This window comes from Thiomicrorhabdus sp. Kp2 (genome assembly GCF_000478585.1).
GTDB lineage: Bacteria > Pseudomonadota > Gammaproteobacteria > Thiomicrospirales > Thiomicrospiraceae > Thiomicrorhabdus.
This window is the reverse complement of sequence record NZ_ARWI01000001.1, coordinates 173,014-230,684: the sequence shown is the minus strand read 5'-3', so window position 1 is coordinate 230,684 and position 57,671 is coordinate 173,014. Positions and strand designations below refer to the sequence as shown.

The following is a 57,671-nucleotide window of genomic DNA, read 5'->3' as shown; positions in this document are numbered from 1 at the left end:
ATGAGCGTAATTGTTGGGCGAGCACTTCCAGATGTAAGAGATGGTTTGAAACCTGTTCATCGTCGTGTTTTATATGCGATGAATGAGCTTAGTAATGACTTTAATAAGCCTTACAAGAAATCGGCACGTATTGTCGGTGACGTAATCGGTAAATATCACCCTCATGGTGATACGGCTGTATATGACACGATTGTACGTATGGCACAGCCTTTCTCATTACGTTATATGCTGGTTGATGGTCAAGGTAACTTCGGTTCGGTAGATGGTGATTCGCCTGCGGCGATGCGTTATACAGAAATACGTATGTCAAAGATTGCGCATCAGCTGTTAGCGGATCTTGAGAAAGAGACGGTTAATTTCTCTGAAAACTATGATGGTTCTGAATCTGAACCGAACGTATTACCTACTCGTATTCCAAACCTATTAGTGAATGGTTCTTCTGGTATCGCGGTGGGTATGGCGACCAATATTCCGCCACACAACATTACTGAAACCGTGAATGCGTGTTTGGCTTACATTGAAAACCCTGAAATTGATGTTGCAGGTCTAATGGAGCATATCCCAGGCCCAGACTTCCCAACCCACGGATTAATCAATGGTACCTCTGGGATTCGCGAAGCCTATGAAACAGGGCGTGGTCGAGTAAAAATTCGTTCTAAAACAGCCGTTGAAACGGATAAGTCAGGTAAATCACAAATTATTGTGAATGAACTTCCTTACCAAGTGAATAAAGCTAAATTGATTGAGCGTATTGCTGAATTGGTTAAAGAGAAAAAGATTGAAGGCATTACTGGCTTAAGAGATGAGTCCGATAAAGATGGTATGCGAATCGTTATCGAACTTCGTCGTGGTGAAGTACCTGAAGTCGTGATTAACAACCTATTTAAACAAACATCAATGCAAACGGTGTTTGGCGTGAATATGGTGGCACTGATTGATGGTCAGCCAAAACTACTTAACTTAAAACAAGTGGTAGAAGCGTTTGTTAAACATCGTCGTGAAGTGGTTACTCGTCGTACCATTTTTGATTTGCGTAAAGCACGTGAAAAAGCGCATATCTTAGAAGGCTTGGCGGTTGCGCTGAATAATATTGATGAGATGATCGAGCTTATCAAGGCGTCTCCAAGCCCTGCTGTGGCTAAAGAACGCATGCTTGAAAAAGCGTGGGCTATTGGTGCAGTGGTTGATCTGCTTGAAAATGTTGAGATGAAAGACGTTCGCCCTGAAGACCTACCAGAAGGGTTTGGTGCAGACGGCGCAACCTATAAATTATCACCGACTCAAGCTCAAGCAATTTTAGAGATGCGTCTACACCGTTTAACGGGTTTAGAACAAGATAAAATCATTGAAGAGTACAAAGGCTTAATTCTTAAAATAGCCGAGTTCTTAGAGATTTTAAGAAATCCAGACCGCTTAACTGAGGTGGTAAAAGAAGAGTTACTAGAAGTTATTGAAAATTTTGGTGATGCACGTAGAACAGAAATTGACTACAGCTACCAAGACCTTGATGCAGAAGATTTAATTGCGGTTGAAGATCGTATTGTGACGCTGTCTCAAGATGGCTATATTAAAACTCAACCATTGAGTGATTACCGTGCACAAAAACGTGGTGGGCGTGGTAAGTCGGCAACGGCTATGAAAGAAGAAGATGAAGTTGGTCAATTGTTTGTGGCGAGTACCCATGACATGCTGCTTTGCTTCTCAAACAAAGGTAAACTTTACTGGCAAAAAACATGGCAGTTACCTTTAGCGAGCCGTGGTAGCCGTGGTAAACCAATTGTGAATGTTTTGCCGCTTGAAGAAAATGAAGTTATTACTTCTGTTCTACCAGTAAACGAATTTGATGAACGTGTGGTCTTTATGGCCACTCGTAACTCAATTGTTAAGCGTGTTGCTCTTAAAGACTTCTCTCGCCCACGTGCCAACGGTATTATTGCGGTTGACTTATTAGATGATGATGAATTAGTTGGAACAGCTCTTACGGATGGTGAACAAGAGATTATGTTGTTCAGTGATATCGGTAAAGCGATTCGCTTTAAAGAGAGTGATGTGCGTGTTATGGGACGTACGGCACGCGGTGTAAGAGGTATGAAACTGGTGGATGCTAAGGTGATTAGCATGCAAGTCGCTAAACCTGATGCATTAATCTTAACGGCAACGGAGCATGGTTTTGGTAAATGTACACCAGTTGAAGACTACTCAACTATTAATCGTGGTGGTCAAGGTGTTATCTCTATTAAAACAACTGATCGTAATGGTCCTGTGGTTTCAGCGGTGTCGGTTTCGCCAGAGCAAGAAATTGTGCTTATCACCAATAAAGCCACTTTAGTTAGAACACGTGTATCTGAAATCTCGGTGGTAGGTCGTAATACTCAAGGTGTTAAACTTATCAATGTTGGTAAGGGAGAGCAGGTTGTTGGCCTAGCCGTAGTTGATATCGAAGATGATATTGATGAAGAGATGGAAGTTGAAATGGATGGCGTCATTGAGGGTGAAGTAGTAGCAACCACTCAAACTGAAGAAGGCAACGTAGCTGATCCAGAAAATGAACAATCTGCTGATAAAAATTCAGCTGAATAAATAATCAATGAAACCATAAAGAGCTTAATATCCTTGGGTATTGAGTTCTTTTTGCGTTATAGGTCTGGTAAGTAACAGTATGATATTTATAAAGATATTTATAAACTTACCAGGCCTGGTATATTTGAGGAAATAAAATGTCAAGAGCATTTAATTTTAGTGCGGGCCCCGCAATGTTACCTGAAGCGGTAATGCGCAAAGCGGCCGCTGAGTTTTTAGATTGGCAATCTACGGGTATGTCAGTCATGGAAATGAGTCATCGCAGTAAAGAGTACATGGAAGTTGCGCACAAGATGGAAGCGAATTTACGCGATGTCATGCAAATTCCAGATAACTATAAAGTGATTTTTACGCACGGTGGCGCTTCGTTACAGTTTGCGGCGATTCCAATGAATTTAGCTGAACAAAACGACACGGTTGATTACTTAAATACGGGTGTTTGGTCAACCAAAGCGATTAAAGAAGCCAGTCGTTACGCGAATGTAAATGTAGTGGCGGGTGGGCAAGAAGATAACCCTACGGAAGTACCAGCACAGAGTGAGTGGAAGTTTTCTGCAGATGCTAAGTATATTCATATTTGTGTTAATGAAACGATCACTGGTTTAGAACTAAAAGATGAGCATTTAGAAACGATTTTTGCTCAAGGCAAACCTGTTATTGCGGACATGTCATCGAATATCATGTGTCGTGAAATTGATGTAAGTAAATACGCCATGATTTACGCGGGTGCTCAAAAGAATATTGGGCCAGCTGGTTTAGCCATTGTGATTGTGCGTGAAGATTTATTAGGTAATGCACGTAGTGATACCCCAACCCTAATGAACTGGGATGTGTATGCTAATAATGAGTCTATGTTTAATACACCCGCAACCTATGCTTGGTACTTAGCAGGCCTGGTATTTGAGTGGCTTAAAGACATTGGCGGTGTACACGCAATCTCTCAAATCAATGAACGTAAAGCGCAAAAACTGTATGACTACATTGATGCCTCAAGCTTTTATTCAAATAACATCAAAGTTTCTGAGCGCTCTTGGATGAATGTAACCTTCAACTTAAGTAATGCTGAATTTGATTCTGCTTTTTTAGAGCAGTCAAAAGCAGCAGGCCTGTTAAGTTTAAAAGGGCATAAAGCATTTGGCGGTATGCGAGCAAGTATCTATAATGCTATGCCAGAAGAGGGTATTGATGCCTTGATTGATTTTATGAAACGATTTGCAGCTGAAAACGCATAGCTTAAGATAGACACCTTAAAATCCAGAGAAATTTAAATTTACAGCAGGCTTTTTAATGACAACGGAACAGGCACAATTAACCGAAATTCGTAACCAGATTGATGCGATTGATGCACAAATTCAAGAGCTCATTGGCCAACGAGCTGCGTGTGCTCAAAAAGTGGCGGACATTAAAACCCAGGGTGGAAATGTTAATGCAGTGTTTTACCGACCAGAGCGTGAAGCACAGGTATTACGTGCGGTAAAAGAGCGTAATACTAGCTTATTGCCTGATGTTGAGATGGCTAAACTGTTTAGAGAAATTATGTCGGCCTGTTTGGCATTAGAACAGCCTGTTTCTGTGGCTTATCTTGGGCCAGAAGGCAGTTATTCTCATGCAAGTGTGGTTAAACAATTTGGTTCTTCTGCTCATGCGGTTGCGGTTTCTACCATTGAAGATGTTTTTACAGCCGTTGAAAAAGGTGAAGCTAATTACGGTATTGTGCCAGTAGAAAATTCATCAGAAGGTGTGGTTAAGTCAACCCAAAATGAGTTAATGAAAACCAAACTTCAAATTTCTGGTGAGGTCGATTTACCGATTCATCACTGTTTAATGTCCAAAGCGCAATCGCATGAGTCGATTAAAAAAGTGGTGGCACATCAACAAGCCTTGGGGCAGTGTGAGCAGTGGTTAAAAAACAACCTACCTTGGGCAGAGATTGAAGCGGTAGACTCAAACGCCTTAGCGGCAAAAATGGCACAGAGTGATTCGTCTTTAGCCGCGATTGCTTCTGACCAAGCTGCTCAGCTTTATCAGTTAAATATTTTAGAATCGAATATTGAAGACTTTAAAGATAACACCACCAAGTTTTGGGTGATTGGCAAAGAATCAACTCAGCCAAGCGGTGAAGATAAAACGGCGTTAATTTTGTCGATTCATAATAAAGCTGGGGCTTTATTGGATGTTTTAAGTTGTTTTAGTAAACGCAATATTAATATGACCCGCATTATCTCTCGTCCATCAACCGATAAAAAATGGGACTATATTTTCTTTATTGATGTATTAGGACACAAAGAGGATGACAATGTAAAAAGTGCTTTAGCGGAAGTTGAGCAAAATGCCGCTTTTTACAAGTTACTTGGGTCATTTCCCGTTTCTCCTCTTTAGTTTCTCTATCTGAATATCTTTTACCTCTTTAATTAGGTTTATATATGACAACACATTCCACGTCTTTTTGTGATCAGGTTCAACCACAGGTTTTAGGAATTCACCCTTATATTCCTGGTAAACCAGTGAGTGAACTACAAAGAGAGCTAGGCTTAGACTCTATAACTAAGCTAGCGTCAAATGAAAACCCTTTAGGGTGCAGTGAACACGCTCTTAAGGCGATTGAAAATGAGCTACAAAACATTGCTCGTTATCCAGATGGTAGTGCTTATGATTTAAAAGCCCGTTTAGCTGAATTTTTAAAGGTGCAAAAAGAACAAATTGCTGTGGGTAACGGTTCAAATGAATTGCTGGAATTGGTTGCACGCGTTTTTGCTGGGCCTGGTGATGAGATTATCTATTCACAATACGCATTTGCGGTTTACCCAATCTCTGCTCAGGTGGTGGGTGCAACTGGGGTTGAAGTGCCCGCAAAAAATTGGGGGCATGATTTAACAGCCATGTTAGCGGCGATTACTGATAAAACTAAAATTATCTATATTGCTAACCCAAACAATCCAACAGGCACATTTTTTACTCGTACAGAGTGGCAGGACTTTATTAGCCAAGTTCCCCAAAAAGTGATTGTGGTGTTAGATGAAGCTTATGTTGAGTATGCACAATCTTTTATGGATGAAAATGAATATTTTGATGGTATTGATTATTTAAAAATGTACCCAAACCTATTGATTTCACGTACTTTTTCAAAAGCCTATGGTTTAGCTTCATTACGTTTAGGTTATATGGTGGGGAATGTAGAAACCATTCAATATATCAACCAGGTACGCGAACCTTTTAATGTGAATCAGTTTGCGCAAGTGGCTGCCATTGCTGCTTTACAAGACCAAGAATTTGTTGCAGAAGCAGTTAAGGTCAATCAGCAGGGAATGCGTCAAATTATTGATGCGCTTGATGAATTAGAAATAAAACACATACCGTCAGTTGGAAATTTTGTGTGTATCGACTTAGGTGAAGACGCTTTGCACTATAACCAAAGCTTACTTGAACAAGGTGTAATTGTAAGACCAGTCGCCAATTACGGAATTATGCAGTATTTAAGAGTATCAATTGGCACACAGATTGAAAATGCTCATTTCATAGACGCTTTAAAAACTGTTCTAGCTGACCAATCATAAGTAGATATAAATTGAAAACATTAAAGAAAATAACCATTGTTGGCGTAGGTTTAATAGGCGGTTCCTTTGCAAAGGGATTGAAAAAGGCAGGCCTGGTAGACGAGGTTATGGGCTTTGGTCAGAATCCGCAAAACTTACAAACAGCGATTGAACTAGGTGTTATTGACTCTTTTTCTTTGGATATGGCTGAAGCCGTAGAAAACAGTGATTTAGTGTTTCTGGCTGTCCCGTTGGGTGCAATGAAAAGTTCACTTGAATTAATGAAGCCGTACTTGTCTGAACACACCATTATTACTGATGGTGGCAGCGCCAAAAGCAGTGTGATCTTATCCGCTTTAGAAGTGTTTGGTGAATTACCTGTTAACTTTGTGCCTGGTCACCCTATTGCGGGTAAAGAAAAAAGTGGTGTAACCGCGGCTGATGAAGATTTATACATAGATCATCGTGTGATTTTAACGCCAAACCAAAACACCGCTAAAGCGTCTGTGGAAACCGTGCAGGCTTTATGGCAAGCTTTAGGGGCTAAAGTTGAAGTTATGAGTGCTCAACAGCACGATGAAATATTTGCAGCAACCAGCCACCTGCCGCATCTTCTGGCTTTTTCTCTCGTAGATATGTTGAACGAGCATGAAGAGTTGGGTGATGTGTTTCAATACACCGCGGGTGGTTTTAGAGACTTTACCCGTATTGCATCGAGTGATGCAGTGATGTGGCGAGATATTGCAATATACAACTCAGAAGCCATTGTAAAATGGCTTAAAAATTATGGTGTTGCCATTGAGCAATTAACCAAGCTTGTAGAAGCTAAAGATGCTAATGCCCTTTATCAATTGTTTGATGAAGCAAAAAGAGCGCGTGATAAACACATCGTAAATAAAAGCTAATGATACAGTCATTACGCTTAAAATAAATCCAATTCAAATTAAACGCTAAAAGATACTAAATACTATGGCAAACGTAAAATTCAAAGTTCAACCTGGTGGCACTATTAAAGGTCGTGTACGTGTTCCTGGCGATAAATCCATCTCTCACAGAAGTATAATGCTAGGTGCATTAGCGGAAGGAACAACCACTGTTACAGGGTTTCTAGAAGGTGATGATGCATTGGCTACATTACAAGCATTCCGCGAAATGGGTGTAAAAATTGAAGGGCCGAATGACGGAAATGTGACCATTCACGGGGTTGGCTTGCGAGGTCTTAAAAAACCAAATAAACCACTTGATATGGGAAACTCAGGAACGTCTACACGTTTGTTGGCTGGGATTTTAGCTGGGCAAGATTTTGATTGCGAACTGATTGGTGACGCCTCCTTATCTAAACGTCCAATGAAACGAGTGACAGACCCTTTAAGAGAGATGGGTGCTGAACTAGAAACAGCAGAAGGTGGAACCTTACCAATGATTATTCGAGGTAAAGGCCAAGCTTTAAAAGCAATTGACTACACTTTACCAATGGCGAGTGCTCAGGTTAAGTCGTGTGTTTTATTAGCGGGATTATTTGCAGATGGTCAAACCTGTGCATTAGAACCAGCACCCACTCGTGACCACACAGAACGCATGTTAAATGGTTTTGGTTATAAAGTAGAATCCACTAAAATTGATGCACAGCAAATGAAAGCCTGCTTGCAAGGTGGCGGTAAATTAACTGCTCGTCATATTGATGTGCCATCGGATATCTCTTCGGCTGCATTTTTTATGGCCGCAGCAGCAGTTTCTAAAGATTCTGATTTGGTGATTGAGCACGTTGGTATGAATCCAACTCGTGTTGGTGTTGTTGATATTCTTAAGTTGATGGGTGCCAATATTACGCTAGAAAACCACCATGAAGTAGGTGGTGAGCCTGTAGCGGATATACATATTCAATACGCACCATTAAAAGGTATTGAGATTCCAGAAGAGTTAGTTGCTTTGGCTATTGATGAGTTTCCAGTATTGTTTGTGGTTGCCTCAACGGCTCAAGGGCAAACGGTATTAACTGGTGCAGAAGAACTTCGTGTTAAAGAATCTGACCGTATTCAAGTTATGGCTGATGCACTTGTAGCGGTGGGTATTGATGCTTTACCAACGCCTGATGGAATGATTATTAACGGTGGTGTGCAGTCTGTTCAAAGTGCTGAAATTCAAAGCCATCACGATCACCGTATTTCTATGGCGATGACTATCGCTGGCATTAATGCTGTCTCAGAAATTGTGATTGATGATTGTGCAAACGTAAATACTTCTTTTCCAACATTTCTTTCATTAATTAATGAAGTGGGAATGTCTGTTACAGCAGCTGAGGAAGCTTAAATGCAAAATACTCCCGTAATTACAATTGATGGCCCAAGTGGCGTAGGAAAGGGTACGTTAGCTCAATATCTCACTTGCAAAACAGGGTTTCACTTATTAGATAGTGGCGCTATTTATCGCGCTTTAGCTTACGGTGCTGTAAAAAATGGCTTAGCTTTAGATGATTTACCAGGCCTGGTAACACTGGCAGAAAAACTGCCCGTTGAATTTAAAGCCACTAGTATTCTCTATGAAGGCGTAGATGTTACCTCAAAAGTAAGAACAGAAGAGGTTGCGGGTGTGGCCTCTACAGTTGCGGTAATTCCTGAAGTTAGGGCTGCTTTATTACAGCGCCAAAAAGATTTTGCACAAGCACCAGGTTTAATTGCCGATGGTCGAGATATGGGAACAGTCGTCTTTCCAGAGTCACCTGTAAAGCTGTATTTAACCGCATCTGCAGAAGTACGGGCAGAAAGGCGTGTTAAACAGTTGAAAAATCAAGGAGTTGATGCTAATATTACTCAGATAACTCAAGACATCAAAGAAAGGGATGAGCGAGATACTGGTCGAAAGACGGCTCCACTCAAACCAGCGGATGACGCTATTGTGATTGATACTTCGGATTTAGATATCCAAGAAGTATGTAAAAAAGCAGAGTCTTTGTTGTGGGATAAAGGAATTATGAAGTAGTTCTCTAATCTTAAAAAGTTATAAAATTAATTTTAACTAATTGATTTTAAAAATTATTTTAGATCCCTGGTCTTTTTTAAAGGCTGGGGATTTGTATTTTTAGCTGGCAACTGGGGCGCTGGCAATTATTAACTGACCCGTTTTTTTATTTATATCCCATTTGCGATAAATAAACGGTATGAAAATATTGGTAATACTATCCATGAGTGAATTATCTTTCGCTGAATTATTTGAAGAATCATTTCAAGAAAAATTTAACACAGGCTCTTTAATCATCGGTACCGTTGTAGGTATTGATAAAGAAACTGTACTTGTAGACGCAGGCATGAAGTCTGAATCTGCTGTTCCAAAGTCACAATTTTTAGACGCAAACGGTCAATTAGAAGTTGCTGTTGGTGATGAAGTAGAAGTTTACCTAGAAACCTTAGAAGATGGTTTGGGTGAAACTCGTTTATCACGTGAGAAAGCGAAGCGTGCTAAGACTTGGGACCGCCTAGAAACCGCTATGGAAGAAGGTGAAGTTGTTATCGGTCTTGTTACTGGTAAAGTTAAAGGTGGTTTAACTGTTGACGTTGAAGGCGTTCGTGGTTTCCTACCTGGTTCACTTGTGGATATCCGTCCAATTCGCGACTTTGGTTTCCTAGAAGGGAAAGAAGTAGAAATGAAACTTGTTAAGCTTGATCGTAAGCGTAACAACGTGGTTGTTTCTCGTCGTGCCGTTATTGAACAAGAAAGCTCAGCTGAGCGTGAAGCGATTCTTGCTAACATGGAAGAAGGTGCATCACTTAAAGGTATCGTTAAAAACCTTACTGACTACGGTGCATTTATTGACCTTGGTGGTGTTGACGGTCTTCTACACATCACTGACATGGCTTGGCGTCGTGTTAATCACCCATCTGAAATCGTACAAGTTGGTGATGAGATTGATGTTAAAGTTCTTAAGTTTGACAAAGAACGTAACCGTGTATCTCTTGGTCTTAAGCAGCTTGAAGAAGATCCTTGGGCAGATATGGTTTCTCGTTACCCAATGGGTGCAGAAGTGGCTGGTAAAGTTGCAAACATCACTGATTACGGTGCATTCATCGAAATCGAAGATGGTATTGAAGGTCTAGTTCACACGTCTGAACTTGATTGGACTAACCGTAACATCCACCCATCTAAAGTGGTTCACTTAGGTCAAGAAGTTCGCGTTAAGATTCTTGATGTTGATCAAGAGCGTCGTCGTATCTCTCTATCGATCAAACAGTGTACTGTTAACCCTTGGGAAGGATTCTCAGCAACTCATGCTAAGAATGACAAAATCTCTGGTAGCATCAAGTCAATTACAGACTTTGGTATCTTCATCGGTTTAGATGGTGGTATTGATGGTCTTGTACACCTAACTGATATCTCTTGGAATCAGCCTGGTGAAGAAGCGATTCGTGACTTCAAAAAAGGTGATGAGCTAGAAACAGTTATTCTTTCAATCGATCCAGATCGTGAGCGTATCTCTTTAGGTCTTAAGCAGTTAGAGCAAGACCCATTCGGTCAATTTGTTGCTGACAATGGTAAAGGTTCTATTGTTGAAGGTGTTGTTAAATCTGTTGATGAAAAAGGTGCGGTTATTGATGTTGCTCCTGAAGTTGAAGGTTATTTACGTGCATCTGAATTATTAGAAGATACTCGTGATGCTTCAAGTGTTCTTAAAGAAGGTGATAAAGTGTCTGCGAAGATTACGAACATCGACCGTAAGAATCGCTCTTTATCTCTTTCTGTTAAAGCTAAAGAAGCAGCAGAAGAAGCTGAAGCAATCAAAGGGTATTCAGAACAACAAGTTGTTGCTGGTACGACTTTAGGTGACCTTTTTAAAGATAAAATGTAATCTTTGATTACAGGCAATCTTTATAAGAGGGTGGCTTGCTTGTTACCCAACTAGCAGGCTACACCTTGGTCTCTAATACAAAATGGATATTTTGTATTAGTTTATTGAAACTCTCTGATGAGAGATAAATAAGAGCAATATCAAATGACCAAGTCTGAACTTATCGAACTCATTGCAAGAAAACAAACTCAATTTGCCCAAAAGGACGTTGAGATTGCAGTGAATCAAATTGTTGATTCTATGATTGATACATTATCACAAGGCGAACGTATTGAAATACGCGGCTTTGGTAGCTTTAGCTTACATCACAGAAAGGCAAGAGTCGGTCGTAACCCTAAAACTGGGGAAACGGTCAAGCTGGATGATAAACGTGTTCCACACTTTAAGCCTGGAAAAGCTTTAAGAGAACGTGTTGATGAATCCAAAGAGCATACCGATATTTTGCAATAATATTAAAAAGGGGTGATTTTTCACCCCTTTTTTTATTTTAGAAATCCTTACTTAGGTTCTAGAGTATTAGAAATATATAAAAAATTGCTAGTTGTGGCTGTAAATGCTGTTTATAGCTAACTATTGATAAGCTATCGAACAATAACCAGTGATTTTTCACTATTTTTATTTGCTTATAACCTCGTGTAAAGGCTTCTCATCTACTATAATCTCTATATCTTCTGATAGAGAGTTCTCACATGTTCAAATTGGTTTCTATCCTTATTACCTTAATATTTATCATTACAGGGGTAACTTTAGGTGTTCTTAATCCCACGTCGGTTGTACTGGATCTTTTTATCATAAAGCTTTCACTTCCTTTAAGCGTTATTATGGCGGTTCTTCTTATTTTTGGAATGGTTATTGGAGCCGTAATTATTTTTATGCAAGTCATCCGTTTGCGTTGGATTATTCGTAAAAAGAATAAAGAAAATCAAAAGCTTTCTAATCAAATTATTCAACTTAGAAAAACTAATGCACAAGTTAATGAGACTTTAAAAAAAGAGTCTAATGTATTGGTTTCAATAGAAAAATAGAGTTTAAAATGAATTCACAATTAACCACGATTCCTAAAGACCCTAAAGTACTGGTTGCTTTAGATTTTGCTAATGCAGAAGACGCATTAAATTTTGTTAAGAATTTTGACAGTAAGGCTTGTCGTTTAAAAGTGGGTAAAGAGCTTTTTGCGGTTGCTGGCCCTGAATTAGTTAAAAGCTTAGTTAAACAAGGGTTTGATGTTTTTTTAGACCTTAAATATCATGATATTCCTAATACCGTTGCAAAGGCAGTTCAAGCCGCTGCTCGAATGGGGGTTTGGATGGTCAATGTGCATGCATTAGGTGGTCGTAAAATGATGCAAGCAGCTAAACAAGCGATTGAAGAGTCTGAAAACAAGCCTTTACTGATTGCGGTTACGGTTTTAACGAGTATGGAGCAATCTGATCTTGAAGAGCTTGGTTTGCCAGGGACACCACGTGATAATGTTTTACGTTTTGCCAAATTGGCAAAAGATTCTGGTTTAGATGGTGTCGTTTGTTCTGCACAAGAAGCGGCTGATATTCGCTCAGAAATTGGTAATGACTTTTGTTTAGTCACACCAGGAATAAGACCTGCAGGCTCTGATGTTAACGACCAAAAACGTATTATGACGCCTGCTGAAGCGATGCAAGCTGGCTCTAGTTATTTGGTGGTAGGGCGCCCAATTACTCAATCAGATAATCCATTGCAAGTATTGGAACAAATCAATCAGAGTTTAGAGTCGCTTTAAACTAATTTACCAGGCCTGGTAAAGAGTAAATCATAATACCAGGCCTGGTAACTTCAAAAAAATCACTGTCTCAATCAATTTCTTTATAAAACAGTTATTTATCTATAATAATTTGTTTTGTTACTTAATATCGTTTATAATCCGCGTCTTTCAGGCCTGTTGCCTGAGAAATCCTTGTCTCACTGCAATATAAACCAATTATGATTTATGTGTCAGGAGACTGTTTTATCATCCATAAGGAGAAAAATGAATGCGTCATTATGAAGTCGTATTTCTAGTGCACCCTGATCAATCTGAACAGGTTCCTGCAATGCTAGAACGTTACCGTGCCCTTATCGAACAGTCTGGTGGTCAAATTCACCGTTTAGAAGACTGGGGTCGCCGTCAACTTGCTTACCTTATTAATAAGGTACACAAAGCTCACTACATCATGCTAAACATTGAATGTAATCAAGAAGCATTAGATGAACTTGAAAACGCTTTCTATTATAACGATGCTGTTTTACGTAGCATGGTTACTAAGCAAAAAGCTGCGATTACTGAACCTTCAGTAATGACAGCTAAGAAAGATGAAAGACACGACAAACGTCGTGATAACAAGGAGTAAGTGATGTCTAGAGGATTTGGTAGAAAAAAATTCTGTCGTTTTACTGCAGACGGCGTTACACAAATTGATTACAAAGACTTAGATACTTTAAAAGCATACATTACTGAAACAGGTAAAATTGTTCCTAGTCGTATTACTGGAACAAGCGCTAAGTATCAGCGTCAATTAGCAACTGCAATTAAACGTGCTCGTTATATTGCGTTACTGCCATATACTGATCAACACAAATAATTTTTGTTTGACGGTAAATAAGAAGTAACAGGGACACGATGCTAGCAATAGCCAATTATGCAATGAAAGGCCCTATGCAGGCCACAATTGCCGCTGTTCTGTTTTCAGCGTTGAGTGTCTTTTTAGCACCATTCGGTATTTTAGTTGGTGCGATTATCGCCTTGGTTACATTAAGAATTGATGTGACCGAAGGCTTTAAAACTCTTGCTTGGAGTGTGGTAAGTCATAGCGCTCTAACTTTAATGATTTCAGGAAGTTATTTTCCTGCCATCATTTCGGTTATCGAGTATATGCTTCCCGTTTGGTTAATGGCGGTTATCTTAAGACAAACCAATTCATTAGCTATAGCACTTCAGTTTGCAATGATTTTAGTTGGTTTAGGTGTGGTCTTGTTTTATTTGACAGTACCTAGTCCAGCAGAGTGGTGGTTAGCACTGTTTAATCAGTATGTTGCCCCAATGCTAGAAACGTCACAAATTAGTTATGACAAGGAATTAATTCCAAATCTTGCTGAAATGGTTACGATGTTGATGGCCGTGTTTATGATTATTTTATGGTTCTCCATTTTAGTCATTGCACGTTGGTGGCAGAGTGAGCTATACAACCCTGGTCAGTTTAAGAGCGATTTTTATCAGCTTTCTTTACCAAGAACAACGGCTTATATGGCGATTGTTCTTGCAGTAATAGGGTTGGTAAGTGGCGCACAACCAGGCCTGGTCTATGACCTCTCAGGCATTATCATTGCGGGTTTGATGTTTCAAGGCATCGCCATTGCACATCAAACCGTGGCAATTAAGCAGTTAAGTTCTGCTTGGTTAGTGGGGTTATATGTTTTGTTATTCTTGTTTCCGCAAGCGATGTTGATTTTAGCAACCATTGGTTTAGTTGACACTTGGGTCGATTTTAGAAACCGATGGGAAAATAAAGAACTATAGAGGTTTAAGCTATGAATGTTATTCTGCTTGAAAAAGTACAAAATCTAGGATCTTTAGGTGATCAAGTTTCAGTTAAGTCTGGTTATGCACGTAACTTCTTGATTCCTCAGGGTAAAGCAAAAGCGGCAACAAAAGAAAACGTTGCAGAATTTGAAAAAATTCGCGCTGAATTAGAAAAAGCTGCGGCAGCTGAATTAGCTGTTGCTCAAGGTGTCTTCGAAAACCTAAACGGTCAAGTTGTTACTATTGAGTCAGTAGCGGGTGACGAAGGTAAATTATTCGGTTCTATCGGAACTCAGGATATTGCAGACGCAGTTAAAGCATCAGGTTTTGATGTTGAGCGTCGTGACATTCGTATGCCTGAAGGTGCTCTACGTCACGTAGGTACTTATGAAATTGATGTTCAATTACACTCTGATGTAGTTGCTTCAATTACAGTTGAAGTTAAGGCTTCTGCTGAGTAATCTTTAATTTAAAGATTCACTTTAGAAAGCGGGGTGCATTCACAAGAATGCCCTCGCTTTTTTTATAGCAAAAAATCTATTCCCGTTAATCAATAATTAATCCGACGTTGCTCTTTTGTTTTATAAAACACGTTATAATACGTTTCTTGTTAATTTTACTCGATACCGTTAATTTCTATTATGGCTCAAAGAACTCCCTCAAAAAATACGGCTGAAGAACTCTTTAAGGTCCCACCACACTCCATTGAAGCCGAACAATCGGTTCTTGGTGGTTTGATGTTGTCGGATGATGTGCTTGACGATGTCAGCGTCATTGTGAATTCTGGTGATTTTTATACCAAACAGCACCAGGTGATTTTTGAAGCCATTTTTGAACTTAATCGTAACAATAAACCTTTTGATTTAGTTTCAGTAGTCGCTTACCTAGGTAACACAGGCCAGTTAGAAACCGCTGGTGAAAAGCCTTACCTTGCGGAATTGGTCAAAAACACGCCAGGTTCGGCCAATATTCTTTATTACTCTCAGTTAGTGAGAGATAAATCGATTTTAAGAAAATTGATTCAAGCCAGTAATGAAGTGGCAGAAGCCGCTTATTTTCCGCAGGGTAAAGATATTCGAGATATTTTAGATATTGCAGAAGCCAAAATCATGGGCATTGCCGAACATGGTGAAGGTAAAGAGCGTCTCTATAAATCGATGGATATGTTACTTGAGTCGGCCATTAATAAAATTGACGAACTCTTTAATTCTGAAGGTACGATTACGGGTCAAGAAACGCATCTCACTAAATTTGATGATATTACCGCAGGTCTACAAAATGGCGACTTAATCATCGTTGCAGGGCGTCCATCGATGGGTAAAACCACTTTCTCGATGAATATGGCTGAAAACATCGCCACTAAAAATGGTACGCCAGTAGCGGTTTTTAGTATGGAGATGCCTGGTGAATCTTTGGCTATGCGTATGATTAGCTCTATTGGTCGAATTGACGCTGGGCGCATGCGTACTGGTAAATTGGCTCAGGATGATTGGCCTAAACTCAATAAGGCAATCAATATCCTCTCGCAAGCCAAAGTGTACATTGATGATACCCCCGCCTTAATGATTACCGAGTTACGTGCTAGAGCACGCCGTATTGATAAAGATGTCCGCGATATCCAGCGTAAAGAAGCGATTGAAGCGGGTAAAGAAGAGCCTGATAAATTTGTAACAGGCCTAGGGCTGGTTGTGGTGGATTACCTGCAACTAATGCGTGGATCCGCCAATGCAGAAAACCGTGTAAATGAGATCTCAGAAATTTCTCGTGGTTTAAAAGCTTTGGCTAAAGAGCTTAATATTCCCGTTATTGCTCTGTCTCAGTTAAACCGTAGCCTTGAGCAACGTCCCAATAAACGCCCCGTTATGTCTGACTTACGTGAATCTGGAGCGATAGAGCAGGATGCCGATTTAATTATCTTTATCTATCGTGATGAGGTCTATAACCCTGAAACCGAAGACAAGGGGATTGCTGAAATTATTTTAGGAAAACATCGTAATGGTTCACTTGGAACGGTGCCGTTAACCTTTATTGGTGAATATACCCGCTTTGAAAACCATGCAAGTTTTGATATCCCAAACGAGCAGTATTAGGAATTGTAACCCGTAATGATGTATCGACCTGCCAAAGCCTATATTTACCTTCAAGCGTTAAAGCACAATCTACAAAACGCGCAGTTACTTGCTCCTAACAGTAAAGTTCTTGCCGTTATTAAAGCAAATGGTTATGGTCATGGCATTGAACGTGTAGCACACCAATTAAGTGGTGCTGATGGCTTTGGCGTTGCTTCAATTGATGAGGCTTTATTGTTGAGACAAAAAGGCTTTTTGCACCGTATTTTACTGCTTGAAGGATTGTTTTCTGAAGCAGAAATCCCTGTTATTATTCAAAATAGACTTGATGTTGTTATTCACTCTGAATACCAATTAAACTGGCTACTTAACTACAAAATTCCAGTTCAACTGAGTGTTTGGATAAAAATCGACACTGGCATGCATCGCTTAGGGTTTGATACCCAACAACTTGCGTCTGTCATTGCTAAATTAGAACGTTCTAGCAATGAGTTTTGTATTCATCTCATGTCGCATTTTTCATCCGCCGATGAAGATAACCCTCAAGCCGAAGTCTTTACCGCTAAGCAGATACAGAAGTTTTCAGAGACGACAGACGTTTACCCTTATGCAAAAAGTCTTGCCAATTCTGCGGGGTTAATTCGATTTCCGCAAAGTCATCATGACTGGGTTCGTCCAGGAATCTCACTCTATGGTGCAGGTAACATTCCAGGAGACAAATCAACCAAACAAGCGGTAATGCAGCTTGAATCAGAAATAATTGCGATTAAGACCATTCAAATTGGTGAATCGGTGGGGTACGGAAACACCTGGACAGCAACACGTAAAAGTAAAGTAGCCGTTATTGCTATTGGTTATGGTGACGGTTATCCAAGACATGCACCAACGGGTACCCCTGTGCTCATTAAAGGTCAACAAGTGCCTTTAATTGGTCGAGTCTCTATGGATATGATTACAGTTGATTTAACAGAGTGTCGCTCAGAAGTGGCCATTGGTGAAAAAGCTATTTTATGGGGGCAAGATTTATCGGTAGATCTTATTGCGGAACACGCAGGCACCATTGGCTATGAATTATTATGTGGTGTTACCAAGCGCATACCGATGATTGAGGTGCAGTAACGGTGAGTTCAAAACAGCTTACAGTTCAAGCTACTAATACGGTCTTTCAAGGTTATTTTCAACTTAAAAACATTAAATTTACACACTCTTTATATCAAGGTGGTCAAAGTGGTGTAGTTGAGAGAGAGGTCTTTTGTCGTGGCGAGGCCGTTGTTGTTTTGCTTTATGATTTAGCCAATCAGAAAGTTGTGTTGGTTGAACAATGCCGAGCTGGCGCCATTGAAAATGCCATTAAAAAAAATGATATTAACCAGGCCTGGTTAATTGAACCTGTAGCTGGAATGATTGATTTTGGCGAAGAACCTACCCAAGCTTGCATTAGAGAAGCTAAGGAGGAGACAGGGGCTGACGTTTATGAGCTTGAATATATCAATCAGTTTTATCCAAGCCCAGGCGCTTGCGATGAAATTTTACATCTTTATGCGAGCAATATAGATAGCAACAAAGTAGATCGTCATGCAGGACTAGATGCAGAAAATGAAGATATTCGTGTTTTAATTCTCTCATTTGAAGAGGCCAAAAACAGATTATTAGCAGGGCGCTTTAATGTTGCCACTACCTATATGGCGTTACAGTGGTTATTTTTTCAAAAGTTAGCAGACCGTAATAATCAACGCTAGTCTCTTTTACTCAACTCGTGTAGCGATTACCCTTTAATTCAACCCATATTACCCTATGAGATTTTATGCTTTGTTTATTTAGAAACACCAAACTTCACCCAGCTCTTAATTTAATGGCGATTATTGTTAGCCTTGCTTCTGTTATTGGTTGGCTATATTTCACGTTTATACACAAAAACCTCATGCAAATGCTCTTTGAAGGACAGGCACTTATTGTCGATTTAGTCTTTGGATTACCTCTGGTTTTAGCTTTGGCCATTGTGGTTTACGCCACCGTATTTTGGACATTCAAACTTATTATTATCCTGTTGTTGCCACAGTTTGTTGTTCATATTGACCCTGAAGAAAATCAACAAGCAAGTAATCAAGATGATCTATCAGAGCTTGAAGAGCAGCATGGAAAAGACTATTGGAATGTAGAACAGAACAGCGATAATTCTGAAAAAAAGCAAGCAACCACTGAAGACAAGTCGTCTTCAAGTAAAGAATTCTAATTGAGCATGTTTCTACTCTCGTCGGCTTTTTTGGGTGAGTCAAAGCAGTTAATGAAGTTGGCATTGCCCATTTTATTTGCACAGCTTGCGCTTACAGGCTTGGGGGTCGTTGATACCATTATGTCTGGTAGAGTTGGTACCAATGATTTAGCGGCTATTGGTCTTGGAACCAATATTATGTTACCAGTCTTTATGTTTACAACTGGAATTTTACTGGCTATTACCCCTATTATTTCCAAAGCCAATGGTCGTAATAACAAGGCCGATATTCGACTGTTTTTAATTCAAAGTTTATGGCTTTCAGTTCCGTTAGGGCTGCTATCGCTCATTATTCTAATGAACTTAACGTGGCTCCTTGAGTTGCTTGGCTTAAACCCCGCTGTTTTTCAGTTAACCGAAGACTATCTATACTTTATTGCTTTTGGAATGCCTGGGGTTGCGCTTTATCAAGCTTTACGATTTTTTTGGGAAGGGCTGGGTAAAACACTGCCCACCATGTGGATTAGTTTTTTAGCCCTGTTATTTAACATACCGCTCAATGCACTTTTTATCTATGGCTATGGACCAATTGAAGCAAGAGGTGCGGCTGGGTGTGGTATTGCCAGTAGTCTAGTGATGTGGTCAATGTTTTTTATTGGTTTACTTTATGTGATTAAAAACCAATCCTTAGCGCAATATATTAAACCGCTCACTCTAAAGCCATTCAAAGAGTATAGCCTTAATTGGCAGCAAGGTATTAAACCGATACTTGCACTTGGCATACCCAATTCATTAGCATTACTTTTTGAAATAAGTTTATTTAGTTTTATTGCACTGTTTATAGCCTCTTTAGGTACTGAAATTATTGCTGCCCATCAAATCGCCATTAGCTTTACCTCCGTTGCTTTTATGATTCCACTCAGTTTAGGCATGGCATTAAGCGTTCGTGTAGGTTACGGTTTTGGAGAGTCAGACCAAGCTAAAGTGCTCAATACTTTAGCAACTGGGTTTGCCTGGGCATTGGTTATTGGTATGTCATTAGCTATCTTGAGTTTTTACTGGCGCATAGACATAGCACAACTCTACTCTAATGATGAAGTCGTCATAACCATAGCAACGGGCTTAATTTTATATGCATCAATGTATCAAGTATTTGATGCCATTCAGGTGAATGCTGCAGGTGCGTTACGTGGGTTTCATGACACTAAAGTCACTATGTGGGTAACTTTAATCAGTTATTGGGGTATAGGACTGGGGTTAGGTTATCTATTTACCTTTACTGACGTTATTGTTCCGCAAATGGGGGTAAGTGGTTTTTGGCTTGGAATTGTGTTGGGGCTGGTACTTGCCTCGATACTGCTTTCTAGTAGACTACGCATTGTGTACTGTAAACAGATGCTTAGCAATTAAGATATATGAAGAATAGTAATACACTCGCTAACCAGAAATGTCTATGTGGTTCAGAGAAGGCTTATCACGAATGCTGTCAACCTTACCATCTTAAACAAACCTTTCCTGAAACCGCAGAAAAACTTATGCGTTCACGGTTCTCGGCCTTTGAATTACATTTGAAAAATTACCTTTTAGAGTCCTGGCACCAATCTACCAGGCCTGGTAACTTAGAATTTACGCCAGGATTACACTGGATAAAACTGGTTATAAATGGACGCAAGAAGGGGCGTATAAAAGATCAAGAAGGCTGGGTAACCTTCATCGCTTATTTTGAGCATGGAAATGAGCAAGCTTATTTACATGAAAAAAGTTACTTTAAGCGCGATGAATTAAATCATTGGAAGTATGTTGATGGAGATGTAAAGTAGCTAAAGGTACAACTTTAGTAAAGAATAGCAAAAATGATTTATTCATCTTTGTTTTTGAAAAATTTATAAAGTAACCACATCGCAATTCCAACAACCGTAATACTGACGGCAAGCATTGCAAATGTAATCATTAACGCAGAACCTACGCTTTCCATATCAGGCATATTTATCACTCCAAAGGTATGTTTAAGTATCTTTTTCTAGCAAAGCATTTTACAATAAATTCAACTTTTATTAACCCTTTCATTTTAGGTAGATTACGTAAAATACTATGTCACTTACTATTTCAGAGCTTGAAGAACAAAGAGCTAAGATTCTTGAAGAGATTGAATCTAAGGCTGGTAAAATTTCATCATCAAACACTTCTAATGAAGGAACACCTTCCCTTAATGATTGGTTAAATGCCGCTGAGAAAGTTATGCCTGAGAATCCCAAGAATACCGTCCAACAATCAACTCAAAAATCGAGTTATAGCAATAAGTTACTCAGTAACTCTAAATCTAATAACAAAACATCTTTCTTTGGTGTTGTCATTATGCTGTCTCTATTTTTAACCATTTTGGGTGTTCTGTATATCGCTTACAGCAGTATTCATAAAGAACTGCAAAATGTTCTTGTAATTAAAGATGAAAATATTGAACAAATGAAGCTGTTACAGGCGGATATGAAAAGCCTTCAACAAGCGGTTACAACGGGCGGCAAAACAGAGCTTTTCAATGAACTTGAATTAAAAGTCATTGCATTACAAGCTGAAGTTAATGAATTAAAAAGCATTATCGCGAGTAAACCGCTGAGTGATTTGAATCAAAGTCTTAATTCAAGTTCTGAAGAAAGTACTGTAAGTGAAGAAATGAGTCAAACTTCTCTAATTAAGAACGTTTCAAATAAAGTGGTTACTGAAGCGGTTCTAGATCAAAAGCTTAAATCCTATACTGAGCAGCTTGAAAATAAAATTGACCGTAAATTAGAAAAAATTCTTCAACACTTAACCAATAAAGCTGGCGTTGAAACTTTACCAGGCCTGGAAGATTCTAATGATAAGCAAGATACAAAAGAGATTGATACGCCTGTCGTTGAGACGGTTAACACGCCAGAAGTAAAAGAACCTTTAGTGAAATTAGTTGATGAAGTTGTTAAACCTAAGGCTCCAGCTGCTCCAGATGCACCTATAGTAAATATCAGTTCAGATGTTCGTTGGTTAATGGCTCAACCTAAAGCACACTATATTTTGCAGCTTGCAAGCATGCCAACCGAGTCAGCAGTAAAGAAAATTATTGAATCCAATCAGTTAAAGGAGACAAAAATTTTACCTCAAACTCGCAATAAGTTAACCAACTATATTTTAGTGACAGGTTCATTTGCTGCTCGAAGTGATGCGGATGCCAGAGCAAAAGAAATCAAATCTCAATATGGGATTTCAGTTTGGATTCGTAAAGTGAAGGATCTAACAGGTAGAATTCAATAAATGTTATTTTTATGACTAAATACCTTGTAAAGGCCACCGAAGTTAGTGGCCTTTTTTTGGGCTTTTAGGCTATGGATTAAATTAGGCAAAATAATTTATTTAGCGGTTCGCTTACCGATGAAATGGAAGCTCAATAATAAACTTAACACCATGAATCGGCTTTTCTTCAAAGCTGTCAATATTTTCAGCATAAGCTTTGCCCTTATGAAAATCAGCAATTAACTTAACAATATAAAGACCTAAACCTAGGTGTGTTTGGTTGTCTTGATTAAGCGTTCTTACTGAAGTCATGCCATCAAAAACTTGGAGCTCTAACCCAGGTGGTAGTTTAGGCCCTGAGTTGACAACAATAATTTGAATGATTTCACCCAGGATTTTACAACGAACCGTAATGGGGTATTTATGGTCAGAAAAATCAGAGGCATTACTCAGTAATTTATCCATAAGTTGTTCTATCATAAAGCCATCACCACAAACTTGAATGCTTGGTGGTATCTTGCAAACGTAATCCAAATCCCAGTCTGTATGAAGGGCAGCCGTATTTTCTAAATAGTGCTTCAACATTAAACCGATTGGAAAATCTTCAGGTTTTTGACTTTGTAGGCTGTCTTCAATGCTGGTAGCTTCTGAAAGAGAGCTAATAATCTGCTTGAGTTGTGCAAGTGCATGCTGAGCATAGCCTAATTGAGGGTTGCTATTATTTTCTTGCTCTAGAAGTGACAATGCCATAGATAAACGATTTAGTGGATTGTGAATTTCATGTCTTAAGGTTTTAGGCAGCTGTTTTAAATAACGTTCATAGGCACTTAATTGTTTAAGCATTTCATGGATATGGTGGCGTAAATCAGAGAGCTCATCTTGATAAAAACGGTTTATTGAATCTTGAAAGATTAAATCGGTTATACGTCCTTGCGCATTAAACGTCCGTTTAACATCATTATCTAACCTTATGATTCTATTAGATAAAGAAGCAGTGTGAATCACAGCGCCAATTAACACAATTAAAAATATTAAAGCCCCAATTCCTATTAATCGATAAAAATAATTCAAGTTATGACTAAACAACGTTTCCATGCGTTGCTCTAATACAATGGCGCCAATAATTTTGCCTTTAACAATCAATGGTGTTGAGGACATTAATGAGATAGGCTGTTGGTTTTCATCCATGCGATATTGTTGGTGGGTCTTACCTTTAAGAGAGTTACTGATTAAATTATGTTCAGGTGTCGCACTTTGTGGGTAAGGGTAAGGCAAAGAATAGGGCAGAAATGTGGCAAGCGTTTTGATTAAAACCTTACCCGTAGTCGTAAAAAAATCAACCGGCTCTTGTTTTTCTTGCGAAGGAAGTTGTCCAACGACATAAGTTGTTTGCCTACTCTCATTTACCACCCATAGAACAGAATTAGTTAGGTTTAAATGGGATAGTCGAGTTGGCATGCCTGACTGAATTTGTAGCGCCCATAAATCGGTTCTGTTTTCTAAAATCAGCGCTAAGTTTTCAACGGTTTGTTCTTGAACAATAGCCTGATTGTTTAACATTATTCGATGTAAATCGATAGCAAATCGATAAGCAAGAAAAGGCAGTATGGTTAACAACAGCAGTAAGATAAAGAATCTTGTTCTTATTGAAAGTCTCAAGGTTTCCTGTGTTTTAAGCATCATTTAAATGATTAATTTTTATCTTGCCAGCTGTAACCTCGGCCGTACTCATTGTGAATCAGGTTAAATTCTGGAGTGATTTTCTTAAAGGCATTGCGAATTCGACATATATGCGTGTTGATAGTATTGCGTTCGACCACGCCTTGAGTGGAAGATTGCAAAGCATCATAAGAGATAACACTGCTTTCACCAGCCGTAGCAAATTGCTTTAGCATTTCAAACTCTGTAGCGGTTAAGTCTAAAGGTTTTTCATGCCAGTAAGCTTTAAATTGCTCTGGAGCTAATTCAAGGTGAGGTATTTTGGACTGTTCATCATTTGAGCCTGTAACTTTAGGCGCACCTGTAATTCTTAAAAGGTTTTTAACCTTTACGATTAATACATTTAAGCTAATTGGTTTTGGAAGGTAATCAATAGCACCAAGTGCATGCCCAGTATAAATATCAAATTCAGACTGTCTTTCAGAAAGAAAAATAATTGGAATAGGTTGGTTGTAACTTAATAAGTGTTTGGCCAAATCAAAACCACCATCAACTTCTGAACCAAGAATAATGTCAGATATCACTAAATTGGGTAGTGCTTTTGCAAAAGATTTTTCAGCCTCTTCTCTATTTGTGTAAGGGTCAACAGTAAACCCTTGCTGCTGAAGAGCCTCAACTAAACTATTAAGTTGAATTTCATCGTCTTCAATAACCGTGATTTTGTAATCCATATTTTGCATAGCGTATTTCCTGGTCGGTAAATAAGTGCCCATCTTAGTGAAACTTAAATAGATGATGGGCTATGTTGACTATCAAACAACATTAACGAATGTATTGGAAGTCAAGAACCTGCATATTCATAATGATTCCAGCATCCTGAATCGGTAATACAATAGCATCTTCACCCGAATCATTATGATGTGAGTGCCACCATCCTGGAGGGGTTATAAATGCAGAACCTGGTGTCCACATAGCTTTAATAGGGTTGATGATTTCGCCATTTTCATCGACTTCTTTACCAATTAAAGTATAGGTATCTGGCCCTGCACTAACACAAAAATCTAAAGCGATAGAGTTATGTCTATGGGGCTTTTGAACGACACCAGCTGGTAAAACATTGTATAAAGCCCATAATGTGTGCGTTAAGGTCATTGTTTGTGGGAAGTTTGGGTTTGAAAGTAAAAAACCTGTACGATTGCGACCCTCAGCCTCCTTGCGGATTTCTTCCAATTTGCTGCACAATCTTTCTTTTGTGTAGAGCACAGGATGAAAACGTTCTTTTGCAGGTTCAACACCAAGGTAATTTAGAAGAGGGGCATCATTTACCCAATAAAGCGCGGTATCTGTATCTGCAGTGTGTAAAGCATCTGGTACAGATGGCAAAGTAAATAAGTCACCTTGTTTCCATCCAATTGTTCCATGCTTCATCTGTGTACGACCTGAACCACGTATGACATAAAACATCTGTGATGTAACGGCGGCGTCCGTCCTAAGCATGTCACCAGCAGAAATTTTAATGAAGTTCGCCATTAAGTTTGGCGAAGTTGCCGCATATTCTGTTTGTAGTTGTTTTGATAAATCAAAAGGAATCACTCTTGTATCACCATCCTTGTGCAAAGCACTCGGATAGTCGATAACATCGATTTTTGGCATTGGAGGATTTACGGCAGACATATATTCCTTAACGTCTGCTTGATGCTCCCATTGCTGCTGAGCAGCTTCTTGGATTTTCTCTACATGTGCTCTATTCATAATATATTACCCAACGTCTTTATTTTAATTATTGGGCTTATTATAAAAGCGAAATATTTAAATTACTATGGTTCTAACCATTCGGTTCTCAAAAGTGATGAATATATTGAAATAATTGAGGAAAAGGGTGGTTATTTTAGATTAAACAACCACGATAAGCGTATGGATTTAAGTACGTTATAATTTAAATTGATTGTATTTTTTTCGCTCACTAGAAGACGGGATTTTCAGTGCTTCACGATATTTAGCAATTGTTCTTCTTGCAACAACAATCTCTTTGTCTTCAAGAAGTGCCATAAGCTTACTGTCACTAAGCGGTTTTTTAGGATCTTCGCCATCTATTAATTCTTTAATATGTGCTTTGATCGCTATCGCTGATTGATCAGCACTACCGTACTGGCTTACGCCCGTAGAAAAGAAGTATTTAAGTTCAAATGTTCCGCGTGGTGTTTGAATATATTTCTGATTTGTAGCACGAGATATGGTCGATTCATGTAAATCTAAATGTTCTGCAACTTCTCTTAAAACAAGAGGCTGCATAGCATGTTCACCTTCATCGAAAAAGCGCTCCTGTTTTTCGACAATAAATTTACCCACTCTTAATAGAGTTTCGCCACGGCTGTGAATACTTTTAATTAAACCTTTTGCTTCAATTAATTGTTCTTTAATCTGCTTAGATTGTTCATCATTTTTAAGATTGGAGGCTAAATCAATGTAGGCAGAGTTAATCGATAGACGAGGGAAAGCATTTGCATTTAGCTCAACCAACCAGCCATTTTTTACGCGTTTTAATCGTAAGTCTGGCACAACGATATTGGATTGGGTACTAGAAAAGTCACGTCCTGGTCTTGGGTTTAATGATTGAATTAATCTTAATAGTTGATTTAATTGCTCATCATCTAGACCATACATTTTTTTAATACGTTTAGAGTCATGGAAAGATAACCAATCGAAATGCTCGGTAATTAACTGAATAGCCGTCATTACATAAGGTGTTTTTTTCATATTAGCAAGTTGTAACAATAAACTTTCCTGAACCGAGCGTGCGCCGACTCCTGTTGGTTCAAATTGTTGAATAACAGCTAAAACACTCTCCAAATCAGAATCAGATATTATTAAACCAGGCTCATTAGATTGAATATTCTCGAGAAGCTCGCCAAGTGAGTTTGATAGATAACCTTCATCATTGATATCATCAATAATGTAAGAGGCGATTACCGCTTCTTCATCACTCCAAGGGTAAATATCAGACTGCCAGTAAAGATGATCATGCAAACTCTCTTCTGATGCCGTATACGTCTCTGCGCTCGCATATTCTTCTTGGCCTTGGCTGGAGGAAGTAGGGGTATGGTCTGTATAAACATCCTCCCAATCATAATCGACTTCTAAATCATCTTTAATAACATCAGAGTCATTAATATCTAAAGGTGTTTCGTCACGAGCCTCACTCTGTTTATCAGAATCCGTTTCTGATGAGTCACTAGAAGTAAGTTCTTGATCCAAATCGTCGTCTAAATCTTGGTCCTCTCCAACCTCAAGCATAAAATTCGTTTCTAAAGTCGCTTCTATAGTTTGCTGAACTTCAAGAGCAGAGTACTGCAGTATCTTAATAGACTGCTGTAACTGAGGAGTCAATTTTAGTTGTTGACCAATATTGATTTGCAAGCCGGGCATTAGTGCCATGTTTAAGGAAACTCCTGACAAAATTTAGAATAGTATTCAAATGTATTATAGATATAATAATCTAAAATAAATACAAAACGTAGGGTAAATACTGCACATTTAGGCATAATTCATGCCAATAAGTTGTTTAAAATGTGTTTTGAAAACCAAATTTATTATAAAGCAAAAAAATCATAGTAATTTTATACCATGATTTGAAATGGTTCAGAGGAAGGTTTATGTCAATCAAAGAAGATGCACACACTATTGTTGATCAATTATCGGATGATGCTAATTGGGATGACTTAGTCAAAGCATTATATAAGAATAAAAAAATCACACTAGGTATGACAGACTTGGAAGTTGTTCAAAGTGAATTAACTGAGTCAGATATCAACGGTATTATAGGTCGATTACAATCTGCAAGTACGCAACCAGACGATATGCGCAATACCAAAACATATCAGCCTGGTGATTCAGCTACTTTAGGAATGGTGGCTGGTGTTGTGGCCATCTTATTTAGTTTTGTCTTCCCACCAATCGCATGGGTTGCAGCACCTATTGCTGTTATTGCAGGTATTATAGGGCTTAAAAAACATGAAGATAAAGCGTGGGTGCCAATACTTCTAGCTTTAGTGTCAATCGTACCGATGGTTATGATTTTATTAGGTTTGCATGAAGGATAGGGGGTTGTTAGTTTTCTCCCTATATGGCTAAGTAAATTGATTTACATAGCTTAAAACAAGAATACCCGCTTAATTGCGGGTTTTTTGTAACTAAAATTATTGCAAAGCTCGAGACAAGAGAATTTTATCTAGTTAAGATTATCTATCGTAGAAAAACTTCCTTCTAAATACATGTCTTTAATTTCGTCAGGAATCTCAGACCTCCAAATTAACCCGTCTTCATCAACCATAACAACCCACTCATCAAAAGAGATTTCATGGCTTTCTTCAGAGCCTGGGTTAAAAATAGTCATATAAACAAACTCACTTTCTTCTGGTTCGGACACTTCGATTAAGAATATTGCCGCGCCCTGATAATCACCATGAGTTACCTCATAAACACCTGGCTTAAAGTTAAGATGAGAATCCATATATAAAGCTCCTTAGAAATAGAAATTAAATTACCTGTAGATTAATGTAAAACAAGGATTAAAGCACAAAGTAAAATAACATAGTGATTTATAGCGTGTTTGTATTTTTATATTAAGTAATAATCAAAACGATGCCGTATTTTATGTGTTTATTTCTACCTTAATAATCGACATATACAAGCTTTAAGATTTAAAGGGGTTAAATCCATTTCGAATAAAAACACTGCAATATCAGTTTGTTAGCTAATTGTTCTTCGTTTATTAGAATATGGATTTGCAAAACAGTTATTCGTATAATATATATTATGTTAAATTGAATATTGCATAAAACTTACTTGGTTCTATCCTTTGCCCTGCTTTATAAATTAACCAGTATTAATAAAATTATTGAATTTTGAATTACTTGATTATGAAGTTTACTGAATGGTGAATAACCAGGCCTTTATTAATTAAATTACCAGGCCTGGTTAGTTTAAGTCCGATTTTCTACAAATGATGAATTTGTAATATTTAGAGTTTTAGCTGTTTGGAGTTTTCTTAATTTAAAATAGACAAAATATTTTCAGGCGGTCTTCCCATAACAACTTTATTACCAATTTGCACAATTGGTCTTTCAATTAACTTAGGGTTTGCAACCAAAATCTCTAACCACTCATTATCTGACTTTTGATCTTGTTTGCTTAACCCAAGCTCTTTAAACAACTCTTCGCCAGTTCGTACTATTTCAAATGGTGTCACGGACATTTTTTGGCATAATTCCGCCAATACTTGTTTGGTTGGTGGCTTTTCTAAATATCGAATTTCAACAACGGAAATATCATGTTCCTTTAAAATCATGAGACTATTGCGGCTTTTTGAACACCGTGGGTTGTGATAAATAACAGCCTTTTTTTGCATCTTAAACTCCTTCTGACTGATCTTGTTCAGCCTCTATGTCAAGCCTTGTATTAAGTGCTGTTTCTACCGCATCAATTCGAGATTTACATAGCTGGTAAGCTCTCGTGGCATCATCAACCATGGGTACAAGCTCATCTATATCAACTTCACCGCTGTTCGCTAATTTTTGTGCAATCTCTTGTAGTTTTTGATAATTCTCTTTAAAACTTTCTGCTGACTGTGTCATTTAAAAGGCCTCTTTAATTTTATTCATAATATGAAATAGACGGGTCTATTTCACCTCTTTAATGGTTTGATTTTTTGGTATTTCAGCTTGTATGGCACCATCGGAAAATTCAAGTTCAATACACTGGTTTTTTAATGCTTCTTTAGCCGTGGTAATTGGAACGCCATCTGGGCGTTTAGCAATACTAAACCCCCTGTTTAATTGCGCCTTTGGTCCTGAACTCAAAATAAAGGAAATAGACTGAATAATCTGCTGTTTTTGGCTTGCTACAGAGCGTTTAGCTCCTTGAAAAACCAGCTCTTTTAACTGCTCAACATCGTGATGGATCAATTTCATTTGCTGATTAATTTGTGAGTGTATTTGCTGGTTTAATACATCTAAACTGTAATCCACTTGCCGAATTTTGGTTTCACTTAATCTGCGTATATTAAAACTAAGAGGCTCTAATTTTTGTTGCCATCCATGCACTATTTTTAAGCTATTTCGAGTCATTGTATTATGCATTTCGTTTATTTGATGCTTAAAACCTTGAACCTTAAGACGGCTAGATTGCTCAATGTTAATCCAATTTAAATTAGCATTCTTTGCTTGATGAACAATTTGAGTTTTAATAAAACCGATTACCTTACTCGGTGTATCAAAACGACTGTGCGCAACTTCATCTAGGATGGTGTTATCTCTTTCATGTCCAATTCCAGAAAAAACGGGTAGCTGCGCATAACAAAATGCCTCTGCCAAGCTCTCAATATTTAGCATATTTAAGTCGAGTTTTGCGCCACCACCTCTAATAATCACTAAGGCGTCAAATGGCTTGGTCTGATGAAGTGAATGAACTGCTGTCAACGCCTCAAGCATCTCGGTTTCAACGGCCTCACCTTGAAAACTACTGTAAAAATAGTTGAACTGGCATATATGGTTCTTTTGCAAAACATCAGCATCTGCTCTAAAATCCCCCAAACCAGCTGCTTCGGGAGGCGCAATAACGGCAATACGAAAATAATCGGTAGGCAATTGATAGTTTTTATTTTGCTGGTAAATACCCTTTTTAATTAGATTTTTTCTTATTTGATTTAAACGCTGCTCTTGTTCACCGAGCGTATAACTCGGATCTAAATCCTGAATAACAAAAGAAAATCCATACTGTTCATGAAAATTAACCTCTGCCAGAATTAATACTTTTTGACCTATCGCTAATTCACTACCTGTTGTGACTTGAAAACGCTCAAGCAAACGACTGGCCTGGCTTTGCCAAATCATTCCACGACAGTTTGCAATAGCTTGACCAAAATCATTGGTTTCAGTAAGTTCTAAATAGACATGACCACGGCGCGTATTAATGTTTGCAATTTCCGTAATGACCCAAACTCCACCAGGAAAGCCCTGCCTTAAAACGGCTTGTACGTTATTTAAGACCACTGATAGCTTAGTGCCCTTTTGCTCTTCTACTGTCTTTAAAGCACCAAAATCAAGAGTTTGAGAATAAGGGTCTAAATCACCTGCTAAATCACCTGCTAAATCACCATTGACGGTGTTTTGTTTAATAGGTAACCATTTTTGAAATGCATCGATCTCATCAGACAAAGCCTCTGGCACATACCAGCGTTTACTGACCGCATCCCAGCGCGCACCAAGGGCTTTGGCCTGCTCTTTTTCTCTAAAAGGCACATCCAAGAAGGTCATTGTCTATCTTCCATCCTTTGAATTTCTGCCGCAACCATCTGATAGGCTTGCTGAACAACCTCAATACCTGATGTTTGTTTAAATGCATTTTCAGACAGGTGTCTACGCCAGATTCTACCACCAGGCAATCCATGAAACAGCCCAAGCATATGGCGAGTTACTTGAATTAACTTACCACCATGAGTTAAGTGATTATCAATATAGGGATACATTTTTTCTAAAATATCCAATCTACTAACATTCGTTATATCAGCACCATAATAGAGGGAGTCTACCTCTGACAGTATAAAAGGTTGCTCATAAGCGACTCGACCTAACATCACCCCATCAAGAGCAGGCATACCTTCATAAGATTCAAAATGTTGTAAAGCTTGATTATGAGAGGTGATTCCACCATTAACCGCAATATCTAATTCTGGAAATTCTGCTTTAATACGATGAACCCAATCGTATTTTAAAGGAGGAATTTCACGGTTCTCTTTAGGAGACAACCCTTGCAACCAAGCTTTTCTTGCATGAATAATCACACCATCCACACCCGCTTTCACTAAACCTTCTACAAAATTCTGCAAGGTTTCAAAATCTTCTTGATCATCAATGCCTATTCGAGTTTTCACGGTAACAGGAATATTTACCTCGGCCTTCATAGCCGCAATATTTTCGGCAACCAACTCAGGGTGCCCCAATAGACAAGCGCCAATCATATTATTTTGTACTCGGTCACTTGGGCAGCCTACATTTAAGTTTATTTCAGAATAACCCCACTCTTCACCAAGCTTTGCACAACGAGCTAAGTCTTGTGAGTGACTGCCACCCAGCTGTAATACTACAGGCACCTCTGAAGGGTTATGACCAAGGAAACGCGGTAAATTATCACCATAAATAATCGCCCCAGTGGTGACCATCTCGCTATATAACCAGGCCTGGTTAGTTAACTGACGATGAAAATATCGACAATGCTTATCAGTCCAATCCAACATCGGGGCAACACTAAAGCCACATGCGCTATTCGCCTGCTTTAGATTTTTATTAATCACGTTTTCTGAGAGGATTTTTGAGGCGTTTTTAGTCAAAATATACTAATCTCTAAAGATATTAGGTTAAAAAAATAATCGGATATTATCGCATTCAATGCCTTTTTAAACCAGACGATTTAAGATTGCTTATTCAGCAATAAAATCTTTTACAACAAATACTGAATTTTACGGTGTAAAACTCGCTAAAATATGTCGATTAACAACAAAGCAAGTGTCTATGTAGATGTATACAGTCGATTCTTTATATCAAAAAATTTTTGCAGACTTCACTTTTTCGGAAGAACAAGAAAAACGTTGCAAACATGCGTGTGCAATGGCGCTAGAGTCTGAAAACCTTCCTGAAAAAAGCATTGTTAGAAGCGTGATTGTCGCAGAAATTCTAGCAGACCTAAAGCTTGATGATGAAACCCTATTAGCCACTTTACTCAGTGACGGTAACTTAGAGCCGATCTATCCGCATGAAAACATCATAGAACTTTTTGGCAAATCCACCGCTAAACTGGTACAAGGTATTCGTAATCTCAATAAGTTTAAAGATTTTGATGTCGAGAAGAAATCAAATGAGGTTCAAAACGAGCGCCTCAGGCAGATGCTGTTAGCGATGACCTCTGATATCCGCATTATGATAATGAAACTTGCCTACCGAGTAGCACGACTTCGCCAGTTAAAAAATGAGACGGAAGAGATACGCCACAAAATTGCCGCAGAAACAGAACTCATCTTCTCACCTTTAGCAAATCGATTAGGTATTGCACAATTAAAATGGGAGTTAGAAGATTTATCATTTCGTTATCTTCATCCTGAACAATACAAAGATATTGCCAAACAACTTCAGTCAAAACGCTCTGAACGTGAAGAGTACATTAAAACCGTCCTGCATACACTAGAAGGTATGCTAGAACAGAGTAATATCAAAGCCAAAATTACTGGACGCCCAAAACACATCTACAGCATTTGGAAAAAAATGCAGCGTAAACACCTACCAATTGATGAATTATATGATTTACGTGCGGTTCGCATCTATGTCGATAGTGTTCAGCTTTGCTATGAAGTGCTTGGGTTAATTCATAGTCGCTGGAATTATGTTCGTGATGAATTTGACGATTACGTTGCGACACCCAAAGAGAACGGATACCAATCAATCCATACAGTTATTATTGGTCCTGAAGGCAAAACCGTAGAGATTCAAATCAGAACCAATCAAATGCACCACAGTGCAGAATATGGTATTGCCGCACACTGGCGTTATAAAGAAGGCGATAAAACGGGGTTTGATGAAAATCTTGAGCGCAGCATTTCTAACGTAAGACAGATTTTAGAAAACTCAGAAGATCCCGATATATTTAAAGAGATCAGTACTGAGCTTCAGAGTAAACATATTTATGTAATGACACCTAATAATGAGATCATTACGCTACGCCAAGGTGCAACGCCTCTAGATTTTGCCTATCAAATTCATACAGAACTTGGCCATAGATGTCGCGGAGCAAAGGTAAACGGGCGTATTCAGCCACTCAGTTTTACTTTAAAAACGGGAGACAAGGTTGAAGTACTTACCATTAAAAATGGCGAACCTAGCCGTAACTGGTTAAACCCCAATCTAGGGTATTTAACGAGTACCAGCGCACGAAACAAAGTTAGAAACTGGTTCAATAAACAAAATAAAAGCGAAAACACATCAACAGGTGAATTGCTTTTTAATAGAGAAATCAAACGCTTGCATGCAGAATCTATTGATACCTCAAATATCGCCAAGCGTTTTAGACACGAAAATAAAGAGACATTTTTCGAAGACATTGGTAAAGGTCGTATTAATGAGCGCCAATTAACTAGTGCTATTCAGGCTGAATTAAAGCCAGAGCAATCACAGTCTAAACAGCAAAGAACATTTAGCTTTTCCGCAGAATCTAATGCAATTGAAGACGCAAAAGCCTATGTTATTGGTGCAATACACCTTACAACCAACATCGCGCCCTGCTGCTCACCTAAACCATATGACGACATTGTGGGCTATGTAACTCGTGGCCGTGGCATAACCGTACACAAGCACGATTGTGCCAATATACTCAACCTTTCTCATGACGAGCAAAGGCGCTTAATTGAAGTAACTTGGGATAAAAAACAAGCCGAACAGCCGTGTTTTACCGCTGAGCTTCAAGTGGTTGCTTTTGACCGAAAAGGTTTATTACGTGATGTTATGGCTATGCTAACCGATCTGGATATTAACCTCATAGCATCAAACACTCAAACAAATACTCAAGAAAATAGCGTTGAAATGAGATTAACGCTTGAACTGGACTACACAACCAACTTAGGTGATCTACTCGACCACATTGAAATTATTCCCAATGTTGAATCGGTCTCCATAAAAACGGAATAGTTCACCCTATCCTTGTCTATAAACAACCAAGCAAAACCACCTATTCAGGTGGTTTTATGTATGAGCTACCATTTATTAGTGGTACAAAAATCAGAGTTTACAAAACGGTTGTATTTGAAAATCAAAAACCCAAAAAAACCTTAAGCCCATCTCTTTTTTTAACCACAACTTTAACAATTTCAGATATTAGTGTTTTTAACTCATCGGGCTTGTAGTTTAGTAAATTAGAGATTTATTTTAGACAATAAAAAACCCGCGAATGACAAGTCATTGCGGGTTTAGTATGTGGCGTCCCGTAGGGGAGTCGAACCCCTGTTACAGCCGTGAAAGGGCCGTGTCCTAGGCCTCTAGACGAACGGGACAGATTGTTGTTAATCCTGACGAATTAACGGTTGTTCTAATAGCTTTTTAAATAAACTTAAAAAGCTATTAAAGTCTGCTGATGATTATTATGGCCTAGGTCATCAACACACTTAAAACTGGAGCGGGAAACGAGGATCGAACTCGCGACCCCAACCTTGGCAAGGTTGTGCTCTACCGCTGAGCTATTCCCGCAAATTGGCGTCCCGTAGGGGAGTCGAACCCCTGTTACAGCCGTGAAAGGGCCGTGTCCTAGGCCTCTAGACGAACGGGACACACATGGTGATAAAAATCAAAATCTTTATCGGTATTGCCATCAGTTAACAAACCCGGCCTAGTGGGTTTCCAATGGACTAAAGTTATCAACTTGGTGGAGCTAAGCGGGATCGAACCGCTGACCTCAACACTGCCAGTGTTGCGCTCTCCCAGCTGAGCTATAGCCCCTCGAGCTGATGGGTGCGTATTATATAGAGTTGCTGGTTTGCGTCAAGCTTAAATTGCAAAAAAGATGACACTTTTTTTAATTTTGTTCCAGAGCAGAGCTAAGTGTTTGTTAATTGGTTACTAAGGTGCTGAATAAGGCGGTGACGTTAATGAGTTAGATAGCCAAAAATGGAATTGTTTTTTTCACCATCAATAAAAAAACCGCTTAAAAAATTAAAATTCTTAAGCGGTTTGATTCTTTTAAAGTTACCAGGCCTGGTAACTCTATAAATGGCAATACACTATGGTTAGGGTGATTATTGCGCTTCTTTACGACTCTGAATAAACGCCAGTGCCATTTTAATGCGTTGTAAACAACGTTCTTTACCTATTAACTCTGCTGTTGCATCAATGGCTGGTGATTGCCCTCCACCTGTAATAGCAACGCGCAGTGGCATCCCTACTTTACCCATACCGACTTCTAGCTCATCTGCTGTTGCATTGATGGCATTGTGAATGGGTTCAGCAGTCCAGTTGTCAAGCGCTTCAAATTTTGCATAGGCTAACAGTAGAGCTTCTTCGGCCACAGGTCGTAAATGCTTTTTAGCCGCTCCCGCTTCAAACGTTTCAAAGTCGCTATAAAAATAGACTGCACCTTCCGCCATTTCAACTAATGTTTTTGCGCGCTCTCTTAATAAGTCTGCAACGTCACTTAGTGCTGGGCCTTGAGACAGGTCACACCCTAATTGGGCAACAAACGATGATAAATGTGTTGCCAAATGTTCTGCTGGTGCGCTTTTAATGTGCTGTTCATTAATCCAGGTTAATTTGGCTGTGTCAAACGTGGAAGGTGAACCGTTAACCGCTTCAAGGTTAAAGTATTGAACCATCTCATCCATTGAAAAGACTTCTTGGTCGCCGTGTGACCACCCTAATCGAACCAGGTAATTGAGTAGCGCCTCAGGCAAGAACCCTTGCTCTTTGTATTGTAAAACACTCACCGCACCATGACGCTTAGATAATCGACTGCCATCCTCGCCTAATACCATTGGAATATGCGCAAACTTGGGCACTTCCGCACCAATCGCTTTATATAAGTTAATTTGGCGTGGTGTATTGTTTAAATGGTCATCCCCTCGAATAACATGAGTCATGCCCATATCCCAATCATCTACCACAACGGTAAGATTGTAAGTTGGCGTACCATCAGAACGTGCAATAACAAGATCATCTAACTCTTTGTTATTAATAACAACCGTGCCTTTTACCAAGTCTTCAATCACTACGTCGCCGTCAATTGGGTTTTTAAAACGAATAACGGGATCAATCCCTGCTGGTGGTTCACCAGTAAAATCACGATAGCGACCATCATAGCGTGGTTTTTCACCTGCTGCTTTCTGCGCTTCACGCATAGCATCTAGCTCTTCAGGCGTTGCATAGCAGTAGTAGGCTAAATCTTTATCAAATAGTTGCTGAATGACTTCTTTATAGCGCTCAAAACGATGTGTTTGATAGATTGGTCCATGGTCATAATCTAACCCTAACCAACTCATTCCTTCTAAAATGGCGTTAACAGACTCTTCTGTTGAACGTTCCAGGTCGGTATCTTCAATACGAAGTGTAAATTCACCACCCTGCTTTTTAGCGTATAGCCAAGAATAAAGGGCTGTTCTAACGCCACCAATGTGTAAATAACCAGTTGGACTAGGGGCAAAGCGAGTACGAATCACAAGAAGACTCCAAAATTTAGATAATCAAAAAAAGAAGTATTATAAACCGTGCAGAGGGTGCACAAAATTGAAAATTAGCGATTCGTTAAAAATAGTGATGATTAACCCTTACTCTGCTCGCTGAACCTTAGGTGCGACAGAATAAAGACTTAACTTGATTAACCAAAAAGTAAGCAGAAGAATCAATAAGATTATGGCTAAAAAAACCATCACACTTATTGCCATCAATATAGAGCTATGCAATGCTTGGGCTAAATATTGTAAAGCAAGTCCGTAGGCAGCAAGCGGGTAAACGAACGACCACCCTGCCATGCTCAAACCACTGCTCATAAAAAAACGATAACTGATTAACCAAGCCATTAGCATCATGGTTGCAAATGAAAAGCTTATCCAGGTAATAATACCGACAGAGCTCTGAGTTACCACCCCTTCAGTGAGAAAATCCTCTGACAACAATAGCGAGGCTAAACAGGCTAGAGAAGATGGGGCTAAAAAGATGAATAAGCTTGGGCGTAAACTGATTTGTAAATGTGTATTAAAAATTAATCGATAAAACAAGCTAGTTGAAAATACAATCCAAAGAAACAAGCTTATTGAGTAGAAAAACATTGAAATTTCATAAAGTAAACTCGCTTGCATAACAATAAATTCGGTATTGAGCGCAATGACAATAATAAAATTACCTGAAAGCAAGATATACCAAGTGGGTTTATGCTGGTTTAACGTGAGTTTTTCATCAAACAACCAACCATTAATCAAAAAAATATTCAGCAAGAAGTGCAAACTGGCGACAAACAGTAAAGGTAACAGCAACCAGTATTGATTGGGATAATGATTAAATTCAAAAACTTGCGCAATACTCACAATAAACAGAATTGTTGTTAATGAAATAGCAGGTAAAAATGAACGCCTAAATGGATCATACCATTCGTCAATTAAAGCGCCTCGTTGCTGGCGTTTTGAAAGATTCCAGAGGTAATGAAACATAAGAATAACAAAACTCAGCCAGCCATAAATCAGCAACTCAATAGCTATATCAATTTGAAGATTAAAAACCTCCATTAAGTGTCGAGCATTTAAACCAGTACCAATCAACCCCATTGGCATAACAAAATAGGTAATACTTGGAGGAAATTGGATTCGCACTAGCTGTTATCACTCATATTTACATCAGGGTTGTTTACTATATTAAATGATTGTGACGGCTATATTGACGATATAAATAAAAATAATATTGTTGAGCCGCAATTAAATTCAACTACTTTATAATAAAGACAATTACGCTTCATGAACCAGGCCAAATATCTAATATTATTGAATATCGCGATAACCTCTTTTAAGGAATAACCATGTCAAAAGAACAAGCTATACCTCAAAACAATACGATGCCTAATGAGCGCAGTATTGCGTTTTTTCCAGTCAATATTTTTGGGGCAATCATGGGGTATGCAGGCTTCACTTTAGGTTTACAGCAGGCTAACCGATTATTGGGTGTTTCAGAGAGCATTTTTTATGCTTTTGCTTTGTTAACCACCTTACTATTCATTTTATTTTCAATCATTTACTTTATGAAGTTGGTTAAACATCCTAAGTCAGTCATTGCAGAATTCAATCACCCTATTACTCTCCATTTTTTCCCAACTTTTAGTATTAGCTTACTGCTACTGAGTTTAATCTATATCGATATGGCATTTGATATCGCCAGAATCATGTGGCTCTTAGGAACTCTTCTACAGTTTGGTTTATTACTCTATATCTTAAATAATTGGATTCACCATGATAAATGGCAAATAACCCATATGAATCCAGCTTGGTTTATACCCGTTGTTGGCGCGATTGTCGTTCCTTTAGGTGCTGTACACTTTGTTAATATGGAGATTGCTTGGTTCTTTTTTAGTATTGGCCTGGTATTTTGGATAATTTTAAATAGTATTGTTATGTATCGCCTATTTTTTCACCCACCAATGCTGAAACTTTTAGAGCCAACCTTATTTATTTTGATTGCACCGCCAAGCGTTGGGTTTCTCTCTTATATGACCTTAATAGGTATGGCTGGTTTAAATGAATTCTCACGAATTTTATACTATATCGCACTTTTTTTAATGGTGATGCTTGCAACCCAAATGCCACGATTGATTAAAGTCCCCTTTGCACTCTCTTGGTGGGCTTATACCTTCCCGTTAGCCGCCTTCTCGCTCGCTAGTTATATGATGTACGAACAATCAAACCACCTGTTTTTTAGTTATTTAGCCAGTCTAGTATTAGCCATTTTATTTGCATTAATTCTTCACCTAACCATTAAAACATTGGTCGCTGTTAAAAATAAAAAACTATGCGCTCCACCGCAAGCACCTCAGGCTAGCCCAGAAGTATCCAGTAAATAATACCAGGCCTGGTAAACCTATAAAATTTTGCTCTTAAATAACAACGGTTAAAAATAGATAAACGAAATGACAAATCACTACACAATAAGCGCACATGACAGCAACTCACACCTAATTAAAATTCAATTAACGATAGAAAAACCAACCCAACCCAGCCAAGTACTACGCTTACCTAACTGGATACCAGGTAGTTACTTAATCCGTGATTTTGCAAAACACATTAATAGCATTAACGCCTATAAACAAAGTGGTGAATGGATTCCACTGAATACGCTCGATAAATCAAGCTGGTCATTTCAGCACGATGGCCCTGTCATTATTGACTACACCATTTATGCTTGGGATTTATCGGTACGAGGCGCACATTTTGATGAATCTCATGCCTTTTTTAATGGCACTTCGGTTTTTTTAGAAGTGGTTGATCAACAAGACCAGGCCTGCCAAGTGGTTATAGAGCCCTCTACTGTTACCAAACAAAACAACTGGCGTGTGGCAACTGGAATGCCTTCCGTAAAAGTCGATTCCCAAGGGTTTGGTCTTTATCAGGCTGAGAGCTATAGCGAACTGATTGACTACCCCGTTGAAATGGGGAGCTTTCATGAAATTGATTTTATCGCCTGCGGTATTCCACATAAAATGGTCATTACTGGCATTTTTGAATGTGATGATGAGCGTTTAAAACAAGACTTGATTAAGATATGTGAAACCGAAATTAAGCTGTTTGGTGAACCTGCGCCAATGAAAGATTATTTGTTTCAAGTTATGGTCACAGGTAATGATTACGGCGGTCTTGAACACCGTAATTCCACCGCCTTAATTTGTGCACGAAATGACTTGCCTTATAAAGGGATGAAAGAGGCTACGGACGGCTATTTACAATTTTTAGAGCTCTGTAGTCATGAATATTTTCACACCTGGAACGTGAAACGTATACAACCAAAAGTCTACCAAGAGAGCGATTTACAAACGCCCGTATATACAAATCAACTGTGGTGGTTTGAAGGCGTTACTTCATACTATGATGCTTTGATTTTACATCGTGCGGGCATCATTAACACTAAAACGTATCTTGACTTGCTGGCTAAACAGATGACTCGTGTATATAGAATGCCTGGACGATTCAAGCAGTCTGTAGCGGAATCAAGTTGGCTAACTTGGACAAAGTTTTATCAGCAAGATGAAAACGCCCCAAATTCAATCATTAGCTATTACACCAAAGGGAGTCTAATCGCTCTTGGTTTAGACTTAACCATCAGAACACAAACACAGGGTAAAAAATCACTTGATGATATCTTGCTCTATCTTTGGCAACACTTTGGGCAAAAAGGCGTTGGAATAGATGATGGTCAAATAGAAGAAATTTGCTCTGATGTTTCAGGTATCGATTTACAAGACTTTTTTAATCGTTATCTATTTGGAACAGAAGATCTGCCTTTTGAACAATTATTCGCTGAATTTGAAATCGAGTTTTCACTCAGGGCGCTGACAGGCCTTGATGATATTGGTGGACATATTGTAGGTGTTGCAGAACACACCGAAGATTCAGGAACCACGCTCACATTACCCAATCATTTGGGAGCCAATATCAGCCAGACTCCCCAAGGCACATTAAAGGTGACCCATGTATGGAATAACCAACCAGCAAGTCTTGCAGGTCTTTCTGCTGGCGATGAAATAATTGCCATGAATGGTCTAAAAATGAGCAGTAAAGCCGAGTTGGATACCTTACTCAAACGTCACGATAAGACTAAAGATATAACCTGTCACTATTTTAGGCGTGATGAATTAAGAACAGTCGAACTTCTCCTTGAAACACCTAATAAAGATAGGGTTTCCTTAATTGAAAAGGCTTCTGAGACTCGTCCACAGTTAAAATGGTTAACTTAATCTATAGGCAAGTTTTGATAAACAGTAAATAGATTTAAAGTAAAAAGAAAGAATAAAAGAAACGAACTTATGACAAAACAAACAGAACTCTCTTCTGCAACGTTACAGAACGCTTTAGAGCGTCTTGATCGAGTTGAAATGAACCAAAGCTTTCATGATGAAAGCATTGAAGCATTAGAGAAGACCATTGCCTCTCAACATCAAGAGATACAATTATTAGAGAGAAAAATCTCTTTACTCTCGAACTACTTAAAAACACTGCAACAAAACATAATTAAAGATCCAAAAGATGAAGTACCGCCTCCACACTACTAAAACTCGCTAAATAACCACTGTTGAAACTCCAACATAACTCAGCCATTTTATCCAGTTGTCTGGTAGAGAACGTTTAGTCAGCTTAAACTTAAGACTTTAGTGATAGAATCAACATCATGAAAAAAATTATATTCTTAATATTGGCGCTCTTTGCTTGGAAGCATTTCTATTATGTTGGCTCAGCCCCAGAATTAGGGCCAGGTATCTTGGCGGGTGGTGCGCCATACCAAGATCCCACAACAGTAGCCAAGTTTCGTAAAGGAGACTACAGCTACTATCCTCGTGCCAATTTTCAAATTGAAGCTAGAGTGTTATCGGTCTCAAAATACTATTTTGACCAAGAAGCCCGCATTTCACCAGTTGACTTCGCATTAGGCTGGGGGCAGATGTCTGATGAATCGATTCTACAACATATTGATATTTGGCAAGAGAACCGTTGGTATAAGTGGGAATCAAAACTCATGCCGATTGCTAAAAGTGAAATTATCGACAGCAGTGCCAATATGCACATGATTCCAGACAATGAAGTCGTTGCGGCAGAATTAAAAAAAGTAAGAAATGGTGACCTTGTTAATATTCAAGGGTATTTAGTTGATGTTCATAAAAACACGGGCTGGAAATGGAAAACATCAACCTCTCGTAGCGATACTGGCGCTGGCGCTTGTGAAATTATCTATGTTAAAAGAATTGAAATTATTAACCCATATGAACGACTTTACTACTAATCATAAATTATTAGTCATATATTCTGAGTTAATAAAAACCCTAAGTTACCAGGCCTGGTAATTTAGGGTTTTCGGTTTCCAATAAAGCCTTAATAAACAATAGAATAGCAAATTAAATTAACGCCCTCGTTTATTGAAACCATCACTTAAATCATGAATAGTACGCTTTGAAGAAGGTTTTCTGGCAACAGGTTTTGAATTTGAATTTATGCGCTTTTTCTTTTTATCGCCAGCTTGGTTAGTGCTTCTTAAATCTGGGCGCGCTTCCTCTTTTAAATCAACCGACTTTAATAGTTGATTAACTTGCTTCCATGATAGTTCTTCGGTTTTACCTTTGCGTAAGTTTCGAGGAATAGTGAACTGACCGTAACGAACACGGTGTAAACGGCTAACTTGAACACCAACGGCTTCCCAGATACGTCGTACTTCGCGGTAACGTCCCTCTTTAATGGTGACTTTGTACCATTTATTAATGGATTCACCTTCAATAGAGGTTTGCATTTTTGAGACTTTATTAAAGCGTGCAGGACCATCATCAAGTTGCACACCTTTAACAACCTGTTTCAAGGCTTCATCACTCACCTCACCAAATACACGCACGGTATATTCACGCTCAACCTCATAGGATGGGTGCATCATACGGTTTGCTAATTCACCGTTGTTGGTAAGAATTAATAAGCCACTGGTATTCAAATCTAATCGACCAATGCTAATCCAACGACCATTAATCACTCTTGGTAGCTGTTCAAAAATGGTTTTACGCCCTTTTTCATCACTTCTTGTACATAAAAGACCTTCTGGTTTATTGTAGAGAAGGACTTTTGTAGGTTGCTTTTGAAGACGCGTTTCTTTAACCGCTTGCTCTCTCACCTTGATTTTATCCAGTGCTGTAGCGCGATCACCTAACTGTGCTGTACGACCATTTATTTTGACCAAACCTTCGGTAATCAATGTCTCAACAGAACGTCGTGATCCAAAGCCCGCCCTAGCTAAGATTTTTTGTAGTTTTTCACCTTCAGGTTGATTCATATATTTCTCTTTGTATTGATACTGTCTAATAGGTTTTTTTATAAACCAATAATGCTAAAAATCAAATCTCTAAATAGAGTGTAAGGCCCTATTAATAAAGGGCTAAGCATACCTAAAACCATTAAACCTATTAGAATAAAAAAACCATAAGGCGCTATTTGATTATATTGCCAAGCCAGTTTTTTGGGTAAAAAAGCCGATAAAACACGGCTGCCATCTAGGGGAGGAATAGGCAGTAAATTTAATACTAGCAAGATTAAATTAATGCTCACACCAGCAAACCCTGTATAAATTAAATAGGTACCTATATCTGGAATTGATGTCTGTAAAACAGTACCTGTTTTGGCAACAATGGCCCAAAAAACAGCCATTAATAAGTTTGCTAAAGGTCCTGCAACAGCCACCTTTGCCATATCTAGCGCTGGATTTTTAAAATTACGCATATCAACAGGAACCGCTTTTGCCCAACCAAAGACAAAACCACCCATAACCAATAATGCAACAGGCACCACAATCGTACCTATAGGGTCAATGTGTTTAATCGGATTCAGTGTTAACCGTCCCAGCATCAACGCGGTTTTATCACCTAATCTTGAAGCCGCCCAGCCGTGAGCGACTTCGTGCAAGGTAATGGCAAAGATAACAGGAATTGCCCACACAGCGATTTGCTGCATGATATTTAGTTCAGTCAATGAACTCTCCTTGGCCTTGTCGAATTAAAACAGGTTCTTCCTCAGTAAAGTCAATAATAGTCGTTGGTTCAAACCCACTAAAGCCGCCATCTAAAACCGCATCTAAACAGTGAGAAAACTCTTCCTGAATGCTCCAACCATCTGTCATGGGCTGAGATTCACCAGGTTGAATTAAGGTTGCCGTTAATAGCGGCTTATCAAAATAAGCTAATAAGGCATTGGTCACTACATTTGGCGTTACTCTTAAACCAATTGTTTTACGTTTAGGGGCTTGTAAACGTTTTGGCACTTCTCTGCTTGCAGGTAATATAAAGGTATAAGGACCTGGTAAGTGATTTTTTAAGTAGCGAAATTGTGTATTTCCAACTTTTGCATACTCTGACAAATTACTCAAATCTCGACACATTAAGGTCAGTTCATGTTTTTCATCTAAACGACGAATTTGACGAATTCTGTCTGAACCGTCTTTATTGTCAAGTAAGCAGCCTAGCGCATAACCCGATTCGGTTGGATAGGCGATAACACCACCTTTATTTAAAATATCAACAACTTGCTGTAATAATCTAGGTTGAGGATTATCTGGGTGAACACTGATGTAAATACTGCTTGAAGCCACGATCTTTTCCAAAGTTAAGCACTAAAAAATTAATTGAGGATTATACGCTATTTCATTATTTGTCACACAATTCAAAGCCAGTTTAAGCTTGATTTAAAGGTTCTTTAAACAACGCCCAAACTGGCTTTACATTTTGTGGCATTGGCGCAAGCCATCCCAAACCACGCCAAGTATGCTCCAATCGATGAAAATCAGACCCTATAGAGGCGTAAAGTTCATGGGTAACGGCTCTTTGAGCCATACCCGTAATATCTGAACAATGCCGGGGCTGGTTAACAACCTCTATTGCTTGACCACCTGCTTCTTTAAAATCATGAATCAAGCGATTTAACTTATTACTGGTAAATTTATAGATAGCAGGGTGAGCAATGACAGCCACACCACCCGCTTCAGTTATCCATTTAACAACGCTGTCCAGTTCAGGCCATTCACTGGCAACATATGCGGCTTTACCTTTTTTTAGATAACGTTCAAACGCTTGTTGCGCATTTTTAACCAAGCCCTCCTGTTGCAGAAGTTGTGCAAAATGACCTCTACCAACCACGCCTTCGCCAACTAATTTCCACAGTTTCTCATCAAGGTTTTCAATCTTAATATGCGGTTTGTCATGCATTTTTGCCAAAATAGCCTGTGCTCGTTGCTTTCGCATCGCTCTAATTTCAGCCAAACCGCTTTGCAAGTTCGCATTTTGTAGATCAAAATCCAACCCGACTATATGAATAGTGTGCCCATTCCACTGGCAAGAGGCTTCAACCCCTGAAATTAATTGAACCCCTTTTTCTGTCGCATAATCTAGGGCTTGTTCATAACCTTGCGTCGTATCGTGATCCGTTATCGCTAAAGTTGTTACTTCATATTTAATCGCTAAGTCAATGATTTCATAGGGAGATAACCCGCCATCTGAAGCAGTGGTATGACAATGAAAATCAACTTTCATAATTTGAGCCTTTTAATCCTTAGCAATCCCATATAGAATCCCATTAAATTAACATAAAATTGTCTGGTTACATGAAATTATTATTTGATCTATTCCCCGTTATTCTGTTTTTTATTGCCTATAAGATGTATGACATCTATACCGCAACTGCGGTCATCATTGTCGCGTCGATTGCCCAAGTTGCTTATTTCTATTTAAAACATAAGCGTGTTGAAAAAATGCACATTATCACCCTGATACTTATTTTAGTACTGGGTGGTTTAACACTCGTTTTACAAGATGAGAACTTCATTAAGTGGAAGCCAAGCATTGTTAACTGGGGTTTTGCTTTAGTCTTTTTAGGCAGCCACTACATTGGTCAAAAGCCGATTGTTGAGCGCATGATGGGACAAGCAATTGCCCTGCCTGATACTATCTGGATTCGCCTAAGTTGGTTGTGGATTCTATTCTTTATCGTTTCAGGCTTAACAAATTTATATGTAGCCTTTAATTATGACACCGACACCTGGGTTAATTTTAAGCTGTTTGGCCTAATGGGAATGACGCTGGTATTTATTCTTATTCAAGGTATTTACATTAGCCGTTACATTCAAGAATCAGATTCTGATGCTGAAAAAGAAGCCCTGCAAGAGGGTCACACTGAAGATGAGTTGATTGAGAATCTTCAACACTCAAAGTCTGATCCAAAACCAGCAGCCAAAAAGGATTAAATCATGCTTTATTCTATATTTGCATATGACAATGAAGACAGCCTGCCATTACGTGCAAAGGCGCGACCAGCGCACATAGCACGTTTAAAAGAGCTGTATGAAAATAATCGCCTTGTGATTGCAGGCCCCAACCCCGCTATTGACAATATCGAACCTGGTGAAGCAGGATTTTCAGGTAGCTTAATTGTTGCGGACTTTCCTTCATTAGCAGCCGCTAAAGAGTGGGCAAATGCCGATCCTTATGTAGATGCAGGCGTTTATAAAGAAGTTCATGTTAAACCTTTTAAACAAGTACTTCCAACGCCTGAGGTAGAATAGAACGCTCAAGCCACGTTGCAAGTACACTCTGCACACATCAAATAAGAGAAACGACCATGTCTAACATTGCTTATCTAATTCCAAAACGTAATGAAAAACTTCAACTGCAAGCGGCCGACCCAATTGAAATGATAGATATTGAGTTTGTAAGCATCCCCGTTCTAGGTTGGACATCAGCAGGCGATCCAATTCAGATGGAAATGGATTATGACACCATTTCAGTGCCGTCAACCATGGTCAAAAAAGAAACCTTTGCTCTTAGGGTCAAAGGAAATTCAATGATTGATGAACATATTGAAGATGGCGACATTGTCATTATTGAAAGACGCTCTTCTGCTGAGAATGGTGAGTCAGTTGTGGTTCGAATCAACAATGAAGAAGTTACGATGAAAAAGCTCTATATTGAGAAGTCTGGCGTTAGACTACAGCCTGCAAACAAAGAGATGGAACCCATTATCCTAAAAAATGAAGACATTGAAATTCTGGGTATTGTGACGGGTATTTTACGCCAACCTTAAACCGTGCTTGAGCCAATTATTATGAACTCTATTCAATTATTGATTACAGGTGGTACGCTTGATAAAGACTACCAAGCAACAACAGGTGAACTTGTTTTTACCGATACCCATATCCATGAACTATTGACTGAGGCCAACTCAACACTCAATTTAATCCCTAAGACCCTTATGTTAAAAGACAGTCTTGAGATGACAGAGAGTGACCGTGAAACCATTGCACAAGCCTGTATTCAATCACCGCAAAAGCAAATTGTTATCACGCATGGTACAGATACAATGACTGAGACTGCACTTTACTTATCAAAAGTTACAGAATTGCGTAATAAAACCATTGTACTTACAGGAGCCATGCGGCCTTATAAACTTGGACGTTCTGATGCAAGCTTTAATATTGCAAGCGCCTTAATGTCTGTACAACTTGCCAAAAACGGTGTTTACATTACAATGAATGGCCGCCTCTTTAACGCCAATAATGTTATAAAAAACCGTTTATTAGGACAGTTTGAACTTCTAAAACTTAATTAGCCCTCTCTGTTTTAGCTTTAATGAAGGGCTTATTGAGCCGTTCTATTTATTTCCAAACAATATCATCTATTTAAAGAGTTTTATTACATGGCTGTTGTACTTGCTTACATTACCGTTGTTTTAATTTGGACTACCACCCCGCTTGCTATTGTCTGGAGTGGACAAACAGACTGGTTTTTTGGCGTTGCCGCTCGAACAGCTCTTGCAGCCCTAGTGATATTACCTATCTACTACTGGTATAAAAGTCAGTCAAAATCGAGCCCCTTTAGAATTGATAAAACAGCGCTCAAGGTCTATTTATTTGCCTCTTTTCCAATATTTGGAGGCATGACTTTAATGTATTGGGCTGGTCAATACCTACCTTCTGGATGGATTGCAATATTATTTGCTTTAACTCCTGTTACAACGGGAATTTTTGCCTATTTATTACTGCCTAATCAACAACTGACACCCATAAAAACTCTGGGCATTACATTGACTTTACTTGGCATGTTAAGCATCTTTATTCCAAACTTAGATATAGAACTGGTCGAATTTCAAATTGCAGCCATAGGCGCAGCGATTTTATCTGTTTGCTTTCACTCTTTAGGCAGCGTGCTTGTAAAACGCTGTGGTACAGAATTGCCTGCATTGCATATCGTTATTGGCGCTTTATGGGTAAGCGTCTGTGGCCACCTAATCATCGCGCCTGACACGCTGTTAAACTGGCCCGCTTTACAAACAATAGAAATCTACGCGATTCTCTACGCAGCAACCATTGGTTCAGTTATTGGCTTTTTACTCTACTTTTATTTGATTAGACATGTCGATGCAATGAAAGTCGCTTTAATACCTGTAATAACACCAGTATTTGCCTTATTATTCGGGCACTTTTTAAACGATGAAATATTAAGCATAACGATATGGTTTGGAACAGGCCTGGTAATAACAGGTCTGGTTTTATTTGAATGGCGATTTAAAAAAGCAGCCGTCGTTTAAAGCGATTTAAAAACAAAGTTACCAGGCCTGGTAACTTTGCAAGCTGACTAATTATGGCTTAGAAATAACCTTACAATACAAGCAAAACAACTTACCACTCTAAGCCTTTCAAATATTTAAATATTTCTCTGGATGACTTAGGCGGCTTTGACTCTTTCTGTTCTTTTTGAGCATTACGTATCCACTGTCTTAGTGCTTGTCGATCTGCTTGAGGGTAAAATTCTAAAAACTCCACTAAAGCAGAATCACCCTCTTCAACTAAACGATCACGCCATTTTTCTAATTTATGAAAATGGGCATTCTGCTGTTTTTTCTTTGCTTCAATTTCAGCTAACTTCTCTTTGATTTCAACAATTAAAGGTTCATCCTGCCTGAGGTAACGACCGATATAAAGCTTTTGACGCTTTAATGCAGGTCCTTTGTCCATTCGTTTTAATAAAAGAAGCGCTTCAGACAGAGTTTGAGGTAGTTCTAATCTTTTTATCTCATTCTCAGTCATTTCAGAAAGCTGTTCACCTAAATCTGTTATCGCCTGAGCCGCTTTCTTAATATCAGTACGACTTTCAAACTCCTCTTGCTCCCAATCTGGAATCTCTTTTTTGAGTTTTACTCTGTTTACGTTACGTGGTCTAACCATTTATTTCTCCCATCATGGCAATCCATTCTGCCTCAGTTAATACAGAAATACCAAGTGATTCTGCTTTGGTTAATTTTGAGCCTGCCTTTTCACCCGCAATAACAAAGTCAGTTTTAGCGGAAACACTCCCCGTGACTTTGGCGCCTAACGCCTCTAGTTGTTGTTTAGCCTCTGATCGAGTCACTTGCATTAAGCTCCCCGTCAAAACGACCACTTTACCAGTAAAGGGCGAATCCGTATCAGGCTTAACTTGTGCAGGAGTAGGCCAATTAACGCCTGCATTTATAAGCCCCTCAACCACTTCTTGGTTATGAGGTTGGGCAAAAAAAGTCACAATGTGTTGGGCAACAATATCACCGACATCATCCACCTCTAACAACTGCTCTTTATTTGCACCAATAATCGCTTCTAAACTCAAAAAGTAATTAGCCAAATTTTTGGCCGTGACCTCACCCACTTCAGGAATCCCTAAAGAAAAGATAAATCGAGCGAGCGTTGTTTGTTTAGAAGCTTCAATTGCATCAATTACCTTTTGAGCCGACTTAGAAGCCATTCTTTCAAGTTTTTCTAGCGAATCAATATCTAACTTATAAAAATCATCAGGGTGTTTTACCAGGCCTGTATCAGCCAATTGCACAATGAGTTTATCACCTAAACCGACAATATCCATCGCTTTACGCGAAACAAAATGCTGTAAAGCACGCTTTCGTTGAGCTGGGCAAAACAAACCACCTGTACAACGATAAACCGCTTTGTCATGCTCTTTGATAACTTCGGAATGACACTCAGGACAAGTTAAAGGCATGGTGAATTTCGTGACCTGATCGCTACGCTGTGTTAAAACAGGGCCAACAATTTCAGGAATGACATCGCCAGCGCGTCTTACAATAACTTTATCACCAATACGAATGTCTTTACGCTCAATTTCATCTTGATTATGCAGTGTTGCATTTGACACAACAACACCACCTACAGCCACTGGTTGCAAGCGTGCTACTGGTGTTAAAGCACCAGTACGGCCAACCTGAATCTCAATACCAAGCAAATCGGTCCAAACCTCTTCGGCGGGGAATTTTCGTGCAATTGCCCATCGTGGTGCCTTGGCTGTAAAACCGAGTGTCTTATGGCTATCTAAAGCATTTACTTTATAGACGATTCCATCAATTTCATAAGGTAATTCAACCCTTTTGGCTATTAGGTGGTCATAATACTCCGCCATACCTGATGCACCTAATACAACCTGGGCATCGGGGTTAACTGGTAAACCCCATGCTTTAAAAGCCTGTATCGCTTCACTGTATGTCTCTGGTAAGGACCACTCTTCACTTATCTGTCCCCACCCATAAAGGTATAAACTCAGTTTACGTTGAGCGGCTACCTTTGGATCCAATTGGCGTAAAGTGCCTGCTGCGGCATTTCTTGGGTTAGCAAAAGGCTTTTCATCGCGCTGGACACATTCCTCATTAAGCGCATTGAATACCTTTTTGGACATAAAGACTTCACCACGAACCTCTAACACTTCAGGCCAGCCAGTACCAAAAAGATGTAATGGTAGAGATTGTAAGGTGCGAATATTGTGGGTGACATCTTCACCAACCAGGCCATCGCCACGGGTAGTTGCTTGCTTTAACTTGCCATTTTCATAGCGAATATTGATCGCCAACCCATCCATTTTAGGCTCTGCTGAAAACTCAACATCCAAAGCGGTATGTAATCGATCTTTTATACGACGTTGAAAATCAACCAAATCAGCTTGGCTAAAAGCATTATCTAAAGAAAACATTGGAACAGCGTGAGTCACCGATTCAAAATGCGATAAGGGCTTATCTCCTACACGCTGAGATGGTGAATCGTCTGTTACCCAATCAGGGTGATTCTTTTCTATTTCTAATAATTGCCTATACAGTTCATCATATTGAGCATCACTAACAAGAGGATTATCTAAAACATAATAGGCGTGATTTAACTCAGCTAGTCGCTGTTTTAAAACATTGAGTTCAATTTGAGTGTACTGAGACATGAGGTATCTTTTGAATAGTGCTATCGCTAGGGAAAATAAAAACACCTCAAAAAGAGGTTGTTCAAAATGGCGGCATTTTGTTTATAGGTTTAATTTATTTATGCAATCGGTTCAGACTCGTAATCCAACGCAGCATCTCGCATAGATTGCAAATCAGACTCTTTAATTAAATGACGTTCCATATTGTATAAACGACCATTTAAACGCTGTGAAACCTTACGAGCCATAATAATTAAATCATGCATCGCCGCAGGTGCTCTAACCGTGGTTGGCAACTCTAATATCATAGCCACACCTGGGGTCACATAAGCTTGAAGATTTTCTTGCGGAAACGTACCAGGTTCTAACATATTAGCCACCTTAATAAACGCATTCCCCATATTGTCGTTTTTAACAAAAATTCCTTGCTCTGAATAACTTAAACCTACACCTAACAGGGCTTGGTTTACATCGGTCATTTTAAACTCTTGAGCGGTACTCATTACCAAAAGCACATAAACCTCAGGCTCTTTATTGGTAGATGCTTTAAATTTTTTAGTGGTTAACTCTTCCTCTGGTATGCCAAACGAAGGTTTAACAAAATCAGCTGGAGCAGTGCTTTCATCAACCTCACCAGTCATTCCTGGGTCATCAACAATTAATACGTGATGCTTTGGTTTTTGCTCAATGCTATTTTCAGAAGACTCTGCAAGATTGGCAGTACCACTGTTTGTTACAGAAACTGAATGAACAACGGCTTCAGTTGCATGTTCTTGAGTATTCGATTGTAAATCTTCATTTTTTGATTCGTGAATAGGGTGTGGTAGATCAAATTCCTCGCCAAAAGAGAGAACACCTTGGTTTTGATTAATCTCTTCATTATGAATATCGGCTATAGGGGGTTGTGCAGCCGTCGCAGAATTATTAAAACCGTGACCTTCTGTAATTCTTTTTTCTGTTGACTCCGATAAAGGTATATGCGGTGTACCTAAGTTATTTAGGGCTTCCGATGCGGCATCCACCTTTAAAGCATTTACAGAAGGAGACGTTTTGCTAGCGTTCTTTTCGGATGAAACTGAATGGTTTTCAGTCTCTTTGGGAGTGTTTTTTTTCATTGTATTTTGACGACTTCTACTCAAAAAATACAATCCTGCAATGACAACAACAGCAAAGATTAATAGTACTTGTTGCAACTCATTCATTCAGTTAACTCCAAAAAACATTGTGTTTAAACGTGTAATTTTAAAATCCAGTCAATCTAGAACACGCTAACATGACTCTAAAACGCTCTCTTAAATCTTAAAAGTCTTTATAAATAAAGGGCTTAAAGCGCACCAAATTTATTTAAAAAAATATTAAGACTTAATTAAGAATAACGAGAATTTTTTTATTAAAAATTAATTCACAATTGTACCTTTTTTAGACACTTTTTGGGTAGTCAATTCAGATAAAAAAGATACATACTATCATCAGTAGAATATTACAAATCTTGAGTGTTTTAACCTAAGTTTGCCAATCTCAATATGTCATCAACTTTATTGTTTACGTATAATGATAAAACCTTTATTCAAGTTTACAACTTTTCAGCTCAACTCTAAGCTTAGGCATTTACTTTGACGTACTCAAACAACCTACAAAAGCAAAAAACCAAAATCATACTTGGTATAGATTTAGGAACATCAGGCCTTAGGGCGTGCATTGTTCAAAAAACCTTTACTGACCATAAACTTTTGCATGAAGAGATTATTGTAGAACATGCCGTTTCAATCCCTTCAGCTGTAAAAAATAGCGATACAAACACCATTACACAATCACCCGCCTTATGGATTGATGGACTCAATCTCCTACTTAGCAACTTAAAACAGCAAACAGAACTGAGCGCCGTGACACACTTAATTTTGGATGCCACTTCATCAACGGTTCTTTTACTAAACCCCAAAAAAAACACCTGTACAGATGCGTTGATGTACAACGATACTCACGCAGTACAGCAAGCCATTAGGATTGATCAGGCACTTGAGTTAGCAAGGCAGAGTAACTCCATTCACCTCAAACAGAATCAAAATGGCGCTCACGGAGCCTCAAGCACTTTAGCTAAAGTTATGAGTCTTCTTGAAGCGATTCCAAAAAACAAGAATATGGTTATATGCCATCAAATTGATTATTTAAATTATTACTTATGTGGTGCGCTTAATATTACCGATGAGAATAATGCATTAAAACTAGGCTACGATTTAATTAACCAGGCCTGGCCAGATTGGGTGGCGGATTTACTTGGTGAAATCAATCCAAACATTCAATTACCTAAAGTGGTAAAACCAGGGCAGTTTCTCAAAAAAATAAACCCAAATATTGCAGAGTCTTTTGGCTTTCACCCTAAACTTAAAGTCATGGCTGGAACCACCGATAGCATCGCAGGTTTTTTGGCTTCTGGTGCTAAACAGCCTGGTGATGCAGTCACTTCATTAGGCTCAACAATCGCGATAAAAGCCATTTCCAACAGACCAATATTCGACTCTAACACTGGTTTATACAGCCATCGTTTAGGCAACCATTGGTTAGTGGGAGGCGCCTCAAATTCAGGAGGTCAGGTTTTAAGACACTTTTACTCAATCGAACAACTAAAGCTTTTGAACCACAAAATAACAAATGAAGATATTCAGGCTTTTTTAAACATGAAGCCAGAAGCGTTTTATCCGCTGATCACACCAGGAGAAAGATTTCCTATTTTAGATACACAATACCCTCCAAAACTGCCGTCCCTTCCAAAGTGTACAGCGATAGAGATCAATCAATCCATCCCGTGTTTACAAGCACACAAATTATTTTTATTGCAGCTACTCAATGGAATGGCGCATATTGAAGCGTTATGTTACCAGGCCTTATCAAAGATGAGTGAAACGGATGAGATAATGGTTAAAAACGTGTATGCGGTGGGCAGTGGTACATTAAGCCACGTCTGGATGAAATTAAGAGAGCATCAATTGCCTGCAACCTTATGCAATTCAATACATAACCAGGCCGCTTATGGCGTTACACAAATAATAGATTAATACTATTTTTAACATAAAAGTCACAAATTTAAACGCAATTGAAGTTGTTAAAATAGTGATATTTTTATGCAATTAGTGTATCTTCTCCCCAAATTGAAATCAGCGCATTAGGAGCCATAAGATGAGCAAATTAACCGTAGATACACTTATTCAATCTTTAAATAAACACCCCGTGGATTTCAGCAACGTCATGCAGGTAATTGATGAAAACTATGATTTTTCACCGACAGCATTCCGTAATGGTAATACACAGAATGAAGCCAATACCAATAATGGTTCGTGTAAGGTGTTTTCATTTGCTCAAATGCATCATTTATCACAACATGCCACTTTAAATGCTTTTGGTGATTTCTATACAATCGACGTATTACAACACCCTAATAATGATGATCATCAAAACATCCGAAACTTTATAGAATTTGGCTGGGAAGGCATTCAGTTTGAAAAGCAAGCCTTAGCTGAAAAAGCTTAAAACCTTGCTTAAAGCCTTTATAAGTTAGAATCGACCAGGCCTGGTAGATTTGATATTGAAATATAAAAACCGCATTTTTTATACTCTTAAAATGCGGTTTTTTATTACTGAGTAATCAAATTATTAATCAAATCATTAACCAATTCATTAAGCAGCGTGTATTTGCTTAACTAACGCCAAATCTAAATAGGTTTTACCAAAAGCATTGCCCGCTAATACTGTAAATGGGTTATTTTCATCCCCCATCTGGTCTAAAACTAAAATACCATCACTAAAATCATCGTCTTTAGTGTAATCATTAATGGTGATTATGGTTTTTAAGCTAGCTGCAACAGAAGAAAGAATTCCATTTCTAGAATCTTCAAAAGCAATGGCCTCATCAGCGGTTAAATTCATTTGCTCTAAAGCCCAAATATAAATATCTGGAGCAGGTTTTTTGGCTGGCACAATATCGCCCGCGGCAATGACTTCAAACCAACTTTCTGACCCCTTACCCAAAGTATTATCTAATAGAGCCGTCACGTTTTCAGGGGTTGTGGTTGTCACAACCGCCATACGCATACCCGCTTCTTTTGCTTCATTGATTAACTTTTCAACACCTGGTCGCAAAGGGATTTTACCCTCCGCCATTAATTGAGTATAAAACCGAGTTTTTGCCGCATGTAAACCTTTCACAAACTCATCAAAATTCTCTGGTTTTTGGAAATCAGTATTAAATTTTTCTAAATAGAAACGAATGCGCTCCTTGCCACCCGTAACCGCTAACAACTCACCATACAAAGCTTCATCCCAATGCCAATCTAACCCTGCCTCTTCAAATGCCATATTAAAGGCGGGACGGTGTCCATCTTTTTCGGTATCAGCAAGTGTACCGTCAACATCAAATAAAAGTGCTTGTAATTCAGCCATTGTGGACTCTCTTTATAAAATAGATTGATTTATTACCCCAAACATTTTTACAATCACAGAATCGAATGTAAAAAATACGTTTAGATTGCGATAACCTAAAAAACTGATGAGGGATTTTGCTTTAATCTCAGAACAATTTCAAGCTAAAAGCAGAATCTTCGCATTATGATTAACCTAACAACTTTTTATAACTGGATTCTAATCATTAACAAAATTTTCTTGTTGATTGTGAATAAAACTGATATAAAACACCGTTAAATGAAATCGTACTAAGTATCAAAATAACTTAAAACAAAAATAAGTGCGGTGATTAGGAGAGAGAAAATGGAAAATATCGACTTTATTGAAAACTATCCAACGTATGTGCCAAAAAAAGGCGAAGAGTACATGAGCCCTGAAATGCTAGAGCATTTCAAAGGTAAATTATTGGCGTGGAAGACCCAGCTTATTGAAGAAGCAAATGGCACCGTTTCTCATCTTAAAAAAGACTCTGATACCCCTGCAGACCCTAACGATCGCGCTTCCCAAGAAGAAGAATTTGCTCTTGAGCTTCGTACGCGTGACCGTGAGAGAAAACTGATTGCAAAAATCGACAAATCACTCAGAGAAATCGAATCTGGTGAATACGGTTATTGTAAGATGAGTGGTGAAGAAATTGGCTTACCTCGCATGGAAGCACGCCCTACAGCCACGCTAACGGTTGAGATGAAGCGCAAACAAGAGATTCGTGAAAAACAAGGTGTTGCTTAGTTTTTTACGAAACTAATTCAAAGATAGAAAAAACTTGTTTAGTGAGTTTAATCCATCTGTAAAAGCGCTTTTTAAAACAAAATACTCAGTTTTAAAAAGCGCTTTTTTTATTTTCATTCAATCCTTTTCGGTAAAAAAACTTCTTAAAAGAGTTATTTGTATTGAATACCGCTAATCTCATTGACATCCTACTCAACCCAGAGACCTACCCTCACCCTGTTGAGGTCATTACCACGATTGAAACCCATATATCGATTGTTTTCCTTACAGGGCAATACGCCTACAAATTGAAAAAAAATGTTGATTTTGGCTTTCTAGACTTCTCCTCATTAGAAAAACGTCAAAAATTTTGTTTTTTAGAAGTCGAGTTAAATCGCAGAACAGCACCCAATCTGTATATTGGCGTTACAAAACTCTGCATAAACAATTTCTCAGCCACATTAAAACCGCATAACCACCCTGAAGATGAGCATAGTCGGTTGCAAAACACACACGTTGAGTATCTCGTTAAAATGCGTCAATTTGACCCTAATATGGTATTAGGTCGTTTGCTTAAACAAGGTGTTTTAGATTTTAAACTGGTTGAAAAACTTTCAAAACAGATTGCTCAATTCCATAAGACTGCTCATCCTGTAAACCCAGATGAAAATTATGGTAATCCTGAAATTCAGCTTCAACCCATGTTGGACAACTTTCCTACACTCAATGACTATTTTCACGAACCTAAAATACAACACGATTTAAGCCTTCTTCTTGAGTGGACAAACACTCAATACAAACAGCTTTATAAGTTGCTTACTCAGCGCAAAAAAGAGGGGTTTATTCGAGCTTGCCATGGTGATTTACATCTCGATAACATCACCCTAATTGAAGAACAACCTGTTCTTTTTGATGGCATAGAATTTAATGAATACTTTCGTTGGATAGATGTATTCAGCGACCTTGCATTTTTATTAATTGATTTGGAATTTAAACACCAACAAGCCTGTAGCTATAAATTGCTTTCCCTATATCTAAGCCAAACTTTAGATTATAACGGGTTGAAAATATTAAACTTTTATCGAGTTTATCGAACCTTGGTACGTGCTAAAATTACAGCACTTAGAGCGCAACAACTGCCTTCTGATAATTATGAAAAAAAGCAGGTTGAGCAAGTGGCTAGACAATACATACAACAGGCATTCGCGTATATAGAAAAACCACCTCAACCTAAATGCCTACTTTTACAAGGTGTCTCAGGTTCTGGTAAAAGCTACTTTGCCAACCAACTACTCGATGAGTTAGA

General features: G+C 38.7%; 57 protein-coding genes and 4 tRNA genes (2 of these 61 only partly in view). 37 read left to right on the top strand and 24 right to left on the bottom strand.

Going from position 1 to position 57,671, the window contains the following annotated elements; translation table 11 throughout:
• From gyrA to A379_RS01025, 21 genes are all read left to right on the top strand, one after another.
• Nucleotides 1–2,580, top strand: partial view of a DNA gyrase subunit A gene (gene gyrA, locus A379_RS01125; protein ID WP_040725089.1) — the 3' portion only. It extends 75 nt beyond the left edge of the window; only the last 2,580 of its 2,655 coding nucleotides appear in the window; its start codon lies beyond the left edge, outside the window; its stop codon occupies nucleotides 2,578–2,580.
• 137 nt (nucleotides 2,581–2,717) lie between these two features.
• The gene (gene serC / locus A379_RS01120) at nucleotides 2,718–3,812 is read left to right on the top strand and encodes a 3-phosphoserine/phosphohydroxythreonine transaminase (protein WP_040725087.1); all 1,095 of its coding nucleotides are present in this window, start codon (nucleotides 2,718–2,720) and stop codon (nucleotides 3,810–3,812) included.
• A gap of 55 nt (nucleotides 3,813–3,867) precedes the next feature.
• Nucleotides 3,868–4,959, top strand: a complete 1,092-nt coding sequence (gene pheA / locus A379_RS01115; RefSeq protein ID WP_040725085.1) for a prephenate dehydratase — start codon at nucleotides 3,868–3,870, stop codon at nucleotides 4,957–4,959.
• A 44-nt stretch (nucleotides 4,960–5,003) separates the two neighbouring features.
• On the top strand, nucleotides 5,004–6,134 hold the full coding sequence (gene hisC, locus A379_RS01110) for a histidinol-phosphate transaminase (protein WP_040725082.1): 1,131 nt from the start codon (nucleotides 5,004–5,006) through the stop codon (nucleotides 6,132–6,134).
• Nucleotides 6,135–6,145: 11 nt separating this feature from the next.
• Nucleotides 6,146–7,018 carry a prephenate dehydrogenase/arogenate dehydrogenase family protein gene (locus A379_RS01105; protein WP_040725078.1) on the top strand — a complete coding sequence of 291 codons (873 nt, stop codon included), beginning with the start codon at nucleotides 6,146–6,148 and terminating at the stop codon, nucleotides 7,016–7,018.
• A gap of 64 nt (nucleotides 7,019–7,082) precedes the next feature.
• Nucleotides 7,083–8,423 (top strand): 3-phosphoshikimate 1-carboxyvinyltransferase, encoded by a 1,341-nt coding sequence (gene aroA, locus A379_RS01100; protein WP_040725076.1) that lies wholly within the window; start codon nucleotides 7,083–7,085, stop codon nucleotides 8,421–8,423.
• Nucleotides 8,424–9,092, top strand: a complete 669-nt coding sequence (gene cmk / locus A379_RS01095) for a (d)CMP kinase (protein ID WP_040725073.1) — start codon at nucleotides 8,424–8,426, stop codon at nucleotides 9,090–9,092.
• Nucleotides 9,093–9,294: 202 nt separating this feature from the next.
• Nucleotides 9,295–10,953, top strand: a complete 1,659-nt coding sequence (gene rpsA, locus A379_RS01090; RefSeq protein ID WP_040725071.1) for a 30S ribosomal protein S1 — start codon at nucleotides 9,295–9,297, stop codon at nucleotides 10,951–10,953.
• 144 nt (nucleotides 10,954–11,097) lie between these two features.
• The gene (locus A379_RS01085; RefSeq protein ID WP_040725068.1) at nucleotides 11,098–11,403 is read left to right on the top strand and encodes an integration host factor subunit beta; all 306 of its coding nucleotides are present in this window, start codon (nucleotides 11,098–11,100) and stop codon (nucleotides 11,401–11,403) included.
• 239 nt (nucleotides 11,404–11,642) lie between these two features.
• A complete protein-coding gene (locus A379_RS01080; RefSeq protein WP_040725066.1) occupies nucleotides 11,643–11,978 on the top strand; it encodes a LapA family protein in 336 nt (111 codons plus the stop codon).
• 8 nt (nucleotides 11,979–11,986) lie between these two features.
• On the top strand, nucleotides 11,987–12,709 hold the full coding sequence (pyrF, locus tag A379_RS01075) for an orotidine-5'-phosphate decarboxylase (protein WP_040725065.1): 723 nt from the start codon (nucleotides 11,987–11,989) through the stop codon (nucleotides 12,707–12,709).
• 250 nt (nucleotides 12,710–12,959) lie between these two features.
• Nucleotides 12,960–13,316 carry a 30S ribosomal protein S6 gene (rpsF, locus tag A379_RS01070; RefSeq protein ID WP_040725064.1) on the top strand — a complete coding sequence of 119 codons (357 nt, stop codon included), beginning with the start codon at nucleotides 12,960–12,962 and terminating at the stop codon, nucleotides 13,314–13,316.
• A 3-nt stretch (nucleotides 13,317–13,319) separates the two neighbouring features.
• Complete coding sequence (gene rpsR, locus A379_RS01065) at nucleotides 13,320–13,547, top strand: 30S ribosomal protein S18 (RefSeq protein ID WP_040725063.1); 228 nt, start codon at nucleotides 13,320–13,322, stop codon at nucleotides 13,545–13,547.
• Nucleotides 13,548–13,585: 38 nt separating this feature from the next.
• A complete protein-coding gene (locus tag A379_RS01060) occupies nucleotides 13,586–14,482 on the top strand; it encodes a hypothetical protein (RefSeq protein WP_040725061.1) in 897 nt (298 codons plus the stop codon).
• An 11-nt stretch (nucleotides 14,483–14,493) separates the two neighbouring features.
• Nucleotides 14,494–14,946 carry a 50S ribosomal protein L9 gene (rplI, locus tag A379_RS01055; RefSeq protein ID WP_040725060.1) on the top strand — a complete coding sequence of 151 codons (453 nt, stop codon included), beginning with the start codon at nucleotides 14,494–14,496 and terminating at the stop codon, nucleotides 14,944–14,946.
• A 180-nt stretch (nucleotides 14,947–15,126) separates the two neighbouring features.
• Complete coding sequence (dnaB, locus tag A379_RS01050) at nucleotides 15,127–16,575, top strand: replicative DNA helicase (protein WP_040725058.1); 1,449 nt, start codon at nucleotides 15,127–15,129, stop codon at nucleotides 16,573–16,575.
• 15 nt (nucleotides 16,576–16,590) lie between these two features.
• Nucleotides 16,591–17,673: an alanine racemase gene (alr, locus tag A379_RS01045; protein WP_040725055.1), complete on the top strand. Its 1,083-nt coding sequence runs from the start codon at nucleotides 16,591–16,593 to the stop codon at nucleotides 17,671–17,673.
• A 2-nt stretch (nucleotides 17,674–17,675) separates the two neighbouring features.
• Nucleotides 17,676–18,293: an NUDIX domain-containing protein gene (locus tag A379_RS01040; protein WP_040725054.1), complete on the top strand. Its 618-nt coding sequence runs from the start codon at nucleotides 17,676–17,678 to the stop codon at nucleotides 18,291–18,293.
• A 65-nt stretch (nucleotides 18,294–18,358) separates the two neighbouring features.
• On the top strand, nucleotides 18,359–18,787 hold the full coding sequence (locus tag A379_RS01035; RefSeq protein WP_040725052.1) for a hypothetical protein: 429 nt from the start codon (nucleotides 18,359–18,361) through the stop codon (nucleotides 18,785–18,787).
• Between the two features lie 6 nt (nucleotides 18,788–18,793).
• Nucleotides 18,794–20,176: an MATE family efflux transporter gene (locus tag A379_RS01030; RefSeq protein WP_040725051.1), complete on the top strand. Its 1,383-nt coding sequence runs from the start codon at nucleotides 18,794–18,796 to the stop codon at nucleotides 20,174–20,176.
• A 5-nt stretch (nucleotides 20,177–20,181) separates the two neighbouring features.
• Complete coding sequence (locus tag A379_RS01025; RefSeq protein WP_040725048.1) at nucleotides 20,182–20,586, top strand: YchJ family protein; 405 nt, start codon at nucleotides 20,182–20,184, stop codon at nucleotides 20,584–20,586.
• A 38-nt stretch (nucleotides 20,587–20,624) separates the two neighbouring features.
• Here A379_RS01025 and A379_RS13200 read toward each other — a convergent pair whose 3' ends face one another.
• On the bottom strand, nucleotides 20,625–20,750 hold the full coding sequence (locus A379_RS13200; RefSeq protein WP_255325064.1) for a hypothetical protein: 126 nt from the start codon (nucleotides 20,748–20,750) through the stop codon (nucleotides 20,625–20,627).
• 107 nt (nucleotides 20,751–20,857) lie between these two features.
• On the opposite strand from A379_RS13200, the gene A379_RS01020 reads away from it, so the two are divergent.
• Entirely contained in the window at nucleotides 20,858–22,051 is a 1,194-nt protein-coding gene (locus A379_RS01020; RefSeq protein WP_040725046.1) for an SPOR domain-containing protein, read from the top strand.
• 111 nt (nucleotides 22,052–22,162) lie between these two features.
• Here the strand turns inward: A379_RS01020 and A379_RS01015 are convergent, their stop codons facing one another.
• From A379_RS01015 to A379_RS00995, 4 genes are all read right to left on the bottom strand, one after another.
• Complete coding sequence (locus A379_RS01015; RefSeq protein WP_232744796.1) at nucleotides 22,163–23,590, bottom strand: ATP-binding protein; 1,428 nt, start codon at nucleotides 23,588–23,590, stop codon at nucleotides 22,163–22,165.
• Nucleotides 23,591–23,721: 131 nt separating this feature from the next.
• Nucleotides 23,722–24,429, bottom strand: coding sequence for a response regulator transcription factor (locus A379_RS01010; protein ID WP_040725043.1), 708 nt, complete (start codon nucleotides 24,427–24,429; stop codon nucleotides 23,722–23,724).
• 82 nt (nucleotides 24,430–24,511) lie between these two features.
• Nucleotides 24,512–25,441, bottom strand: a complete 930-nt coding sequence (locus A379_RS01005) for a hypothetical protein (protein WP_232744795.1) — start codon at nucleotides 25,439–25,441, stop codon at nucleotides 24,512–24,514.
• Between the two features lie 177 nt (nucleotides 25,442–25,618).
• Nucleotides 25,619–27,124, bottom strand: coding sequence for an RNA polymerase factor sigma-54 (locus tag A379_RS00995; protein WP_051144854.1), 1,506 nt, complete (start codon nucleotides 27,122–27,124; stop codon nucleotides 25,619–25,621).
• 218 nt (nucleotides 27,125–27,342) lie between these two features.
• On the opposite strand from A379_RS00995, the gene A379_RS00990 reads away from it, so the two are divergent.
• The gene (locus A379_RS00990) at nucleotides 27,343–27,789 is read left to right on the top strand and encodes a hypothetical protein (protein ID WP_040725037.1); all 447 of its coding nucleotides are present in this window, start codon (nucleotides 27,343–27,345) and stop codon (nucleotides 27,787–27,789) included.
• A 128-nt stretch (nucleotides 27,790–27,917) separates the two neighbouring features.
• Here A379_RS00990 and A379_RS00985 read toward each other — a convergent pair whose 3' ends face one another.
• The 5 genes from A379_RS00985 to dusA all read right to left on the bottom strand — a co-directional run bounded on the left by A379_RS00985 (nucleotide 27,918) and on the right by dusA (nucleotide 32,036).
• Nucleotides 27,918–28,199 carry a hypothetical protein gene (locus A379_RS00985; RefSeq protein ID WP_040725036.1) on the bottom strand — a complete coding sequence of 94 codons (282 nt, stop codon included), beginning with the start codon at nucleotides 28,197–28,199 and terminating at the stop codon, nucleotides 27,918–27,920.
• A gap of 537 nt (nucleotides 28,200–28,736) precedes the next feature.
• Nucleotides 28,737–29,096 carry an arsenate reductase (glutaredoxin) gene (arsC, locus tag A379_RS00980; RefSeq protein WP_040725035.1) on the bottom strand — a complete coding sequence of 120 codons (360 nt, stop codon included), beginning with the start codon at nucleotides 29,094–29,096 and terminating at the stop codon, nucleotides 28,737–28,739.
• A gap of 1 nt (nucleotide 29,097) precedes the next feature.
• Entirely contained in the window at nucleotides 29,098–29,322 is a 225-nt protein-coding gene (xseB, locus tag A379_RS00975) for an exodeoxyribonuclease VII small subunit (protein WP_040725032.1), read from the bottom strand.
• A 45-nt stretch (nucleotides 29,323–29,367) separates the two neighbouring features.
• Nucleotides 29,368–31,002 carry an exodeoxyribonuclease VII large subunit gene (gene xseA, locus A379_RS00970; RefSeq protein WP_040725029.1) on the bottom strand — a complete coding sequence of 545 codons (1,635 nt, stop codon included), beginning with the start codon at nucleotides 31,000–31,002 and terminating at the stop codon, nucleotides 29,368–29,370.
• On the bottom strand, nucleotides 30,999–32,036 hold the full coding sequence (gene dusA / locus A379_RS00965) for a tRNA dihydrouridine(20/20a) synthase DusA (protein ID WP_255325086.1): 1,038 nt from the start codon (nucleotides 32,034–32,036) through the stop codon (nucleotides 30,999–31,001). The genes xseA and dusA overlap by 4 nt, the downstream gene beginning before the upstream one ends.
• 226 nt (nucleotides 32,037–32,262) lie before the next feature.
• On the opposite strand from dusA, the gene A379_RS00960 reads away from it, so the two are divergent.
• A complete protein-coding gene (locus A379_RS00960) occupies nucleotides 32,263–34,419 on the top strand; it encodes a bifunctional (p)ppGpp synthetase/guanosine-3',5'-bis(diphosphate) 3'-pyrophosphohydrolase (RefSeq protein WP_040725027.1) in 2,157 nt (718 codons plus the stop codon).
• A gap of 286 nt (nucleotides 34,420–34,705) precedes the next feature.
• Here the strand turns inward: A379_RS00960 and A379_RS00955 are convergent.
• The 6 genes from A379_RS00955 to A379_RS00930 form a co-directional block, all read right to left on the bottom strand.
• Nucleotides 34,706–34,781, bottom strand: a tRNA-Glu gene (locus A379_RS00955).
• Nucleotides 34,782–34,899: 118 nt separating this feature from the next.
• Nucleotides 34,900–34,974: transfer RNA gene (locus A379_RS00950), tRNA-Gly, on the bottom strand.
• Between the two features lie 4 nt (nucleotides 34,975–34,978).
• A tRNA-Glu gene (locus tag A379_RS00945) sits at nucleotides 34,979–35,054 on the bottom strand.
• A gap of 93 nt (nucleotides 35,055–35,147) precedes the next feature.
• Nucleotides 35,148–35,223 (bottom strand) — tRNA-Ala (locus A379_RS00940).
• Nucleotides 35,224–35,519: 296 nt separating this feature from the next.
• Entirely contained in the window at nucleotides 35,520–36,932 is a 1,413-nt protein-coding gene (gltX, locus tag A379_RS00935) for a glutamate--tRNA ligase (protein WP_040725025.1), read from the bottom strand.
• A gap of 108 nt (nucleotides 36,933–37,040) precedes the next feature.
• Complete coding sequence (locus tag A379_RS00930) at nucleotides 37,041–38,078, bottom strand: hypothetical protein (protein ID WP_040725022.1); 1,038 nt, start codon at nucleotides 38,076–38,078, stop codon at nucleotides 37,041–37,043.
• 203 nt (nucleotides 38,079–38,281) lie between these two features.
• On the opposite strand from A379_RS00930, the gene A379_RS00925 reads away from it, so the two are divergent.
• From A379_RS00925 to A379_RS00910, 4 genes are all read left to right on the top strand, one after another.
• Nucleotides 38,282–39,316, top strand: a complete 1,035-nt coding sequence (locus A379_RS00925) for an SLAC1 anion channel family protein (protein WP_051144853.1) — start codon at nucleotides 38,282–38,284, stop codon at nucleotides 39,314–39,316.
• A 66-nt stretch (nucleotides 39,317–39,382) separates the two neighbouring features.
• Entirely contained in the window at nucleotides 39,383–41,203 is a 1,821-nt protein-coding gene (locus A379_RS00920) for a M61 family metallopeptidase (protein WP_040725019.1), read from the top strand.
• A 69-nt stretch (nucleotides 41,204–41,272) separates the two neighbouring features.
• Nucleotides 41,273–41,518 (top strand): SlyX family protein, encoded by a 246-nt coding sequence (locus tag A379_RS00915; protein WP_040725017.1) that lies wholly within the window; start codon nucleotides 41,273–41,275, stop codon nucleotides 41,516–41,518.
• A 116-nt stretch (nucleotides 41,519–41,634) separates the two neighbouring features.
• Entirely contained in the window at nucleotides 41,635–42,243 is a 609-nt protein-coding gene (locus A379_RS00910) for a hypothetical protein (RefSeq protein ID WP_040725015.1), read from the top strand.
• A gap of 117 nt (nucleotides 42,244–42,360) precedes the next feature.
• Here A379_RS00910 and rluB read toward each other — a convergent pair whose 3' ends face one another.
• From rluB to A379_RS00890, 4 genes are all read right to left on the bottom strand, one after another.
• Nucleotides 42,361–43,272 (bottom strand): 23S rRNA pseudouridine(2605) synthase RluB, encoded by a 912-nt coding sequence (gene rluB, locus A379_RS00905; RefSeq protein WP_051144852.1) that lies wholly within the window; start codon nucleotides 43,270–43,272, stop codon nucleotides 42,361–42,363.
• Nucleotides 43,273–43,310: 38 nt separating this feature from the next.
• Nucleotides 43,311–43,964 carry a site-2 protease family protein gene (locus A379_RS00900; protein ID WP_232744794.1) on the bottom strand — a complete coding sequence of 218 codons (654 nt, stop codon included), beginning with the start codon at nucleotides 43,962–43,964 and terminating at the stop codon, nucleotides 43,311–43,313.
• Complete coding sequence (locus tag A379_RS00895) at nucleotides 43,957–44,580, bottom strand: L-threonylcarbamoyladenylate synthase (protein WP_040725014.1); 624 nt, start codon at nucleotides 44,578–44,580, stop codon at nucleotides 43,957–43,959. Before A379_RS00895 ends, A379_RS00900 begins: the two co-directional genes overlap by 8 nt.
• 82 nt (nucleotides 44,581–44,662) lie before the next feature.
• Entirely contained in the window at nucleotides 44,663–45,517 is an 855-nt protein-coding gene (locus A379_RS00890) for a PHP domain-containing protein (RefSeq protein WP_040725012.1), read from the bottom strand.
• Nucleotides 45,518–45,588: 71 nt separating this feature from the next.
• Here A379_RS00890 and A379_RS00885 point away from each other — a divergent pair, with 71 nt between their 5' ends.
• The 5 genes from A379_RS00885 to A379_RS00865 all read left to right on the top strand — a co-directional run bounded on the left by A379_RS00885 (nucleotide 45,589) and on the right by A379_RS00865 (nucleotide 48,566).
• Complete coding sequence (locus A379_RS00885) at nucleotides 45,589–46,227, top strand: septation protein A (RefSeq protein ID WP_051144851.1); 639 nt, start codon at nucleotides 45,589–45,591, stop codon at nucleotides 46,225–46,227.
• Nucleotides 46,228–46,230: 3 nt separating this feature from the next.
• Nucleotides 46,231–46,545, top strand: coding sequence for a YciI family protein (locus tag A379_RS00880; protein ID WP_040725010.1), 315 nt, complete (start codon nucleotides 46,231–46,233; stop codon nucleotides 46,543–46,545).
• 56 nt (nucleotides 46,546–46,601) lie between these two features.
• Complete coding sequence (gene lexA / locus A379_RS00875) at nucleotides 46,602–47,063, top strand: transcriptional repressor LexA (RefSeq protein WP_040725008.1); 462 nt, start codon at nucleotides 46,602–46,604, stop codon at nucleotides 47,061–47,063.
• 21 nt (nucleotides 47,064–47,084) lie between these two features.
• Nucleotides 47,085–47,588: an asparaginase domain-containing protein gene (locus A379_RS00870; protein WP_040725006.1), complete on the top strand. Its 504-nt coding sequence runs from the start codon at nucleotides 47,085–47,087 to the stop codon at nucleotides 47,586–47,588.
• 87 nt (nucleotides 47,589–47,675) lie between these two features.
• Nucleotides 47,676–48,566 carry a DMT family transporter gene (locus tag A379_RS00865; protein WP_040725005.1) on the top strand — a complete coding sequence of 297 codons (891 nt, stop codon included), beginning with the start codon at nucleotides 47,676–47,678 and terminating at the stop codon, nucleotides 48,564–48,566.
• Nucleotides 48,567–48,657: 91 nt separating this feature from the next.
• On the opposite strand, the gene yjgA is transcribed toward A379_RS00865, so the two are convergent.
• From yjgA to A379_RS12495, 3 genes are all read right to left on the bottom strand, one after another.
• Nucleotides 48,658–49,203 (bottom strand): ribosome biogenesis factor YjgA, encoded by a 546-nt coding sequence (gene yjgA / locus A379_RS00860; RefSeq protein WP_040725003.1) that lies wholly within the window; start codon nucleotides 49,201–49,203, stop codon nucleotides 48,658–48,660.
• Nucleotides 49,196–51,223 carry an NAD-dependent DNA ligase LigA gene (gene ligA, locus A379_RS00855; protein ID WP_040725001.1) on the bottom strand — a complete coding sequence of 676 codons (2,028 nt, stop codon included), beginning with the start codon at nucleotides 51,221–51,223 and terminating at the stop codon, nucleotides 49,196–49,198. The genes yjgA and ligA overlap by 8 nt, the downstream gene beginning before the upstream one ends.
• Nucleotides 51,224–51,321: 98 nt before the next feature.
• Nucleotides 51,322–52,404 (bottom strand): cell division protein ZipA C-terminal FtsZ-binding domain-containing protein, encoded by a 1,083-nt coding sequence (locus A379_RS12495; RefSeq protein ID WP_051144850.1) that lies wholly within the window; start codon nucleotides 52,402–52,404, stop codon nucleotides 51,322–51,324.
• A 411-nt stretch (nucleotides 52,405–52,815) separates the two neighbouring features.
• Between A379_RS12495 and A379_RS00845 the strand changes: the two genes are divergently transcribed.
• Nucleotides 52,816–54,255 (top strand): FGGY-family carbohydrate kinase, encoded by a 1,440-nt coding sequence (locus tag A379_RS00845; protein WP_040724999.1) that lies wholly within the window; start codon nucleotides 52,816–52,818, stop codon nucleotides 54,253–54,255.
• Between the two features lie 121 nt (nucleotides 54,256–54,376).
• Complete coding sequence (locus A379_RS00840) at nucleotides 54,377–54,727, top strand: HopJ type III effector protein (RefSeq protein ID WP_040724996.1); 351 nt, start codon at nucleotides 54,377–54,379, stop codon at nucleotides 54,725–54,727.
• 147 nt (nucleotides 54,728–54,874) lie between these two features.
• On the opposite strand, the gene A379_RS00835 is transcribed toward A379_RS00840, so the two are convergent.
• Nucleotides 54,875–55,636 (bottom strand): HAD family hydrolase, encoded by a 762-nt coding sequence (locus A379_RS00835; protein ID WP_040724995.1) that lies wholly within the window; start codon nucleotides 55,634–55,636, stop codon nucleotides 54,875–54,877.
• A gap of 324 nt (nucleotides 55,637–55,960) precedes the next feature.
• Between A379_RS00835 and dksA the strand changes: the two genes are divergently transcribed.
• Together dksA and A379_RS00825 are read left to right on the top strand one after the other, a co-directional pair.
• A complete protein-coding gene (dksA, locus tag A379_RS00830) occupies nucleotides 55,961–56,386 on the top strand; it encodes an RNA polymerase-binding protein DksA (RefSeq protein WP_040724993.1) in 426 nt (141 codons plus the stop codon).
• Between the two features lie 161 nt (nucleotides 56,387–56,547).
• Nucleotides 56,548–57,671, top strand: partial view of a bifunctional aminoglycoside phosphotransferase/ATP-binding protein gene (locus tag A379_RS00825; RefSeq protein ID WP_040724991.1) — the 5' portion only. The gene runs 487 nt beyond the window's last position; the window shows 1,124 of its 1,611 coding nt (coding positions 1–1,124); the start codon lies at nucleotides 56,548–56,550; the stop codon falls past the right edge of the window.

Bases quoted from the DNA above. Each gene is read 5' to 3' on its own strand.
- serC (WP_040725087.1), top strand. From the start codon at position 2,718: ATGTCAAGAGCATTTAATTTTAGTGCGGGCCCCGCAATGTTACCTGAA.
- pheA (WP_040725085.1), top strand. From the start codon at position 3,868: ATGACAACGGAACAGGCACAATTAACCGAAATTCGTAACCAGATTGAT.
- hisC (WP_040725082.1), top strand. From the start codon at position 5,004: ATGACAACACATTCCACGTCTTTTTGTGATCAGGTTCAACCACAGGTT.
- aroA (WP_040725076.1), top strand. From the start codon at position 7,083: ATGGCAAACGTAAAATTCAAAGTTCAACCTGGTGGCACTATTAAAGGT.
- cmk (WP_040725073.1), top strand. From the start codon at position 8,424: ATGCAAAATACTCCCGTAATTACAATTGATGGCCCAAGTGGCGTAGGA.
- rpsA (WP_040725071.1), top strand. From the start codon at position 9,295: ATGAGTGAATTATCTTTCGCTGAATTATTTGAAGAATCATTTCAAGAA.
- A379_RS01085 (WP_040725068.1), top strand. From the start codon at position 11,098: ATGACCAAGTCTGAACTTATCGAACTCATTGCAAGAAAACAAACTCAA.
- A379_RS01080 (WP_040725066.1), top strand. From the start codon at position 11,643: ATGTTCAAATTGGTTTCTATCCTTATTACCTTAATATTTATCATTACA.
- pyrF (WP_040725065.1), top strand. From the start codon at position 11,987: ATGAATTCACAATTAACCACGATTCCTAAAGACCCTAAAGTACTGGTT.
- rpsF (WP_040725064.1), top strand. From the start codon at position 12,960: ATGCGTCATTATGAAGTCGTATTTCTAGTGCACCCTGATCAATCTGAA.
- rpsR (WP_040725063.1), top strand. From the start codon at position 13,320: ATGTCTAGAGGATTTGGTAGAAAAAAATTCTGTCGTTTTACTGCAGAC.
- A379_RS01060 (WP_040725061.1), top strand. From the start codon at position 13,586: ATGCTAGCAATAGCCAATTATGCAATGAAAGGCCCTATGCAGGCCACA.
- rplI (WP_040725060.1), top strand. From the start codon at position 14,494: ATGAATGTTATTCTGCTTGAAAAAGTACAAAATCTAGGATCTTTAGGT.
- dnaB (WP_040725058.1), top strand. From the start codon at position 15,127: ATGGCTCAAAGAACTCCCTCAAAAAATACGGCTGAAGAACTCTTTAAG.
- alr (WP_040725055.1), top strand. From the start codon at position 16,591: ATGATGTATCGACCTGCCAAAGCCTATATTTACCTTCAAGCGTTAAAG.
- A379_RS01035 (WP_040725052.1), top strand. From the start codon at position 18,359: ATGCTTTGTTTATTTAGAAACACCAAACTTCACCCAGCTCTTAATTTA.
- A379_RS01030 (WP_040725051.1), top strand. From the start codon at position 18,794: ATGTTTCTACTCTCGTCGGCTTTTTTGGGTGAGTCAAAGCAGTTAATG.
- A379_RS01025 (WP_040725048.1), top strand. From the start codon at position 20,182: ATGAAGAATAGTAATACACTCGCTAACCAGAAATGTCTATGTGGTTCA.
- A379_RS13200 (WP_255325064.1), bottom strand. From the start codon at position 20,750: ATGCCTGATATGGAAAGCGTAGGTTCTGCGTTAATGATTACATTTGCA.
- A379_RS01020 (WP_040725046.1), top strand. From the start codon at position 20,858: ATGTCACTTACTATTTCAGAGCTTGAAGAACAAAGAGCTAAGATTCTT.
- A379_RS01015 (WP_232744796.1), bottom strand. From the start codon at position 23,590: ATGTTAAACAATCAGGCTATTGTTCAAGAACAAACCGTTGAAAACTTA.
- A379_RS01010 (WP_040725043.1), bottom strand. From the start codon at position 24,429: ATGCAAAATATGGATTACAAAATCACGGTTATTGAAGACGATGAAATT.
- A379_RS01005 (WP_232744795.1), bottom strand. From the start codon at position 25,441: ATGAATAGAGCACATGTAGAGAAAATCCAAGAAGCTGCTCAGCAGCAA.
- A379_RS00995 (WP_051144854.1), bottom strand. From the start codon at position 27,124: ATGGCACTAATGCCCGGCTTGCAAATCAATATTGGTCAACAACTAAAA.
- A379_RS00990 (WP_040725037.1), top strand. From the start codon at position 27,343: ATGTCAATCAAAGAAGATGCACACACTATTGTTGATCAATTATCGGAT.
- A379_RS00985 (WP_040725036.1), bottom strand. From the start codon at position 28,199: ATGGATTCTCATCTTAACTTTAAGCCAGGTGTTTATGAGGTAACTCAT.
- arsC (WP_040725035.1), bottom strand. From the start codon at position 29,096: ATGCAAAAAAAGGCTGTTATTTATCACAACCCACGGTGTTCAAAAAGC.
- xseB (WP_040725032.1), bottom strand. From the start codon at position 29,322: ATGACACAGTCAGCAGAAAGTTTTAAAGAGAATTATCAAAAACTACAA.
- xseA (WP_040725029.1), bottom strand. From the start codon at position 31,002: ATGACCTTCTTGGATGTGCCTTTTAGAGAAAAAGAGCAGGCCAAAGCC.
- A379_RS00960 (WP_040725027.1), top strand. From the start codon at position 32,263: ATGTATACAGTCGATTCTTTATATCAAAAAATTTTTGCAGACTTCACT.
- A379_RS00925 (WP_051144853.1), top strand. From the start codon at position 38,282: ATGTCAAAAGAACAAGCTATACCTCAAAACAATACGATGCCTAATGAG.
- A379_RS00920 (WP_040725019.1), top strand. From the start codon at position 39,383: ATGACAAATCACTACACAATAAGCGCACATGACAGCAACTCACACCTA.
- A379_RS00915 (WP_040725017.1), top strand. From the start codon at position 41,273: ATGACAAAACAAACAGAACTCTCTTCTGCAACGTTACAGAACGCTTTA.
- A379_RS00910 (WP_040725015.1), top strand. From the start codon at position 41,635: ATGAAAAAAATTATATTCTTAATATTGGCGCTCTTTGCTTGGAAGCAT.
- rluB (WP_051144852.1), bottom strand. From the start codon at position 43,272: ATGAATCAACCTGAAGGTGAAAAACTACAAAAAATCTTAGCTAGGGCG.
- A379_RS00890 (WP_040725012.1), bottom strand. From the start codon at position 45,517: ATGAAAGTTGATTTTCATTGTCATACCACTGCTTCAGATGGCGGGTTA.
- A379_RS00885 (WP_051144851.1), top strand. From the start codon at position 45,589: ATGAAATTATTATTTGATCTATTCCCCGTTATTCTGTTTTTTATTGCC.
- A379_RS00880 (WP_040725010.1), top strand. From the start codon at position 46,231: ATGCTTTATTCTATATTTGCATATGACAATGAAGACAGCCTGCCATTA.
- lexA (WP_040725008.1), top strand. From the start codon at position 46,602: ATGTCTAACATTGCTTATCTAATTCCAAAACGTAATGAAAAACTTCAA.
- A379_RS00870 (WP_040725006.1), top strand. From the start codon at position 47,085: ATGAACTCTATTCAATTATTGATTACAGGTGGTACGCTTGATAAAGAC.
- A379_RS00865 (WP_040725005.1), top strand. From the start codon at position 47,676: ATGGCTGTTGTACTTGCTTACATTACCGTTGTTTTAATTTGGACTACC.
- yjgA (WP_040725003.1), bottom strand. From the start codon at position 49,203: ATGGTTAGACCACGTAACGTAAACAGAGTAAAACTCAAAAAAGAGATT.
- ligA (WP_040725001.1), bottom strand. From the start codon at position 51,223: ATGTCTCAGTACACTCAAATTGAACTCAATGTTTTAAAACAGCGACTA.
- A379_RS12495 (WP_051144850.1), bottom strand. From the start codon at position 52,404: ATGAATGAGTTGCAACAAGTACTATTAATCTTTGCTGTTGTTGTCATT.
- A379_RS00840 (WP_040724996.1), top strand. From the start codon at position 54,377: ATGAGCAAATTAACCGTAGATACACTTATTCAATCTTTAAATAAACAC.
- A379_RS00835 (WP_040724995.1), bottom strand. From the start codon at position 55,636: ATGGCTGAATTACAAGCACTTTTATTTGATGTTGACGGTACACTTGCT.
- dksA (WP_040724993.1), top strand. From the start codon at position 55,961: ATGGAAAATATCGACTTTATTGAAAACTATCCAACGTATGTGCCAAAA.